The 55,158-nt window shown below is 68.6% G+C and carries 60 protein-coding genes, 1 pseudogene and 1 riboswitch (2 of these 62 cut by a window edge); of the genes and pseudogenes, 37 read left to right on the top strand and 24 right to left on the bottom strand.

Translation table 11 applies throughout. The features are described 5' to 3' along the window. On the bottom strand, positions 1 to 288 hold the start of the coding sequence (locus ACWD3H_RS24390; RefSeq protein ID WP_451956592.1) for a Z1 domain-containing protein. The gene continues 2,271 nt to the left of window position 1, outside the view; the window shows 288 of its 2,559 coding nt (coding positions 1-288); the start codon lies at positions 286 to 288; the stop codon falls past the left edge of the window. Positions 289 to 964: 676 nt separating this feature from the next. Here ACWD3H_RS24390 and ACWD3H_RS24395 point away from each other — a divergent pair. Beyond that, positions 965 to 1,273, top strand: coding sequence for an IS3 family transposase (locus ACWD3H_RS24395; RefSeq protein ID WP_364150323.1), 309 nt, complete (start codon positions 965 to 967; stop codon positions 1,271 to 1,273). Further along, positions 1,270 to 2,055, top strand: coding sequence for a phosphotransferase family protein (locus ACWD3H_RS24400; protein WP_451956593.1), 786 nt, complete (start codon positions 1,270 to 1,272; stop codon positions 2,053 to 2,055). Before ACWD3H_RS24395 ends, ACWD3H_RS24400 begins: the two co-directional genes overlap by 4 nt. Before the next feature lie 109 nt (positions 2,056 to 2,164). On the opposite strand, the gene ACWD3H_RS24405 is transcribed toward ACWD3H_RS24400, so the two are convergent. Together ACWD3H_RS24405 and ACWD3H_RS24410 are read right to left on the bottom strand one after the other, a co-directional pair. After that, complete coding sequence (locus ACWD3H_RS24405; protein WP_451956594.1) at positions 2,165 to 2,803, bottom strand: hypothetical protein; 639 nt, start codon at positions 2,801 to 2,803, stop codon at positions 2,165 to 2,167. A gap of 85 nt (positions 2,804 to 2,888) precedes the next feature. Continuing rightward, the gene (locus ACWD3H_RS24410) at positions 2,889 to 3,014 is read right to left on the bottom strand and encodes a hypothetical protein (RefSeq protein WP_451956595.1); all 126 of its coding nucleotides are present in this window, start codon (positions 3,012 to 3,014) and stop codon (positions 2,889 to 2,891) included. Between the two features lie 47 nt (positions 3,015 to 3,061). Here ACWD3H_RS24410 and ACWD3H_RS24415 point away from each other — a divergent pair, with 47 nt between their 5' ends. From ACWD3H_RS24415 to ACWD3H_RS24440, 6 genes are all read left to right on the top strand, one after another. Beyond that, the gene (locus tag ACWD3H_RS24415) at positions 3,062 to 3,283 is read left to right on the top strand and encodes a hypothetical protein (protein ID WP_451956596.1); all 222 of its coding nucleotides are present in this window, start codon (positions 3,062 to 3,064) and stop codon (positions 3,281 to 3,283) included. After that, entirely contained in the window at positions 3,280 to 3,813 is a 534-nt protein-coding gene (locus ACWD3H_RS24420) for a hypothetical protein (RefSeq protein ID WP_451956597.1), read from the top strand. Before ACWD3H_RS24415 ends, ACWD3H_RS24420 begins: the two co-directional genes overlap by 4 nt. A 64-nt stretch (positions 3,814 to 3,877) precedes the next feature. Next, positions 3,878 to 4,246 (top strand): GNAT family N-acetyltransferase, encoded by a 369-nt coding sequence (locus ACWD3H_RS24425; RefSeq protein ID WP_451956598.1) that lies wholly within the window; start codon positions 3,878 to 3,880, stop codon positions 4,244 to 4,246. Positions 4,247 to 4,423: 177 nt separating this feature from the next. Beyond that, positions 4,424 to 4,789 (top strand): Scr1 family TA system antitoxin-like transcriptional regulator, encoded by a 366-nt coding sequence (locus ACWD3H_RS24430; RefSeq protein ID WP_451956599.1) that lies wholly within the window; start codon positions 4,424 to 4,426, stop codon positions 4,787 to 4,789. A 481-nt stretch (positions 4,790 to 5,270) separates the two neighbouring features. Then, positions 5,271 to 5,480, top strand: a complete 210-nt coding sequence (locus ACWD3H_RS24435) for a hypothetical protein (RefSeq protein WP_451956600.1) — start codon at positions 5,271 to 5,273, stop codon at positions 5,478 to 5,480. An 876-nt stretch (positions 5,481 to 6,356) separates the two neighbouring features. Next, on the top strand, positions 6,357 to 8,090 hold the full coding sequence (locus tag ACWD3H_RS24440) for a S8 family peptidase (protein WP_451956601.1): 1,734 nt from the start codon (positions 6,357 to 6,359) through the stop codon (positions 8,088 to 8,090). A gap of 66 nt (positions 8,091 to 8,156) precedes the next feature. Here the strand turns inward: ACWD3H_RS24440 and ACWD3H_RS24445 are convergent, their stop codons facing one another. Then, a complete protein-coding gene (locus ACWD3H_RS24445) occupies positions 8,157 to 8,708 on the bottom strand; it encodes a hypothetical protein (RefSeq protein WP_451956602.1) in 552 nt (183 codons plus the stop codon). Here ACWD3H_RS24445 and ACWD3H_RS24450 point away from each other — a divergent pair. After that, positions 8,688 to 8,993 (top strand): hypothetical protein, encoded by a 306-nt coding sequence (locus ACWD3H_RS24450; RefSeq protein WP_451956603.1) that lies wholly within the window; start codon positions 8,688 to 8,690, stop codon positions 8,991 to 8,993. The two genes, ACWD3H_RS24445 and ACWD3H_RS24450, sit on opposite strands and share 21 nt — an antisense overlap. Continuing rightward, positions 8,990 to 9,235 carry a hypothetical protein gene (locus ACWD3H_RS24455; RefSeq protein WP_451956604.1) on the top strand — a complete coding sequence of 82 codons (246 nt, stop codon included), beginning with the start codon at positions 8,990 to 8,992 and terminating at the stop codon, positions 9,233 to 9,235. Before ACWD3H_RS24450 ends, ACWD3H_RS24455 begins: the two co-directional genes overlap by 4 nt. Here ACWD3H_RS24455 and ACWD3H_RS24460 read toward each other — a convergent pair. Next, positions 9,217 to 9,402 (bottom strand): hypothetical protein, encoded by a 186-nt coding sequence (locus tag ACWD3H_RS24460; protein ID WP_451956667.1) that lies wholly within the window; start codon positions 9,400 to 9,402, stop codon positions 9,217 to 9,219. The two genes, ACWD3H_RS24455 and ACWD3H_RS24460, sit on opposite strands and share 19 nt — an antisense overlap. Between ACWD3H_RS24460 and ACWD3H_RS24465 the strand changes: the two genes are divergently transcribed. Together ACWD3H_RS24465 and ACWD3H_RS24470 are read left to right on the top strand one after the other, a co-directional pair. Continuing rightward, entirely contained in the window at positions 9,332 to 9,646 is a 315-nt protein-coding gene (locus ACWD3H_RS24465; protein WP_451956663.1) for an rRNA adenine N-6-methyltransferase family protein, read from the top strand. The genes ACWD3H_RS24460 and ACWD3H_RS24465 overlap by 71 nt on opposite strands. Beyond that, a complete protein-coding gene (locus tag ACWD3H_RS24470; RefSeq protein ID WP_451956668.1) occupies positions 9,532 to 9,867 on the top strand; it encodes a hypothetical protein in 336 nt (111 codons plus the stop codon). The genes ACWD3H_RS24465 and ACWD3H_RS24470 overlap by 115 nt, the downstream gene beginning before the upstream one ends. Before the next feature lie 15 nt (positions 9,868 to 9,882). On the opposite strand, the gene ACWD3H_RS24475 is transcribed toward ACWD3H_RS24470, so the two are convergent. Further along, positions 9,883 to 10,614 carry a hypothetical protein gene (locus ACWD3H_RS24475; protein ID WP_451956605.1) on the bottom strand — a complete coding sequence of 244 codons (732 nt, stop codon included), beginning with the start codon at positions 10,612 to 10,614 and terminating at the stop codon, positions 9,883 to 9,885. A gap of 574 nt (positions 10,615 to 11,188) precedes the next feature. Between ACWD3H_RS24475 and ACWD3H_RS24480 the strand changes: the two genes are divergently transcribed. The 4 genes from ACWD3H_RS24480 (at position 11,189) to ACWD3H_RS24495 (ending at position 13,964) form a co-directional block, all read left to right on the top strand. After that, positions 11,189 to 11,779 carry a hypothetical protein gene (locus tag ACWD3H_RS24480; protein ID WP_350915976.1) on the top strand — a complete coding sequence of 197 codons (591 nt, stop codon included), beginning with the start codon at positions 11,189 to 11,191 and terminating at the stop codon, positions 11,777 to 11,779. A gap of 359 nt (positions 11,780 to 12,138) precedes the next feature. After that, positions 12,139 to 12,462, top strand: a complete 324-nt coding sequence (locus tag ACWD3H_RS24485; RefSeq protein WP_451956606.1) for a hypothetical protein — start codon at positions 12,139 to 12,141, stop codon at positions 12,460 to 12,462. Between the two features lie 52 nt (positions 12,463 to 12,514). Beyond that, positions 12,515 to 12,961 (top strand): ADP-ribosylglycohydrolase family protein, encoded by a 447-nt coding sequence (locus ACWD3H_RS24490; protein WP_451956607.1) that lies wholly within the window; start codon positions 12,515 to 12,517, stop codon positions 12,959 to 12,961. Positions 12,962 to 13,214: 253 nt separating this feature from the next. Continuing rightward, positions 13,215 to 13,964 carry a DUF429 domain-containing protein gene (locus ACWD3H_RS24495; RefSeq protein ID WP_451956608.1) on the top strand — a complete coding sequence of 250 codons (750 nt, stop codon included), beginning with the start codon at positions 13,215 to 13,217 and terminating at the stop codon, positions 13,962 to 13,964. A 34-nt stretch (positions 13,965 to 13,998) separates the two neighbouring features. Here ACWD3H_RS24495 and ACWD3H_RS24500 read toward each other — a convergent pair whose 3' ends face one another. Next, positions 13,999 to 14,121: a hypothetical protein gene (locus tag ACWD3H_RS24500; protein ID WP_451956609.1), complete on the bottom strand. Its 123-nt coding sequence runs from the start codon at positions 14,119 to 14,121 to the stop codon at positions 13,999 to 14,001. Between the two features lie 41 nt (positions 14,122 to 14,162). On the opposite strand from ACWD3H_RS24500, the gene ACWD3H_RS24505 reads away from it, so the two are divergent. Beyond that, positions 14,163 to 14,486 carry a hypothetical protein gene (locus ACWD3H_RS24505; RefSeq protein WP_451956664.1) on the top strand — a complete coding sequence of 108 codons (324 nt, stop codon included), beginning with the start codon at positions 14,163 to 14,165 and terminating at the stop codon, positions 14,484 to 14,486. 174 nt (positions 14,487 to 14,660) lie between these two features. Here ACWD3H_RS24505 and ACWD3H_RS24510 read toward each other — a convergent pair whose 3' ends face one another. Beyond that, positions 14,661 to 15,323, bottom strand: a complete 663-nt coding sequence (locus ACWD3H_RS24510) for a hypothetical protein (protein WP_451956610.1) — start codon at positions 15,321 to 15,323, stop codon at positions 14,661 to 14,663. Positions 15,324 to 15,639: 316 nt separating this feature from the next. Continuing rightward, positions 15,640 to 15,987, bottom strand: coding sequence for a nitroreductase family deazaflavin-dependent oxidoreductase (locus tag ACWD3H_RS24515; protein WP_355550400.1), 348 nt, complete (start codon positions 15,985 to 15,987; stop codon positions 15,640 to 15,642). A 244-nt stretch (positions 15,988 to 16,231) separates the two neighbouring features. Here ACWD3H_RS24515 and ACWD3H_RS24520 point away from each other — a divergent pair, with 244 nt between their 5' ends. Beyond that, complete coding sequence (locus tag ACWD3H_RS24520) at positions 16,232 to 16,846, top strand: TetR/AcrR family transcriptional regulator (RefSeq protein ID WP_451956611.1); 615 nt, start codon at positions 16,232 to 16,234, stop codon at positions 16,844 to 16,846. 318 nt (positions 16,847 to 17,164) lie between these two features. On the opposite strand, the gene ACWD3H_RS24525 is transcribed toward ACWD3H_RS24520, so the two are convergent. Then, positions 17,165 to 17,824 carry a DUF4386 domain-containing protein gene (locus ACWD3H_RS24525; RefSeq protein ID WP_451956612.1) on the bottom strand — a complete coding sequence of 220 codons (660 nt, stop codon included), beginning with the start codon at positions 17,822 to 17,824 and terminating at the stop codon, positions 17,165 to 17,167. 504 nt (positions 17,825 to 18,328) lie between these two features. On the opposite strand from ACWD3H_RS24525, the gene ACWD3H_RS24530 reads away from it, so the two are divergent. Further along, positions 18,329 to 19,432, top strand: coding sequence for an alpha/beta hydrolase family protein (locus tag ACWD3H_RS24530; protein ID WP_451956665.1), 1,104 nt, complete (start codon positions 18,329 to 18,331; stop codon positions 19,430 to 19,432). Here the strand turns inward: ACWD3H_RS24530 and ACWD3H_RS24535 are convergent. Both ACWD3H_RS24535 and ACWD3H_RS24540 read right to left on the bottom strand, forming a co-directional pair. Then, on the bottom strand, positions 19,429 to 20,079 hold the full coding sequence (locus ACWD3H_RS24535) for a response regulator (protein WP_451956613.1): 651 nt from the start codon (positions 20,077 to 20,079) through the stop codon (positions 19,429 to 19,431). The genes ACWD3H_RS24530 and ACWD3H_RS24535 overlap by 4 nt on opposite strands. 17 nt (positions 20,080 to 20,096) lie before the next feature. Further along, on the bottom strand, positions 20,097 to 21,962 hold the full coding sequence (locus ACWD3H_RS24540; protein WP_451956614.1) for a sensor histidine kinase: 1,866 nt from the start codon (positions 21,960 to 21,962) through the stop codon (positions 20,097 to 20,099). Between the two features lie 801 nt (positions 21,963 to 22,763). Here ACWD3H_RS24540 and ACWD3H_RS24545 point away from each other — a divergent pair. From ACWD3H_RS24545 to ACWD3H_RS24595, 11 genes and pseudogenes are all read left to right on the top strand, one after another. Then, complete coding sequence (locus tag ACWD3H_RS24545) at positions 22,764 to 23,099, top strand: DUF4158 domain-containing protein (RefSeq protein WP_451956615.1); 336 nt, start codon at positions 22,764 to 22,766, stop codon at positions 23,097 to 23,099. A gap of 14 nt (positions 23,100 to 23,113) precedes the next feature. Continuing rightward, a riboswitch (cobalamin riboswitch) is annotated at positions 23,114 to 23,312 on the top strand. Positions 23,313 to 23,342: 30 nt separating this feature from the next. Further along, on the top strand, positions 23,343 to 23,987 hold the full coding sequence (bluB, locus tag ACWD3H_RS24550) for a 5,6-dimethylbenzimidazole synthase (protein WP_355550412.1): 645 nt from the start codon (positions 23,343 to 23,345) through the stop codon (positions 23,985 to 23,987). A gap of 104 nt (positions 23,988 to 24,091) precedes the next feature. After that, positions 24,092 to 24,283 (top strand): hypothetical protein, encoded by a 192-nt coding sequence (locus ACWD3H_RS24555; RefSeq protein ID WP_451956616.1) that lies wholly within the window; start codon positions 24,092 to 24,094, stop codon positions 24,281 to 24,283. Between the two features lie 12 nt (positions 24,284 to 24,295). Further along, positions 24,296 to 24,859, top strand: coding sequence for a recombinase family protein (locus ACWD3H_RS24560; RefSeq protein WP_451956617.1), 564 nt, complete (start codon positions 24,296 to 24,298; stop codon positions 24,857 to 24,859). 396 nt (positions 24,860 to 25,255) lie between these two features. After that, on the top strand, positions 25,256 to 25,723 hold the full coding sequence (locus ACWD3H_RS24565) for a hypothetical protein (RefSeq protein ID WP_451956618.1): 468 nt from the start codon (positions 25,256 to 25,258) through the stop codon (positions 25,721 to 25,723). Then, on the top strand, positions 25,683 to 26,339 hold the full coding sequence (locus tag ACWD3H_RS24570) for a tyrosine-type recombinase/integrase (protein WP_451956619.1): 657 nt from the start codon (positions 25,683 to 25,685) through the stop codon (positions 26,337 to 26,339). The genes ACWD3H_RS24565 and ACWD3H_RS24570 overlap by 41 nt, the downstream gene beginning before the upstream one ends. Before the next feature lie 214 nt (positions 26,340 to 26,553). After that, positions 26,554 to 26,715, top strand: coding sequence for a hypothetical protein (locus tag ACWD3H_RS24575; protein ID WP_451956620.1), 162 nt, complete (start codon positions 26,554 to 26,556; stop codon positions 26,713 to 26,715). A 309-nt stretch (positions 26,716 to 27,024) separates the two neighbouring features. Beyond that, positions 27,025 to 27,411 (top strand): annotated as a pseudogene (locus ACWD3H_RS24580) (integrase core domain-containing protein); the annotation flags it as partial. Positions 27,412 to 27,578: 167 nt separating this feature from the next. Then, complete coding sequence (locus ACWD3H_RS24585) at positions 27,579 to 28,301, top strand: hypothetical protein (protein WP_451956621.1); 723 nt, start codon at positions 27,579 to 27,581, stop codon at positions 28,299 to 28,301. Positions 28,302 to 28,711: 410 nt separating this feature from the next. Then, entirely contained in the window at positions 28,712 to 30,583 is a 1,872-nt protein-coding gene (locus tag ACWD3H_RS24590; RefSeq protein WP_451956622.1) for a hypothetical protein, read from the top strand. A gap of 190 nt (positions 30,584 to 30,773) precedes the next feature. Beyond that, positions 30,774 to 31,259 carry a YxiG-like protein gene (locus tag ACWD3H_RS24595; RefSeq protein ID WP_350958904.1) on the top strand — a complete coding sequence of 162 codons (486 nt, stop codon included), beginning with the start codon at positions 30,774 to 30,776 and terminating at the stop codon, positions 31,257 to 31,259. 110 nt (positions 31,260 to 31,369) lie between these two features. Here the strand turns inward: ACWD3H_RS24595 and ACWD3H_RS24600 are convergent, their stop codons facing one another. Further along, positions 31,370 to 31,732 carry a hypothetical protein gene (locus ACWD3H_RS24600; RefSeq protein ID WP_451956623.1) on the bottom strand — a complete coding sequence of 121 codons (363 nt, stop codon included), beginning with the start codon at positions 31,730 to 31,732 and terminating at the stop codon, positions 31,370 to 31,372. 270 nt (positions 31,733 to 32,002) lie between these two features. On the opposite strand from ACWD3H_RS24600, the gene ACWD3H_RS24605 reads away from it, so the two are divergent. Beyond that, the gene (locus ACWD3H_RS24605) at positions 32,003 to 33,178 is read left to right on the top strand and encodes a WD40 repeat domain-containing protein (RefSeq protein ID WP_451956624.1); all 1,176 of its coding nucleotides are present in this window, start codon (positions 32,003 to 32,005) and stop codon (positions 33,176 to 33,178) included. A 272-nt stretch (positions 33,179 to 33,450) separates the two neighbouring features. Here the strand turns inward: ACWD3H_RS24605 and ACWD3H_RS24610 are convergent, their stop codons facing one another. The 5 genes from ACWD3H_RS24610 to ACWD3H_RS24630 form a co-directional block, all read right to left on the bottom strand. After that, the gene (locus ACWD3H_RS24610; protein ID WP_451956625.1) at positions 33,451 to 35,997 is read right to left on the bottom strand and encodes an NACHT domain-containing protein; all 2,547 of its coding nucleotides are present in this window, start codon (positions 35,995 to 35,997) and stop codon (positions 33,451 to 33,453) included. Between the two features lie 103 nt (positions 35,998 to 36,100). Then, positions 36,101 to 36,229 (bottom strand): hypothetical protein, encoded by a 129-nt coding sequence (locus tag ACWD3H_RS24615; protein ID WP_451956626.1) that lies wholly within the window; start codon positions 36,227 to 36,229, stop codon positions 36,101 to 36,103. A gap of 239 nt (positions 36,230 to 36,468) precedes the next feature. Beyond that, the gene (locus tag ACWD3H_RS24620) at positions 36,469 to 37,494 is read right to left on the bottom strand and encodes a hypothetical protein (RefSeq protein WP_451956627.1); all 1,026 of its coding nucleotides are present in this window, start codon (positions 37,492 to 37,494) and stop codon (positions 36,469 to 36,471) included. Beyond that, a complete protein-coding gene (locus ACWD3H_RS24625) occupies positions 37,494 to 37,895 on the bottom strand; it encodes a hypothetical protein (RefSeq protein WP_451956628.1) in 402 nt (133 codons plus the stop codon). The genes ACWD3H_RS24620 and ACWD3H_RS24625 overlap by 1 nt, the downstream gene beginning before the upstream one ends. Positions 37,896 to 38,234: 339 nt before the next feature. Further along, positions 38,235 to 39,011 carry an alpha/beta fold hydrolase gene (locus tag ACWD3H_RS24630; RefSeq protein ID WP_451956629.1) on the bottom strand — a complete coding sequence of 259 codons (777 nt, stop codon included), beginning with the start codon at positions 39,009 to 39,011 and terminating at the stop codon, positions 38,235 to 38,237. Between the two features lie 97 nt (positions 39,012 to 39,108). Here ACWD3H_RS24630 and ACWD3H_RS24635 point away from each other — a divergent pair, with 97 nt between their 5' ends. Beyond that, complete coding sequence (locus tag ACWD3H_RS24635) at positions 39,109 to 42,156, top strand: BTAD domain-containing putative transcriptional regulator (RefSeq protein WP_451956630.1); 3,048 nt, start codon at positions 39,109 to 39,111, stop codon at positions 42,154 to 42,156. A gap of 7 nt (positions 42,157 to 42,163) precedes the next feature. On the opposite strand, the gene ACWD3H_RS24640 is transcribed toward ACWD3H_RS24635, so the two are convergent. Next, on the bottom strand, positions 42,164 to 42,709 hold the full coding sequence (locus tag ACWD3H_RS24640; protein ID WP_355550433.1) for a dihydrofolate reductase family protein: 546 nt from the start codon (positions 42,707 to 42,709) through the stop codon (positions 42,164 to 42,166). A gap of 468 nt (positions 42,710 to 43,177) precedes the next feature. Here ACWD3H_RS24640 and ACWD3H_RS24645 point away from each other — a divergent pair, with 468 nt between their 5' ends. Beyond that, positions 43,178 to 43,834 carry a glyoxalase gene (locus ACWD3H_RS24645; RefSeq protein ID WP_451956631.1) on the top strand — a complete coding sequence of 219 codons (657 nt, stop codon included), beginning with the start codon at positions 43,178 to 43,180 and terminating at the stop codon, positions 43,832 to 43,834. A 247-nt stretch (positions 43,835 to 44,081) separates the two neighbouring features. Here the strand turns inward: ACWD3H_RS24645 and ACWD3H_RS24650 are convergent, their stop codons facing one another. Then, positions 44,082 to 44,576 carry a cupin domain-containing protein gene (locus tag ACWD3H_RS24650; protein ID WP_451956632.1) on the bottom strand — a complete coding sequence of 165 codons (495 nt, stop codon included), beginning with the start codon at positions 44,574 to 44,576 and terminating at the stop codon, positions 44,082 to 44,084. Positions 44,577 to 44,904: 328 nt separating this feature from the next. Between ACWD3H_RS24650 and ACWD3H_RS24655 the strand changes: the two genes are divergently transcribed. Beyond that, positions 44,905 to 45,777 (top strand): TIGR03619 family F420-dependent LLM class oxidoreductase, encoded by an 873-nt coding sequence (locus tag ACWD3H_RS24655; RefSeq protein WP_350955727.1) that lies wholly within the window; start codon positions 44,905 to 44,907, stop codon positions 45,775 to 45,777. A gap of 48 nt (positions 45,778 to 45,825) precedes the next feature. Here the strand turns inward: ACWD3H_RS24655 and ACWD3H_RS24660 are convergent, their stop codons facing one another. Together ACWD3H_RS24660 and ACWD3H_RS24665 are read right to left on the bottom strand one after the other, a co-directional pair. Next, a complete protein-coding gene (locus tag ACWD3H_RS24660; protein ID WP_451956633.1) occupies positions 45,826 to 46,287 on the bottom strand; it encodes a hypothetical protein in 462 nt (153 codons plus the stop codon). A 330-nt stretch (positions 46,288 to 46,617) separates the two neighbouring features. Next, complete coding sequence (locus ACWD3H_RS24665) at positions 46,618 to 47,391, bottom strand: CAP domain-containing protein (protein WP_451956634.1); 774 nt, start codon at positions 47,389 to 47,391, stop codon at positions 46,618 to 46,620. A gap of 177 nt (positions 47,392 to 47,568) precedes the next feature. On the opposite strand from ACWD3H_RS24665, the gene ACWD3H_RS24670 reads away from it, so the two are divergent. Further along, positions 47,569 to 48,480: an endonuclease/exonuclease/phosphatase family protein gene (locus ACWD3H_RS24670; RefSeq protein ID WP_451956635.1), complete on the top strand. Its 912-nt coding sequence runs from the start codon at positions 47,569 to 47,571 to the stop codon at positions 48,478 to 48,480. An 87-nt stretch (positions 48,481 to 48,567) separates the two neighbouring features. Here ACWD3H_RS24670 and ACWD3H_RS24675 read toward each other — a convergent pair whose 3' ends face one another. Both ACWD3H_RS24675 and ACWD3H_RS24680 read right to left on the bottom strand, forming a co-directional pair. Continuing rightward, positions 48,568 to 48,981, bottom strand: coding sequence for a DUF3592 domain-containing protein (locus tag ACWD3H_RS24675; RefSeq protein ID WP_451956636.1), 414 nt, complete (start codon positions 48,979 to 48,981; stop codon positions 48,568 to 48,570). 192 nt (positions 48,982 to 49,173) lie between these two features. Continuing rightward, on the bottom strand, positions 49,174 to 50,136 hold the full coding sequence (locus ACWD3H_RS24680; protein WP_451956637.1) for a helix-turn-helix transcriptional regulator: 963 nt from the start codon (positions 50,134 to 50,136) through the stop codon (positions 49,174 to 49,176). A gap of 62 nt (positions 50,137 to 50,198) precedes the next feature. Here ACWD3H_RS24680 and ACWD3H_RS24685 point away from each other — a divergent pair, with 62 nt between their 5' ends. Further along, positions 50,199 to 51,347: an epoxide hydrolase family protein gene (locus ACWD3H_RS24685; protein ID WP_355550450.1), complete on the top strand. Its 1,149-nt coding sequence runs from the start codon at positions 50,199 to 50,201 to the stop codon at positions 51,345 to 51,347. A gap of 126 nt (positions 51,348 to 51,473) precedes the next feature. Further along, positions 51,474 to 55,158, top strand: the 5' portion of a protein-coding gene (locus ACWD3H_RS24690) for an nSTAND1 domain-containing NTPase (RefSeq protein ID WP_451956638.1). 467 nt of this gene lie beyond the right edge of the window; the window shows 3,685 of its 4,152 coding nt (coding positions 1-3,685); its start codon is at positions 51,474 to 51,476; the stop codon falls past the right edge of the window.

Consider the following 55,158-nt stretch of genomic DNA (forward strand, 5'->3'; position numbering starts at 1 on the left):
GGATGAGTGGTCCACGGAGCTGATGCGTTCGTCAGGCCACTTATCGGTCTTGAACTGGTCCTTCAGGGCCAGCCAGTAGCGGTCGGCCTCACCCGGGCCGCTGTACCAGTCGTCCGAACCGGCCGTGATGATCGGAGGCCCGCCGGCCTGCACCTTCGCTCTGTCAGCCTCGAACTGGCCTCGGAACTTGTCGACCATCTCCTCGGGCAACGAGTCCGAGAAGCTAGCGACGGCTGCCTCGACGCCGTGGCGTCTAGCCCAGTCCGCGAAGACGGTGTACAGGCTCAACGTTCCTCACCCTTTCCCCTGTCAGGGAAAGAAATTTAGCGGATAAGGGCATAGGCGACCAAGCTGACCTTTAACTCGTAGAGTTCGGCAGCCTGAAGGCGTCATGGGGCTGTGTGGTTATGTCCCGATTATGTGGTATGCGCAAGTCGGCGGGTTGACCGCCGCACAACCGACTGATCTTTCCCCACAGGACGGATACCTTGTCTGAGTCGGTCCTGTGTCGGTTGGGAAGGAAAACCTGTGCCCGTACCTCACTCACCTAAGTTTCGTGAGCACGCCGTCGCGCTGGCCCGACTCGGTGACGAACCGATCATCACCTTGTCCCGAGAGCTGGGAATCAGCTGATCCTGCCTGCGAAAATGGCTGGCTCAAGCCGACGCCGACCAGGAGGGCCGGACATCGAGCTGGCTGACGACGGTTGAGAAAGCCAAAGTCGCCGAGCTGCGACGCAAGAACAAGTAGTTGGAACTGAAAAGTGAGATCCTGAAATGCGCGGCTGCTTACTTCGCGCGTGAGAACGTTCTCTCAAAACAGCATACTTGCTGGTCCGTAAACTCGCCGACGACGATGTCCCTGTCGCGGTGACCTGCCGAGTGCTGAAGGTATCGCGCTCTGGATGTCATGACTGGCTCGGCCGACCCACGTCCACGAGCAAGCGAATATCGAGCTGGCGAAAATCATTCGTGAGATTCATGTCGAGTTCCTCGGCAGCTACGGCGCGCCGCGTGTGCATGCGGAGTTGACGCTGGGCCTGGCGGTGAATCGCAAGCGCGTCGAGCGGCTCATGCGCCAAGCCGGGCTGCAGGGCGCTTACCGGCGGCGAGGGCGCCGCACCCCGGTCAACGTTGCGACCAAGGAGGACCTGGTCGGCTGGGCGTTCACCGTTCAGGTCCCCGACCGGCTCTGGCTGACCGTGAAGGAGGCTTGCGCGGCCGGCACCGCCGGGGCGAAGAAGGAGGGCTTAGCCAAGAGACCGGCGAGGTGACCAAAGGGCTCATGCCCGGCCTCGCCGCCCGGCTGCACACCGAGGACGGCGGAACCGTCTTCCTCAAGGCCGTCCCCACCGCCGGCCCGGCCGCGTCCCTGTACGAGCGGGAACGACGAGCAGGTACCGTACTGCCGCCTGGCCTGCCCCCACCTGCGGTGCAACGGCGAGGTGGAGGGGGGATCGTGCTGCTGCACGAGTACGTCGACGGCCGGGACGCCGACCTGTCGCCCGGTTCGCCGGACGTGCCGCTCGTGCTGGACACCCTGGTCGTCCTGAACGAGGCGCTCACCCCATGTCCTGGTGGTGTCCCGGAGGTCGCGGTGAACATCGCGGGACTGCAGGCCAAGGCCGCGAGCCTGCTCGCCGGGGAGTTGCCGGACCGGGCCGTGTACGAGACGGCGCTCGACAGGTTCGACCCCGACGCGTTGGAGGGGGACACCCTTCTCCACTACGACCTGCACCCCGGTAACTTCCGGATCGACGACGGGCGAGCGTACGTGATCGACTGGGCGTTCGCGGTGCGCGGTGCCGCGTGGGTGGACGCGGTCATGCTCGCTCCCCGTCTCATCGAGGCGGGCCACACCCCGGAGCAGACCGAGGGGCTGCTGGCCCGGGTACCGGCCTGGTGGTCCGCGCCTGCGGACGCGGTCACCGGCCTGGCCGCGCTGTGGACGCTGTTCCGCCTGTACAAGGCGCGGTTCGGCCCGGTGGAAGGACGCGATTTCCGTGCACGAGCCGCCGAGGCAGGGCGAGCATGGGTGCGGCATCGTTCCTGCTGACCTGCCTCTGGAGGACAGGCGCTTGTACCCTCGGCCCGGAGCGGTAGGCGTCGCGGAAATACGGGGTCACAGGCCAGAGATAACGCGCGGTACCCGGCGAGGGGGGCGGTCACGGGGTGCGCGGGACCTGGATGGCGGGTCGCAGGCGGGACATCAGCTGGGCCAGCTCGCTCACGGTCATGTCCGGTCCCTCCAGTTTCGCCCCGGACCACCGGTCGAAGAAAAGACATACCGCCCCCGGTTTGTAGATGTGGGTCTTCGCGTCGCTGAACTGGGATGGGTAGCAGGCCGCCGCGCCACCGAGCGGGCTGGTCGGCATCGCCACGATTCCCTCGGCGCAGGCATCGGTGCTTCTGGTGTCGGACCTGCCCCTGATTGTCTTGCTGCCGGACTGCTGCAGTTCCTCGTCGAGCGAGGCGTCCGGGTCTGTGTGTTCTGGGTAGCGCCGCCATACCTGGACCTTTTTCTCGCCGGGCGTCTGGTAGACCGCGACGATGACGGACTCCTCGTCCGGGCCGGGGGAGGTACGGGGCATGTCCGCCGCGGTGAGCGGCAAGTCGATGAAGGTCTCGGTGCGGACGGCAGTCGGCGGCCAGGTGCCTGTGGGCGGTGACACACACGGCTGGGACGCCTCCACCACGGCCAGGACCACGTTCGTCACCAAGTAGATCGGAGCCCCGAGGCTGACCAGCACAGCCAGCAGGACATACCACCACGCCTTTTTGCCGGGCTTAGCTTTGTCGGTCATGCTTCAGAGCCCCGCATGTGTTGTACATGCCCCGCAGGATGGGCGCACCCTCCTGGAAACGACTTGTACCCGAACACACTCCTGATCAGCAGGCGGGAACGGGACCGACCGTCGTGAACTCGCCGACCGGCTCGCTCGCACCGGATGCCTGCGCGACCCGGCGTGGGTGGACGCGGTCATGCTCGCTCCCCGTCTCATTGAGGCGGGTCACACTCTGAAGCAGACCGAGGCGCTGCTGGCCCGCGTACCGGCATAGCCGTGCTGTGGACGCTGTTCCGCCTGTACAAGGCGCGGTTCGGCCCGGTGGAAGGACGCGATTTCCGCCTGCGGCACGCCGAGCTGCTGGACTGGGCCCGCAGCCACGGGCGACTGCACCGCGCCGGCGTGCTGCACATCCTCGCGCCCGGTTGGCTTAGATGGACGTCATGTGTGCCCTTCTTCGCCCGAGCCCTCAGTACGGCACCCGCGGTTCCGGAATGATCCTGACGTTCTTCGGCACCGTCTGGTGGCTCGTCGGCTCCGTCGTCCTGGACGGCTCCGCCCGTACCGCCGCCCTCGTCGCCGGAGCCGTCCTCGCCGTGACCCTGTTTGTCCTTGCTGCCCGCCTCGACGGAACCGGCGGGCGCGAGGCGTACGAACGCAGCGCGCGCGCTTTCAAGTGGAGTAACGTCGGCCAGGGAGTGGGGATCGCGGTCGTCATCGCGGTCGGGAACATCACCGGCGGGTACAGCTGGATACCGGCACTCATCGCGATCGTGGTCGGCGCGCACTTCTTCCCGCTGGCGCGACCGTTCGGCCGCCTCGAGTACCGCTGGACCGGCAGCCTGCTCATCGTCGTCGGCGTGGCCGGCTGCGCCATGGCGCTCTCCGGGGCCTCGGAGTCCGGGGTCCAAACCGTGGCCGGTCTGGGCTCCGCCACCGTCCTGTGGGCCACGACGGTGTGGCACCTCGTCTCCGGCGTCCCTGACAGATCCACGCCGCGACAGCAAAGCGCCGACACAGGTTCCTGATATGTGTCACGGCCGCGATCGCTTCGATCCCGCAGCGGCCAGTCCTTGTAGTGGTCGACCACGGATGTCAGGCCGCGCTCGGCCAGGGGGAGACCTGATCGCCTTCGCTCGGCTGGCCATCGACACCCAGCACCCGGGTCAGAGCAGCGGGCAGATCGGGTTCGCTCTGCGCGCTGACCAGTGGGGCCAGGGCCTCGGTGGGGACGTCGTACGACTTTTGCTCCGTCTCGGCTTCGGTGAGCTTGGCCTCTACCGTGTGTGGGGAGCACGTAGTCCCGCCAATGATGCCTCGGCCCGGCTGATGACCAAGGTCGGCATGATCGAGGAAGGCCGCATCCGCGGGCACATCAGGGTCGGTGATCAGTGGCGGGACTCAATCGTGCATTCCATACTGGCGCCCGAATGGCGGGAGCTGGAGACCAACAAGCGGTAGGGGGCCAACCGAGATTTCCACGCCCTGCCTGCGCTGGAGCGATAGCTGGGCAAGCAGAACGCCACCGAGGCGGACATCCGTACCTGGTGTCGTGTCTGCGGTGCCGAGGACCAGATCCCCGAACTGATCGCCACCGTCCGTACGATCGACGCCCAGTACGTCGAGTGGAAACGCCAGATGCGCGGTGGCCAGCGGCGTGTCCAGAACGCGATCAGGAACGAGGACCTGAACACGCGGCTGTTCCGGATCTTCGAGCCGTTCCACATCCCCGGCTTCCTGCAGACTCGCAACTACGCCCGGGTCATCATGGCCAGGTCCGCGGCCTTCTACGAACTCGTCCACGACGACCTGGAGGCAGCGGTCGGCGCCAGACTCGGTCGGCAGGCGATCCTGCGGATGGGGGATCGGCGTTTCCACATCATCATGGCGGAGCAGGCCCTCGACACGTGGGTTGGTGGTCCGGCGACGAGCTTTCAGCAGGAAACTGGGGCGTCCGCGATTTCGGAGCCGGAGGCCGGACGGTGTGGCGCGCCATTCCGGTGAATTCCGCGGTTTCTGACGAGACGTCGGCGAACGTATCCACCCTTCCCGCCGCCCGGCCGGGATAGCCACCCCCGCGTTCCGTGACCTTCCCCGCTCGCGCGACGCTCTCAAACCCCGTTCCCCGGCAGGCACGGCGCGTACGCCTTCCCCACGGCGGTCCGTTTCCCACGGCGGCCCGTCGCGCGCCCTCCACCTCACACCCCGATTGGAGTGCCCTGCCGGGGGACGGCCCGACATGGTTTGGGCACGTATATGAACCAGTGCCCGCCGGGCTGGACATGACTGCCACCACTGGTAACCCGTACGCCATTTCGGGGGTAAACGATCTCCATGGCGAAGGAGGAGGGGAACCGCGTTCGCCACTGTGAGAGAAACCCCGCCCTTGCCCGGCCGGCGGCTGGAATTCGAACCGACCGGAAAGTATCAACTCCAGTGCCGCCACCGCTGTGCATCAAGTGGGCCACACGGTGGACACGGCACCATGAAGGTCGATGACCGGCGCGGGCTCATCGCCGACGCGAAAAAACAAGATGTAAGCCACCTACGGTTCATCGGAGGAGAACCGGCGCTCCACCCGGACTTCGTGGCGCTCTTGAGCGATGTCGTCGACGCGGCCCTCGGAGTGGAGAACTATTCCAACCTCGTCGCCATACGCGATGAGTGGTGGGAGCCGTTCGGCCACCCCGGGTGAGCCTGACGACCGGTTACCATTCCGACAACGCCGGTGAACACAGCCGGATTACCGGCCGCCGCGTCAGTCATGCCCGTACGAAGGCGAACATCGTCGAGGCCGTCAGACGGGAAATTCCCCTGATATTCGGCATCATCGACACCTTCAATGGTCGGAGTGTCGAGCAGGCCCGCGCCGAGCCGGAAGCCATGGACGTCACACGTATCGGCACTGACCGCGCGAGGGGAGTCGGGCGGGCCGCCGCCGTCACCCCTCGGGGGCGCGGTGGTGGCCGGTGCCGCGGGGCGGCGGGTGGCGGGTCCTCGGCCGGGCCTGCCCGGGGCCGCGTGCGGAAAACGGCAGCGAGGGCCACCTGTGAGTGAGCCGGATTCTGTCATGTCGATATCCGGATTCATTCCTTCCGGGCATTACGGTAATGACCATATGAATTGCTCGGCATTTGTTCGGCGTGGGGCTCCATGGAGGGCGTCAGGGATTGTTTCCGGCGGTTCGCGCTGATTTTGTGAACCGGTGGGATCGCGGTGTGCGGTGGTCGCGGACGGCCCGTCCGGTACGGGGCCGACCCTCCGGCCGGGGAAACCCCCATCGCGCCGTCCTGGCGCCCGGCGGACGTCCGCGCCCGCCGCGCGGCGGGAGGGGGCGACCTTCTGGGTGGCCGCCGTCCGGCCGGGTTCCGCGCCGATCGAAGATCGTTCCGCTGTCGGGGCGCGACCCTCTCGTCCTCGGGGGGCCGGTGTCGCGAACCGCTACATCCGACATTCCGAGAAAGTAGTCAATGGCATGTTCTTACGCTTCTCCGCGACCTTCTTTATATACGGAGCGGTGCTGTCGGTGTGGTGATATTGGCGAGGGATTTTTTGACGCATGGAGGTATGTGTGAAACGCGCTGTCGTCATTGCCGTCGCCGCTGTCGCCGCGGCGACGCTGGCGGCTCCGGCACAGGCCCGGCAGGTGGGTGCGGAACCCAGCCGGGAAACCGAATACGTGGTCCTCTACAAGGAGGATGTCAACGCCGCCGACGCCAGAAGTGCCATCCAGGCCGCGGGCGGGAGGATTCTCAAGGAGAACGGCGCCGTCGGTCTCGCCACCGTCGCCACGACCAACACCGGCTTCACGAGTCAGTTGGGGGGCAACGCCCTGATCGAGGGCGTCGCCCGCAACCGGTCAGTCGGCGGCGTACCCAAGAACGCCCCGGTGAGCGACGCGGCGGTGCGCGAGGCCCTCGCGGCCAAGGCGTTGGAGAAGCCGGGCAAGGAGGAGTACGGCACCCCCTCCACCAGGCCGGGCAAGCCGGCCCCCGAGGCCGAGCCGCTGTCGGAACTCCAGTGGGACATGAAGCAGATCAACGCCACCGTCGACGGCTCGTACAAGCACGAGCAGGGCGACCCCGGCGTGCTGGTCGGCATCCTCGACACCGGCGTGGACGGCTCCCACCCCGACATCGCGCCGAACTTCAACCGCGAGCTGAGCCGCAACTTCACCGTGGACATCCCGGTCGACGCCAACGGCGACGAGGTCGACGGCCCCTGCGAGGAGGAGCCGGACCGTTCCTGCAACGACCCGGCGGACGTGGACGAGGACGGTCACGGCACGCACGTGGCGTCGTCGCTGGCCTCGCCGATCAACGGGCTGGGCATCGCGGGCGTGGCGCCCAAGGTCTCGATCGTGAACCTGCGGGTCGGCTCGGACATCGGCTACTTCTTCCTCCAGCCGAGCGTGGACGCGCTGACCTACGCGGGTGACGTCGGTATCGACGTGGCCAACATGAGCTACTACATCGACCCGTGGCTGTCCAACTGCGTCAACAACCCGGCCGACTCTCCCGCCGACCGCCTGGAGCAGACCACGATCATCAAGGCCATGCAGCGGGCGCTCGACTACGCGCACGCCAGGGGCGTGACCCTGGTCACGGCCGTCGGCAACCAGTTCAGCGACCTCAGCAGGGAGTACGCCGACACCTCAAGCCCCAACTTCGTCCGGGTGCCGGGCGAGCTGCCCTACTCGCGTACGATCTCGCCGGACTGCTCCATCATGCCGGTCGAGGGCAACCACGTGATCACGGTCTCCGCGACCGGTATCAGCGAGCGCAAGTCCTACGGTTCCAACTACGGCAACGGCTCCGTCGACCTGGCCGCCCCCGGCGGGGACAGCTACGACACGCCCACCAACACCAGCGACGTCACCAGGACGACGCTGTCGGCCTACCCCCGGTCGCTCGCCGAGGCGCGGGGTGAGCTGAACCCCGACGGCACGCCCAACGTCGCCCGCGTCGTCCGTGACTGCAAGAACGGCGTCTGCGCCTACTACCAGTACCTCCAGGGCACCTCGATGGCCTCGCCGCGCGCCGCGGGAGTGGCGGCGCTGATCGTCAGCAAGTTCGGCCACCGCGACCGGACGCACGGCGGCAAGACGCTCAACCCCGCCGTCGTGGAGACGGTGCTCAAGGCGTCCGCCACCAGGAAGGACTGCCCCACCCCCGCCGCCTACACCTACACGCGGCACCTGTCGAACGGCAACACGGTCGTCACGACGCACGTGTGCGAGGGAAACAGGCTCCGTAACGGCTTCTACGGCTACGGCATCGTGGACGCCCTGCGGGCCGTCCGCTGACCTGACCTGACCAGGGCCGCCCGTCCGGGCGCCTGACCGGGACCGGCCGTCCGGACGCCTGACCGATCAGGCGTCCGGACGCCCACCGGCCGGGCGTCCGGGCACGGTCAGGCCAGGCGCCCGGCCCCTGTTCGGGCGCCTGGTTCGCCGGGTACGGCCGCCCGGACGGTGGCCTCCGGGCCGTCGTGGGAGGGAGCCGCCTTCCACGGCTACCCGTTGGCGTCCATGAGGGCGAGGTAGCCGTCCTCCAGGGTCGGTTCGGCCGGGCGGGCGGGCGTGCGGGTCGGGGGCGGGGGCGATGAGCCGGTAGCGCATGCCCGCTCCCTCGGGGACGGCGGCCACGACCCTGCCCTGTGAGGGGGCGGGGCCAGGGGTGGCCAGCGCCCACACCTGGTGGTCGGCCTGCGAGACCAGTTCCATGACGCTTCCCCGGAACACCAGGCGTCCCTTGGCCAGTACCGCGAGGTAGCGGCAGGTCTGCGCCACGTCCTCGACGATGTGCGTGCTGAGCAGGACCGTACGCTCGCCCGCGAGCTGGGAGAGCAGGGTGCCGCGCACCTGTTCCAGACACGTGTCGACAAGGTGGCCGACCTGCGGGTGACCGTCGTCGGCAGGCACGTGTTCTGCGTCCGAATCGACTCCGGCCTGCTCGACTGGCGGCAGGACTACGACCGCCTCTCATACGCTGTGGTCGAGCCTCCGCCCGGTCTCGCCGAGGGCTGTCTCGCGTACGTCGAACACCTCGGTCTGCGCTTCGGTGCGTTCGACTTCGCGCTCACCGCCGACGGTGCTCCGGTGTTCCTTGAGTGCAACCCCAACGGGCAGTGGGGCTGGCTGGAAGACGCCACCGGCCTGCCGATCGCCGCAGCCCTCGCCGATCTGCTCCTGGAGGAACGACCGTGACCGCTCATGGCACGCCCGGCCTGGCCGCGCGGCTCCGCCGTGACCTTGCCGACCGGCTCGCCCGGACCGGATGTCTGCGCGACCCGGCGTGGCGGAACGCGGTCGAGTCCGTGGCGCGCGAGCCGTTTCTCGGTTCGGCGATCGCCAGGGCCACCGAGTACGGCGATCGGTGGGAGGTGGTGCGCCGCGAGGAGATGACCGGGGACGAATGGCTGAAGCTGGTCTACCGCGACGAGACGTAGGCGACGCAGGTCGACGGCGTGATGGTCAAGGAGGCGCGTGGTCTCGCCTGCGGGGCGCCCACGTCGTCGTCGACGATGCCCGGCCTGGTCGTGCGAATGCTGGAGGCCGCGAGGATTTCCGGCGGTGAGAAGGTGCTGGAGATCGGTACCGGAACCGGGTACTCCACGGCGCTGATGTGTCATCGGCTCGGCGACAAGGCCGTGACCTCGATCGAGTACGACCAGGTCGTGGCCAGGCGGGCTCGCGACGCGCTCGCCGCCGCCGGGTACGCGCCCACGCTCATGGCCCGCCTCCGATGTCCTCTCCTCTTCTCGGGATCGGCGACGGCAGGAGCAGCCTGGTGGACCCGTGTGTCCTGGACGATCCGGCCGGGCTGTTCGTGGGGCAGCTGGCCGCGCCGTCGGCGGTGAGACTGGGTGGCGGTGAGGAGGTCGCCCTGCTGGACGTGGCCACCGGTTCACAGGCCACCACCCGGCCCGACCCGGCGGGTGGGTGGACGGTTCGCCAGCACGGTCCGTTACGGCTGTGGGACGCGGTCGAGGACGCCGTCCTGCTCTGGCAGGACGCGGGATCTCCGCACCAGTCGGCGTACAGGCGTGGTGCGTGTACCTGCGTGGAGGAAAAGGACTGAAAGGACGGACAGTGCTCAGAACAGCCAGTCGAGCAGGCCGCCACCGCGCTTCGGCTTCTCGCTCGGAGCCGGGTCCTCGGCCGGAGCCTGGTTCTCAGCCGGAGCTGATTTCTGGCTCGGAGCGGGGTTCTCAGCGGGAGCGGAGTCCCGAATCGGAGCCTGGGCCGTCTGCGAGGGAACGGGCTCGGCGGAGACCTGCGGCCGAGGCTGCACGTTCTTGGCGCCGTCATCCCTGCGCTCCCCGGCGGGCTCCGGAGCCGGTTTCACCGGCGGAGTGCTGAGAGTCGGCGTCGGCCGGGGGGCCGGACTGCGAGACGCCTGAGCGTAGGAGGTCGTCGGTTCGGGGGTGATGCTCTGCTCGACAGCGGGCCTCGTCGCCTCCTCGGCCGGGAGGTCCGCCGGATACGGCTGCGGTCGCTCGCCCGTCGCGCAGTTGACACCGGGCGGACATGCGGCGTCCGGCGTCGAGCCCACGGTGGAGGACAGCATCCAGCCGCCCGCGAGTCCCGCCACCACGACACCCACGACGACCGCCAGGAGCACCTTGCCCTGGGGCTTCTCGTCGTCCGGCTCCCCCGTCCAGCCCGATCCCAGGAAGCCGCGCGTCTGCTCCGGGTCCTGGCCGACCTCGCGCCAGGAGCGCTCGTCTTCCTCGTCGAAAGCCGCGGTCTCCTGAAGTTCGTCGCCGTGAACGGACACCGAGGTGTCGCCGTGGACGGACCCCTGCGCGTCACTCCGGACGGACACGGGGACATCGCTCTGGACATACACCTGGATGTCGCCGTGGACAGGCACCTGAGCTGTTCCCGAACCCCATCCATCCGACAACACGTCGCCCCCCGTGCGGCCAGGCTCACGCTGCGACACGGGTCCCACCGGGCCGGTCTGCTCGCGGAGATCCTCTCCGTACGACCGTTGGTTGTCGTCGCTCCCCACAATGCCCCTCTCTGGAACGGATCTTTGCCGGGCATCTTCCTAGCAGATCCGACATCGTTTTGTCCGAAAAATTCACTACACAGCGGGAATCGAATGGATTCCCGCTCGGGCGCGTCAGGCGGCGCCTGGCCGACCGGCTCGGCACTACCCCCGGCCTCGGCCGCCGTACCGATCCGCCACGGACGCCGCTCTCGCCCCGCCGGCCCCTGAAGGGATGAGGGACGCCGTCAGGTCCCGGCGGCACGCGCCGGGGAAACAACCCGCGGGGCGGCCATCGCCCCGGGGAACGGGACCGTATCCAGAGATCAATCCTCGTTCTACACTCGGTACGGCCAGTGCCCCGGCCTCATTTCATCTGGCAGGACACGAAAAAGCGGAAGGGAACATGAAAGAAAAAGAGGAGCGCGCCGCGCGGGTTTACGAAAGAACCAGCACCCTCGCGACGGGAAACGTGTTGGCGCAGGGTGCGAGCGGGTTCTTCGGCGGCGGAGCGAACCTGGTCGTCGACGTGATCGCGATTCCGTTCTACATCGACCTGTGGAACGACGTACGGAGCATCTACGGCAGGGGCCACATCACCGCGGAGGCCGCCAAGGAATACCTGAAGCCGAATATTCCCTTCCTCGCCCAGGACTTGCTCTGGGACAAGCTCGTCGGCTCCATTCCCATCGTGGGGATTCCGTTCAACATCGCCTTCGCCAAGGCCCTGACGTGGCGCCTCGGCGCATGGTTCGGCATGCTCTCGGCAATCGGCGGGGACAGTACTCCCAACGAGAAGATCACCGCGTCCACGATGGAGCTCACGCGCAGAATCTTCCCCTCGCTGGGAGACACCTTCAGCTTCAAGGCCCCCGACAGGGACGTCTTCGTCTCCTTCGTCGCCTCCGTGGACGGCTTGACGCATCAGGAGGCCCAGAATCGGGCCGAGGAGGCACTCCGGGTGCTCCGCGGCGAAAAAGACACCCCGTCGTACTGAACAAGAAAGCCGGGGGTTACCCCGGGCCGCCCGAACTCGATCTCCCACCGCCACCCAGCACGTACCAAAACTTATGATCGGCTCAGTACCGGACCCGCTGTAGCTTCCACCTCCACCACTGTCGCTGCTCCGAACTGCTACTCCTCGCCCTCGACTTTCAGTAATCCTCTCCTGGAGGGGGCGACCTCGCAGTGTCGTAACACTGTCTACGGCTACGTCCACAAGGCTCGTGCCACATGTCAGGTCAGTGGCCAGGCCAACCACTACACCGTCGACGGTCCATCGACGGCACCGCCGGTGGGCGGTTCCTGGAGGAGGGTGTCTACTTCATGACCGCCCGCCCTCATGGCCCGCCTCCGATGTCTTCTCCCCTTCTCGGGATCGACGACGGCTGGCCGTACGTCGTCGACTGGGCGTTCGCGGTGCGCGGTGCCGGGTGGGTGGACGCGGTCATGCTCGCCCCCCGTCTCATCGAGGCGGGTCACACCCTGGAGCAGACCGAGGCGCTGCTGGCCCGGGTACCGGCGTGGCGGTCCGCGCCCGCGGACGCGGTCACCGGCCTGGCCGCGCTGTGGGCGCTGTTTCGCCTGTACAAGGCGCGGTTCGGCCCGGTGGAGGGATGCGATTTCCGTGCGCGGGCCGCCGAGGCCGGGGGAGCATGGGTGCGGCATCGCTCCTGCTGAATCAGCGGATTCGAGGCTGAGCGTCGGAAATATCTCCCGGTAGGCTGCCGCGATGAACCGTACTCGGCGTGCCGTCGGCGCCGTTGTGGGCTCGGCGGTAGGCGATGCGCTGGGCGCTCCCTTCGAGTTCGGCCTCGCCGGGGTGTTCTCCGCTCGGTTTCCCGTTCCCGGCGAGGAGAACGAGATGTGCGGTGGTGGTGGCTGGCACCCCGACGATGCCACCGAGTTCAACGGTGCCGTCTGGCCCTGCCTCGGCTCGGCGCTCTGGGCACTGCGTACCACTTCCAGCTATGCGGACGCGGTGCGCGTCGCGATCGACCTGGGCGGTGACACCGACACCGTTGCCGCGGTCACCGGCGGTCTCGCCGGTGCGCTCTACGGAGCCGACGCCATCCCCGTACGCTGGACCGAACCCCTGCACGTCCCCCTGCCAGGAGCCGGCGAGCGGGTGCTGCGCCTGCCGGAGTTGGTCGATCTCGCACAGCGTCTGGCGAGGTGAACGTACGGCGGCAACCCATGCACCGTCCGGCGTTCACGGCGGAAGGGGGATCGTCGCGTGCCCAGGAAGGCGACCAAAACTCTATGTCACGACGGACGCGTGATGATCGTTAGGTTGAGCGGCGTACACCGTTGACGAGGAAAGAGAGCTGGCGGGAGTTCAGGATTTTGCTGGGAACTCCGATCGGCGGTATGGGCCGATTTCATGGAAGTTCTGCCTGTCCGCTGACCAACCGGTGTTCTACCGTAAGACCGTGCTTACGGTTGGTGTTGACCTGGCAACAAAAGTAGACAAGACAGCGGTGGCCTGGCTCGATTGGTCTGCCGATAGTGCCCGCGTCTGCAGGGTCGAGACTTTGGCAGACGATGAACTGATCATTGAAGCGATCAAGGACGCGGACAAGGCTGGCATTGACTGTCCGCTCGGTTGGCCGGACAAATTCATTGATTTCATCGCGGCTCACCGCATTGGACATGTCGAGGTACCCAGCGGCATTGCAGGCATTGACTGGCGCAGGGAGCTTGCCTTCCGCGTCACTGACCAGGTGACCTCGGAGCTGGTACTCAGACCCCTGAGCGTCTCCGCTGATCGCATCGGCCACACCGCCATGCGCTGCGCGGCCCTACTCGCCGACCTTGCCCGGCAGGGGCAGCCGGTTGACCGCAGCGGCATCGGTGTTGTGGTGGAGGTCTATCCTGCGGCTTCGCTCAAATGCTGGGGTCTGCCCCACGACGGCTACAAACGCTCAGCGAATCGCGGCAAACTTACACAACTGGTCGACAAACTTCAGGAAGCGGCACCATGGCTGGACCTGGGGGCCCACGAACAGATCTGCCGCACGTGCGACGATGCGATAGACGCCGTCATCGCCGCGCTCACCGCCCGCGCCGCATCTCAGGGCCTCGTGACCGTTCCGACGCAGGACCAAACTCGCTCGGCGCGCTCCGAGGGGTGGATCGCGCTCCCCACTGGACCCTTGAGCGAGCTTCGCCCGGCTGGCTGAGCAGAACGTGTAGTTGGACATGTGAAGCAAGCTGTCACATCTCCAAGGCGGTGATGGTCGTGACGATCAACGTCCGTGCTGTCGCGCCGTACGACGCCAGCTCGGCGAGTTCGGTGAAAGCCTTGGTGCACAGGGCGCTCTCTCGCAATTGGGTCACGTTCAGTCTCGACTCGCTGGGGGGGGGGTGACGCCCACGACCTGCACCCCGGCAACTTCCGGATCGATGATGGGCGAACGTACGTGATCGACTGGGCATTCGCGGTGCGCGGTGCCGGGTGGGTGGACGCGGTCATGCTCGCTCCCCGTTTCATCGAGGCGGGTCACACCTCGGAGCAGACCGAGGCGCTGCTGGCCCGGGTACCGGCGTGGCGGTCCGCGCCCGCGGACGCGGTCACCGGCCTGGCCGCGCTGTGGACGCTGTCCCGGCTGTACAAGGCGCGGTTCGGCCCGGTGGAAGGACGCGATTTCCGTACGCGGGCCGCCGAGGCCGGGGGAGCATGGGTGCGGCATCGCTCCTGCTGACCTGCTTCTGGAGGACAGGCTGTACGGCTCACCTGCGGCCCGGCCTGGCGGGAAGCGGTTGAGGCCGTCGGCGGCTGTACCCCCGGTCAGGAGCGGTGGGCGTAGCGGAAATGCGGGGTCAGGCCGCGTTTTCCCAGGTCGGATATAACGTGCGATATCCGGCGAGGGAGGCGGTCACGGGGTGCGCGGGACCTGGATGGCGGGTCGCAGGCGGGACATCAGCTCGGCCAGCTCGCTCACGGTCATGTCCGGCCCCTCCAGTTTCGCCCCGGACCACCGGTCGAAGAAAAGACACACCGCCCCCGGCTTGTAGATGTGGGTCTTCGCGTCGCTGAACTGGGACAGGTAGCAGGCCGCCGCGCCACCGAGCGGGGCGGTCGGCATCGCCACGATTCCCTCGGCGCAGGCATCGGCGGTCCTGGTGCCGGACCTACTCCTGACCGTCGTGAAAGCGGACTGCTGCAGTTCCTCGTCGAGTGAGGCGTCCGGGTCTGTGTGCTCTGGGTAGCGCCGCCACACCTGGACCTTTTTCTCACCGGGCGTCTGGTAGGCCGCGACGAGGATGAAGGACTCCTCGTCCGGGAGGGGGAAGGTACGGGGCATGTCCGCCGCGGTGAGCGGGAAATCGATGCGGGTCTCGGTACGGGCGGCGGTCGGCGACCAGGTGCCCTCGGGTGGTGACACGCACGGCTGGGATGCCTTCACCACGACCACGATCAAGTTCGCCACCAGGAAGAGCGGAATCACGACGCCGACCAGCGCGGCCAGCGGGATACGCCACCATGCCCCTTCGGTCGGCCACCATGTCTCTTTGCCGGGCTTGGCTTCGTCGGTCATGCTTCAAGCCCGAGTGTGTTGTACATGCCCTCAGGGTGGGTGCACTCTCTTGGAGACCACTTGTGCCAGGACGCACTCCCTGATCAGCAGGCGAGAACGGGACTGACCGTCGTGGAGGCAGCCGACCTAGTGCTCCGTTCCTCAACGGAGGTTGCGAACGCGCTGCGGGGAAGCCGAGATTGTCGGGCCTGCCTTCCTGATGCCAGGACCGGGGTGGATCTGTACTTCCGGTAGGGAACGTCGCACTGGATTCAGGCGCGGCGCCGTGGTGGTGGCGTTGATCCGGCGGGCTCGCGCGGAGATCCGCGACCACACCTTAGCCTGCGACCAGGTCCATACGGAGGAACTCGGTGATACGGAGCAGCCTCGGTGGGCGTGCCACCTCATCGGAGAGGGCCTGGAACGCCTCGTCTTCCCCGACGAGGCGTGGGGCGGCGAGTTCCACCTCCCTCCCGTCGACCCGGAGCCACGCACCATCGGCTGCCAGGACGTTCTGCACCCAGTCCGAGCGCGATCCATACACCAGAACGAACAGGTAGCCGCCGTCGACAGGATGCGCATCGAGCGGCGTGCGGTACGTCGCGCCAGAAATGCGACCGACGTGAATCAGCACCGGCCACGTCCCGCTCGCGATCGCGCGAGGATTGAATACCCGCTTGTTCACGTGCCCCCACCACCTCGGCATCGGCATCGGCATCTCCTTCCCTCGCTCCGGCGGGGCGCGTCGTGGGTCAGACGTTCGCCGGGCTCCCAGCTGATTCCCACCCGGGAGGACTTACGTTAGTAAGGCAACTTACGAGCGTAAGGCTGGCTTACAATTGTAAGGTTGTCAATCCCATCCGCACCCTGGAGCCGTCGTGTCCCCACCACCACCGCTACCGCCACGGCAACCGCTCAGCAGAGGTCTAGTGCTGGAAGCCGCGATCCGGGTCGCGGATCGCGGCGGCGTGGAGGCGATCACGATGCGACGGGTGGCGCAGGAACTGGGCGTGGAGGCGATGTCGCTCTACCACCACGTACCGAACAAGGACGCGATCCTCGACGGCGTGACCGACATGGTGTTCGCGGCGATCAAGCTACCCAGCGCCGAGTACGACGATTGGCGCGACGCGATCCGTGCGCGCGCCTCCTCCGCGCGTGCGGTCCTGTCGCAGCACAGCTGGGCTCTCGGCCTCATGGACTCCCGTCGCAACCCGGGGCCGGCGACGCTACGCCACCACGACGCCGTCCTCGGTGTCCTCCGCGAGGCGGGGTTCACGCTGCCGATGGCCGCGCACGCTGTCTCGCTCATCGACAGCTACATCAGCGGGTTCGTCCTCCAGGAGGCGAACCTGCCGATGACGACGCCGGACGATGTCGAGGAAGTGGCCGGCAGCATCCTCGAGCACCTGCCGGCGGACGAGTTGCCGTACCTCACAGAGATGATCGTCGACCACGCCCTGCGGCCGGGCTACGACCACACGAGCGAGTTCGGCTACGGCCTGGACCTGATTCTGGATGCGCTCGAAGCTCGCCGGAGGTAGAGCCCCCGACACCGCTACGTGAGACTCACCTTGCCCCTCCCCGGAAACGCTCGCAGCGGGGACCGGCGGCGTGTTCAGCGATATCTAGCGAGGAGCCCCGGGCGTTCGTGCCACGCAGGGCGTGCGCGCAGACACATCAAGGACTGAAAAGCAGAAGGTCAGGTTGCCGCGAGGCTCGACCGCACTCCCCTGCCTTCCGCAGCGACCGCTGAGACGAGATCGACTCGGCGGCCTCATAGACGAGTATCTGCAGGTCGCATGACATGACCGAGTTCTCGGCGCGCACAGCCGTCGCAACAAGTTGGGACGACGTGCACGTCAGCCGTCGTGCTGGCGGCCCGTAGTCAATGTCTTTGTATCGAAGCCTCTTGTGATCAAAAACGTGGCCAAGACCAAGCTTTGTAGGGCCAGTGGCGCATTTATGGCCAGGTAGAGTGGCGTGACGACATCAACCAGACGAAACAGCACCAAGAAGCTCGCCAACATAGCTAATCCGGCCCCGATGAGTCCCCACGCGGACAACCAGCGAGGGACAAATCTCGACCGATATAGAATACAGAAAAATAGGAGATCTCCGAGGGTCAGCGAGATGATCAAAGCGACATGATTAACCAAGTCGCGCGCCGTCCGCAGCAGCTCACCCAAGGCCTCCAGGTGGGATGTGTCTGAAGCGCCGGCTTGGGCGAACTCCTGACCCAGCACAAGAAACAAAGGCAAGAAAATCACGCCTATGAAATGGAACATCGCTGCGATCAGTCTAAATCCAAGGAAACCCAGACTGAGCGCTTCATTCTCCATCCTCAATGCCGGATACAGGAACAGCGCAAACCCGACATAGGCGGGGATCATGATGAACTGAGAAACTGCGCCGACGATGACCTGGCTCTCATGTGCAGAAATGAGATCGAGATAGTGTGGCTCCTCGAGGACGGGAACAACACTTAGCACGCCGGCGATCATGCCCACGATGACTAACACGCCCGCAATTGCGGTTGCCTGCCTGCTTGTATTCATAACACTTTTCCCATATGTCGGCGCGGGCCGGCCGCTCTTTCTTACACCTGTAAGGATGTTGCCGACTCTACCCTTACACGTGTAAGGCCACAAGGGTTCTGCTGCAGAAAGAGGTCCGGGTGCCCGGAACGTCGACACCCCGCCCACCGCTCAGCCGGCCTGAAGGCAGTTGGTCCGCGTCGAGTCCATCGCGTCGGGCGATGAGCAGCCCCAGTTCGTATCGGCTTACCGCATCGGCTCCAGCGACATGATGGATGCCGTGATGCCAAGCTCAAGCGGGCCTTGACCTCCCCTCCGGGCGGAGGGGTGCTTCCTTCATTCGTATGAGTGCCAAAATCATCTCTGGTGGGGAGTTTCTGGACAGCGAGCCTCCCTAGCGTGGCCGTTATGAATTGCGCATTGCTCAGACGGGGCGTGGCCTCTGCGGTGGCGGTCGGCCTTCTGCTCACCGGGCCCGCCGTACAGGCCATGTCAAAGCCCGTCACTGTGGCCCTGCCCCAGCCGACAGGTCCACGCGAGATCGGCACTGTCGCGCTGCACCTGCGTGACGGCTCCAGGGCCGACCCGTGGATCAAGGCACATGACCGGCGTGAGCTGATGATCAGCCTGTGGTACCCCACCCGTCGTCCGGACGGCCACCCCGCTGCGCCTTGGCTGCCGCCTCGCGCCGCCGAGGCCTTCTATCGCAACAGCGGCCTCTCGCCTGCGGCTGTCAGCCTGCCTTTGACCCATGGCCGCGAAGGGGCCCCTGTGGCGGGCCGAGGGCTGCCCGTCGTACTGTTCTCACCCGGCAACGGCGCCGACCGTTCCATGAACACCACCACGGTCGAAGAACTGGCCAGCTGGGGCTACCTGGTGGTCACGATCGATCATCCGGGCGATGCCGGCGAGGTGGAGTTCCCCAACGGCACGGTCACCGGCCGTGTCCTGAAGCCGGTCCCGGTGAGCCGGCTGGACGAGAAGGCCGAAGAGATCAAGGTGCGGGTGGCCGACACGCGATTCGTGCTGGACCGGCTCAAGGAGCTGAACAAGGGGCAGAACCCCGATGTTGAAGGCCGGAAGCTGCCGGAGGGGCTGCGTGGCGCGTTCGACCTGAGCAAGGTCGGCATGTTCGGCCATTCCGCGGGAGGAGCGACGGCCGCCGCGACGATGCTGGAGGATCGGCGGGTCAAGGCGGTTTTGAACCTGGACGGACCCGCCCTCGGCAAGGTGGCCGCCAAAGGATTGGCCAAGCCGTACATGCTCATGGAGGCCGAGATCTTCGACAAGCCCATCCGCGGGCAGAAGGCCTTCTGGTCCCGGCTGAAGGGCTGGCGGCTGCACGTGAAGACCAAGGGCGTCAAGCACAATTCCTATACCGACCTGCCGCTGCTGTACGAGCAGGCGGCGCCGGTGATCGGCCTGTCAAAGGAGCAGTTCCGAGCGGTAAACGGCACACTGTCGGCGGCGCGTTCCGTGGCCGTCACCCGCGCCTACACCATGGCCTTCTTCGATCTGCATCTACGGCGCAAAGGCGACCTGCTCGACAGGCGTTCCTCACGGTTTCCCGAGGTGCAGGTGATCGCCCGTTAGGGCTCACGCGACCAGATGAAGCCGCTCTCGTAGGCGTAAATGGTGGCATGCAGCCTGTCGCGGACCTGGAGCTTAGCCAAGATGGAGGCGACGTGCTCCTTGACGGTCGTGGCGCTGATGCCCAAGGCCGCGCCGATCTCGGCATTGGTCAGGCCGCGTGTGAGGTGCCACAGCACGTCATCTTCGCGCGGGGTCAACGTGTTCAGCGCGGGGGCGGGTGATGGCAGGTGTGGGACCAAGCGCTTGATCAGCCGGGAGGTGATCGCCGGGTCGAGGAACGACTGGCCCGCCGCGGTCAGCCTGACCACCTCGATCACCCGCCTCGGCTCGGCGTCCTTGAGCAGGAAACCACAGGCGCCCGCGCGTAGCGCGGTGTGGACATATTCCTCCAGCCCGAACGTGGTCAGCATCACCACGCGGACCGCCGGCAGCCGGCGGGTGATCGTGGCGGCGGCCGACAAGCCATTGGTGCCGGGCATCCGGATGTCCATCAGCACGACGTCCGGAACCTCGGTGATGGCCTGCGCGGTCGCCGCCGCCCCATCGGCGGCCTGGCCCACCACCTCGATGTCGGGTTCGACCGACAACATCGCGGCGATCCCGGCCCGGACCATCGCCTGGTCATCGGCCACCAGCACCCGGATCACACGCCCACCTCGGGCAGTCAGATCCGCACCCACCTGCCACGGCGGGCCATGCCGCCGCCGGCCGCGTCGGCCACGGCCCGCAGCCGTCGTCTGGCCCCCGCATCCGCCATGCCCGAGAGCATAACCCCAGTGGGAAGGCAGCTCACCACGAGCATCCCATCGTGACCAAGAAGCTCGCGGGCGACCCAGAACGCTGTCGCCTCCACAGCTCCCTGCAGTTGGCGCGGCTCGCCGAGAAAGCGCACGACCGCTTCGTGGCGGGCCGCCAGTGCGGTGATCCCGGCCAGGCACGGGGGCGGGGCATTTTCGCCCACCGGGCTACGTAGCTCATCGAGCAGGTCCCGCAGGGCGTTCAGCCCTGCGCGCGCCTCGACCATCACGGTCTCCAGGTCCACGGCGGCCACCACCGCCTGCGCGCGCAGCAACGCCGTCGAACGCAGCCTGGTGGCGACCCTGGCCCGCTCCGCTCGTGCCGCTTCCTCGCTCAACCGGTGATGGCGCACGACGGCGGCGGCATGACGACCGGCCCGCCTGGTCGTGATTGCCACGCCTGCCGCCCACACCCCCGCCATCGGCATCAACAGGCAGACGCTCAGCACCGCCCAGACGCCCACGCGGTTACCGGTGATCTCCGGGCTCCAGGCCAGCGCCGCCCCGGTCGTCACCGCCACCGCCGCCGGTGCCGGCCAGCTTCGCAGCCGCCTCGCCGCGCCAATGCCATACATCATGATCAACTCCACCCAGCCGCTCCACAAGAAGCCCCCGCCTGACGGCACCGGCCAGCCCGCCCATCGCGCCGCCACCAGGAGCGGATATATGGACAAGGCCAGGAGCACGGCCACGACCGGCCGGTGTGTGTGGAAACGCAGTGCCAGGGCGTGCACGACGAGCAGGGGCAGGAGTGGAACCAGCGTTTGCGCGGACAGCGGAGGACCTGCCCCAGGTATCAGCAGCCCGCCCACCGGAATCCCAGCGGCCAACCCCACCAGTGCCCACGCGTGCAGTTTGCCGCCCGGCCTCTCGGTGGCGGCCTGATTGATGGTCAGAGGGAGTTCCGCACGCACCGACCAGCCTCGTGCCGACCGGCCGGCCGACAGTGAGCCGCCCGCCGTCGCCAAGTCGGCCCGCAGCACCGAAAGGCCGCTCCCGCATCCCCCGGCGAACGGCTCGCCCGTCTCCGCACGTCCCCAGTCGTCGATCGTGACCACTAGCCGGTCGCTCCGCCGTGCCAGGCCCACCTCGACGCGCGCTCCGTGAGCGTAGCGCCGACAATTGGTCAGTGCCTCGCGCACCACGCGGAAGGCCAGCGCGGCGATGAGCGGCGGCGCGGACTCCACGCTCCTGCGATAGACCGGTGGCCGCCCCGGCCATCCCGCGACCAGCGCGTCGACCTCTGCCAGGTCGGTTCGCGCCGCCTGCTGATCGAGGGCGGTCAGCCGGGTGAGCTCGGCCACGGCCAACCTCCCCTCTGTCGCCGCGTGCGCGCTCGCTTCGGCCTTCAGCCGGGGATCGGCGACGTGCAGCGCGGACGAAGCGCCGATCATGATGCCGGTCAGCCGATGCGCCGCGGTGTCATGGAGGTCGGCGGCGAGCCTGTGCCGTTCGGAGGCCGCTGCCAGGCCGGGCACTGCCCACTCTCCCGAGCGGTAGGCCGCCAGCGCCCGGCGTCGCGCCCCGCGCAGCCGGGCCGTCCTGCCCAGGGCCCAGCTCGTCGCGCCCAGCCCCACGGCCAGTAGCGCCGTGCCGACGATCTCCAGCGGAGTCCGGCCGAGGACGGCGACGACACCCGTGGCCGCGACGATCGCGGCCGCGGCACTCCACGCCGTCACGCTCGCCGTGCACCGGTAGGCCACGTACGACAGGAGAACGACGGCTGCGAGCAAGCCGATCCACCACATAGCCACCCTCGCAGCTCATATGAAGACTCGTCCCACGCGGGCACAGCTGGTGTGACCGGCGGGTGAGGCCGCTGTCAGGAGCCCGAAGGCAGTGGCCTCAGCGACGATGGTTCGCACGTGTTCATCGTCACCGGTGACGGCCTCGTCAGATGATCGGCCAAAGGTACACCGGCCATCATCCGCCCGGCGGGTCGCGCACTCCTCCTTGGGAGAATCCGCTCCCTGCGGCCCGGTTGCACGATCTACGCCACGTCCATGCGACGACGCTGCTCCTTGCGGGCGTCGCCGTGCATGTCCGGGGTTGAGGAACAGCGGGACAGTCATTGGCGGTAAACCGCTGCGTCGCAGGTCGCGGAAGACTGTGCAGGGCGTCGGGGCGGTGTCTTCCGGAGCCGCGCCCTCACTTCAGCGGGCTCTGACCGCCTGACCCTTTCGCATTCGACCAGCCCACCGCCACAACGAGAAACAAGATCTTTCTCACCGCCAACGACTGTCCCGCTGTTCCTCGACCCCGACCCCGCGAGGGGCGAACTCCTCTGAGGAGGAGTCCGGGATGTTCGAGTCGATGCTAGAGAGTTTCGTGCTGCTGCAGACCGGCGGACGGGACTGGAAGTCCTATCCGTGGCCCCCGGGAACAGGGGTAGGACTGCTGACGCGTCTGCTCAGGGTGTCTGCTCCCCTTCCGTCCTGGAGCCTGGTCTACGGCAGAAACGGGCCGCGCTGTTGATCACTGGTCGTTAGACTCGCGGGGTTCGTGCTGGTTGGTGGCGGTTTCCGGGGATCTGGGTGGCGTCGATTGATCGGACGGCGTACCCGAGGTTCGCGCGGGCGGTTTCGGCGCGGGAGCTCGCGGAGATGTTCACCCCGTCTGCCGTTGAGGTGGAGTGGGCGCGCGGTAGGACGAAGGATGATCAGCATCTGCTGGCGCTGCTGGTGTGGTTGAAGGCCCAACGCCACGCCCGGGCGGTGTTCGTCCCCGAGCGGATCGAGTTGGAACGCGAAGGGGCCGACGGGACGCCGGGCACGGTGGTCCTGTCGGTCGACGTGGACGCCTTCGCCTCGGCGCTGTGGCGGAAGATCCTCAAGGACCCGGCCCGGCCACAATCGCAAGCGGTGAGGTGATCAGCTACCGTACTCTCGGCGAACTGTTGCGAGGTGCCTTGCGGTCGCGAGGAGAATCGGGAAGCCGGTGTGATTCCGGCACGGGCCCGCCGCGGTGACCGGGAAGCCGCCGTCCACGTGCGAAGCACAGCCACTGGCTCGTAAGGGCTGGGAAGGCGGGCGGTCAGGTGTTGATCCGGGAGTCCGAAGACCGGCCTCGCGCCCATCGCCCCGCCAGGGGCACGACGCAGCGGGAGCCTGCCCATGAACAGCCAGCTTTACGATGTCATTCACCGCCGCCGCGACGTGCGAGGCCAGTTCACCGGCGGACCCGTGCCGGACGAGGTGCTGCACCGCGTGCTGTCGGCGGCTCACGCCGCCCCCAGCGTCGGGCTGTCCCAGCCGTGGGACTTCGTCGTGGTGCGCGACGCCGAGATCCGCGGCGCCTTCCACGACCACGTCCAGCACGAGCGGGCGACCTTCGCCGCCACCCTCGATGGCGAGGCCGCCCGGCGGTTCGCCCAGATCAAGATCGACGGGGTGCGCGAGTCGACGCTGTCCGTCGTGGTCACCTATGACCAGGACAGGGGCGGTCCCGCGGTGCTCGGCCGCCACGCCATCGCCGACGCCGGCCTGTACTCGGTGTGCCTGGCCATCCAGAACCTGTGGCTGGCCGCGACCGCCGAACGGCTCGGCATCGGCTGGGTGTCGTTCTACCGTGAGCCTTTTGTGCGGGACCTGCTCGGTATCCCCGTTCAGATCCGTCCGGTCGCGTGGCTGTGTCTCGGTCCCGTCACCCACCTCGAAGAGGCCCCTGATCTGGAACGGCACGGATGGCGGCGACGGCGCCCGCTGGCCGCCGCCATCCATCACGACCAATGGGGGACGAGCGGCCTCGGCCACCGCTAACTCACCCAACCTGACGCCACCATCGCCTCGAGCGCCCGACTGCTGGGCGCAGCCGCGCCACCATCAAGGACAAGTACGCCCACGTCGTCGTGGTCTCTCACGAGATGAAGGCCAGCCCGGGCGGGACCACCGGCGGATGGGAAGCTGCGGCGTGCGACCCCACCCGCATCCCCCTGGAAATTGACGGGCTGGTCTGGGACGCCGCCGACGTTGGGGACGGCCTGCGCTGCCGACGGCCCGGCTGCCTCGCCTTCTTCACCCAGGCTGACCGGGCCAAGGCCGCCGAGAACGGCTGAACCTACGCCTACGTGCGGGTCTCCTCCCGCGACCAGAACCCCCAGCTCCAGATCGACGCCATCGCCGAATCCGGGTACGACCGCCTGTTCACCGAGAAGCTGTCGGGCAAACGCGGAACCAACAGGCCCGAATGGGAACGGCTCCTGACCACCGCCAAGGCCGGCGACACCGTCAAGTTCTGGAAGTCCGACCGGTGGGGACGCTCCGCCGCCCACGTCCTCACCACCGTCAACACCCTCCGTGAACGCGGCGTCAAGGTCATCAGCCTCACCGAGAACTTCGACCTCGACACCAAAGAAGGCCGGTTCATGTTCACCGCCCTGGCCGCCGCGGCCGAGTTCGAACTCGAACTCCGCGCCGAACGCCAAGTCGAGGGCATCGAAGCCGCCAAACGCCGCGAAGCCGACGGCAACATGCTGCCCGGCAAGAAGAAGATGGGCCGCCCCACCGTCATCGGCCCCGCCGAACTGGCCACCCTGCGCCGCCTGGTCGACGACGGCGTCTCCGTCACCGAAGCCGCCCGCACCCTCAAGATCGGCCGTTCCACCGCCTACGAGGCACTCTCAGGCAGCTGACAAGCAGTTACCTCACCCCCGCGGCCCGTTTCTGCCGTATTCCGGTGGCACCCCTCCAACGCGTCGTCCGCCAGCACCATCGCCCCGGGGAGCATCGCCCCGTCCAAAGGACCACCCAGCAAGGTCACCTCTCGCATGGCCCCGACCCTGACTCGCGGGCCCCGGCCCTGTCCCCGACTCTGAGGGATCGTGGCAAGGCCGTGACGATCGCCCGTCGAGGCCGGGGCCGTAGATGGTCGGGGCGATCGGCGCCCGAGGACCTTCGGCCCCCGGCCATCGAATCTCGTTCACGGCTCCTCGGTCCGAGATTGTGGCCTCATGACGTCACGACGCCATGAGGCCATTACGTCATGGCGTCGAGAGTTCGTCCAATAGCGCCTCGCGGATTCTGAGGGGTTGACCATCAGCGAGGGGGCGGAGGGCGAGCAGGTCACCTTCGACGACGTGGTGCCGATGGGGTTGTTCCCGTCCTCGAAGTACGACGACGGGCAGATGGAGGTCGAGCTGCTGACCGCAGGCTTCGCCTGGTTCCAACTGCTGATGACGGGCAGCTACCTCGGGGCCGCCAGCGCACTGGTCGAGCGGGTGCTGCTCAACGACCAGGTGCCCGAGTCCGAGCGGGTCCGACTGCTGGTGCAGGTCGAGGGCGCGATGTTGGCTGCGGAGCGCGTCGCCCTCCGGCTCGACGCCGGCGACCTGGAACCGCAACCGCGTCGCCGTCACGTCCTGGCTCGCCTGGTGCCAGGCCAAGAAGCACTGGGCCGCCCCCTCGGTCCCGGCCGACGCCGAACGCCGCAAGGAAACCGCCGACGAGACCCGCGCGGTGGCCAAGACGACGATCCACCGGCTGCTGTCGCGCCGTGACCTCCCGCTGCGGGAGCGGGCGCTGTGGCGGATGCTGTACGAGACCGCCGCTCGGGCCGCCGAGATCCTGGCGCTGAACGTCGAGGACCTCGACCTGGAGCACCGCCGCGCCCCCGTCCGGTCCAAGGGCGGCGCCGCCGAGTGGGTGTACTGGGACAGCGGCACCGCCCACCTGCTGCCCCGCCTGCTCCGCCTCCCCGACGGCAGCGTGCGCTCCCGCGGCCCGCTGTTCCTGTCCGAACGCCGCCCCGTCCCCGCCCGCCGCCCGGCCGCCGCCGACATCTGCCCGCACACCGGCCGCGCCCGCCTCGGCTACGACCGCGCCCGCGTCCTGCTCGACAAACACGCCGGGCTCGACCTGCACCAACTGCGCCACAGCGCCGCCACCCACCTCGGCGATTGCAGCTCATCATGGGCAAGACCCGGCACAAGAACCCCCGCACGGCCATGTGCTACGTCAAACCCGGTCCTGAGGCCATCGCCAAGGTCACCGAGGTCCTGGCACCCCGCCGCCGTACCCACTGATCAGCAACTTCTCCGAGGGGGGAGGGGCACTGCCCCTTTCTCTCGTACTTGGTCTGGCCCCCTGGAACGGCCTCCCACTTGGGTTCGGTGACCTCGACTCCGCCGCATACGGGCGGTCGCTCCTAGCCGAGGCTCCAATTGATTCACAAGGATTTACAAGTCGTTTCCTAACGCTGCTTTCTAGAGTAATCGTCGGCGTCCGCGTTCCGGGGGCCGGTGGAACGGGCTGGAGACCGGTGCACGTCGCAAAAGGACACGCCCGGTTTCAGAACGGTCCACGTATTCCGCAACCATCAGGAAGGAACATGGTGAAAGAGGCTCCCAGCACAGAAATCAATGACATCAGCCCTGTCGGCACCGAGCTGGATGAAAGTGCCCTGCTCAAGATCAGCGGCGGCCAGATTCCTGACCGTTTCGTGACGCATGAGGACCCGCCGGGCATCTGCAGCAGCGACGCCACCGTTTGATGGTCGATGGTGCGGGGCGCCCCGCATTCCTCGCACGTGTCACACGTCGACGCTCTGAACTGGAGTGATACACGTGCGATGAAGCTCGATGGCCGGGGGCCGACGAAGGAGGTCACCGGGCGCCGATCGCCCCGGCCGTGGTCGACGAGCACCACGACGAGCGATCGTCACGGCATGGCTCGATCGGTCCTCGGGGTGGGCGGCCCCGGTGAGCGGGACCGAGCGCGCTTGGCGGCGGCGGCCGGGACCGGCCTCCAGGCCGCATGCCCGGCCGCCTGGCCGCCGGAGCGCGCGGCGGGCCGCGCGGACGCCACCGTGGTGGCCCGCCCCACCGGCCGGGCCGTGTGCCTGGCCCTGGCCGACGCATTGCGCCGCCACGGGATCCCTGATGAACTGCTGACCGACAACGGCAAGCAGTTCACCGCCCGCTTCGGCCGAGGCGGAGAGGTGCTGTTCGACCGGATCTGCCGCGAGAACGGCATCACCCACCGGCTGACCCGCCCGTACTCGCCCACCACCACCGGCAAGGTCGAGCGCTTCCACCAGACCCTGCGGCGCGAACTGCTCGATGAGCACGGCCCGTTCGACAGCGTCGAGCACGCCCAGCAGGTCCTGGACGCCTTCGTCGCCGACTACAACACCCACCGCCCCCACCAGGGGTTGGACATGGCCCGTCCCGCCGACCGCTTTCGGCCCCGCTGCGATGAGAGGCTGCTGCTGCGCCTGCCGGCGCCCCTCCACGCCGCAGGAGCGCTTTCCGCCTTGAGACGGAACCTGAGCCCGAATCTCCCCCTGAGCCGGTGATGACGCCACTGCCGCTCAAGGCAGCAGGACCGGTGATACCAGGAAACGAGATCGATCCGGTGGATCTGGCCGTTGAGTTCACCCGTATCGTGCCCGCCTCGGGCAACCTGACCGTCTGCGGGCAGCAGTTCTGGCTCGGCACCCACCGCGCGGGCCTGACAGTCACACTGCGAGCCGATGCCGGCACCGTCGAGCTGCTGGCCGCCGGGGTCAGGATCAAGAAAGTGCCCTCCCGGCTCACCCCGCAGCACCTGCGGCAGCTGATCGCCGATGCCGGCACCCGCATCCAGCCCACCACCACACCGGCCCACCCCGGTGCCGGTGCGGCGGTCGAGGTGGAGCGGACCGTCAACGCCTCCGGCCTGGTCTCCCTCGGCGGCCGGCAATACCCGATCGGCTCCCCGTTCGCCGGACGCCGACTGACCGTCCGCCTGGAGGGCGCCGTACTGCACCTGAGCGACGGGCGCACGCTGCTGCGCACCCTGCCCAATCCACTCACCTGCGAGGCCACGGCCCGCCTGCGCGATGCCCGCCCCGCCGGCCCCGCACCCCAACCGGCCACCGAACCCGTCCAGGTGCAGCGGCGGGTCAGCAGCCGCGGCTGGATCGCCGTCGCCGGACAGCGCATCGGCGTCGGCATCGGCCACGCCGCAGCGACCGTGACCGTCGAAGCAGCCGACGCCACCTTCCGCATCACCCGCGCCGGCCAGGTCATCGCCGAGGTCGCCCGCACCACCACCAAGCCCATCGCCCGGTTCAAAGTCCGCAAACCTCAGCGCTAGCAGGGGCCCCGCTCGGGTCGGTGTCACCAGGGGCAAAGTAGAGCGTTCGCGCAGGTCGTGGATGTCTCAGAACCGTCTCTCAGAACGTTCCGGTTGTGAGAGGAGTTCTGCGAGCGGTGACCTGGGCGAACGCCTCGTCGAACAAGGGAAACCCTGACCTCGCACAATCGGTCATTTCTGCGAATCGCGCACTTTGCGATCCAAGGGATGGGCCGGGCATGAAACATGAAGGTTGCTAAGACAGGTGGTGACCTTGGAGGCTCTCCTTAACGACGCGTACGACCTTCCAGGAGTGCCCTGTGATCATCGAGGATCTGTCCGAGCCGGAACTCGCCCTCTGGGAGGCGTTTCCCACAGCGCGTCCTGTGGATCTTCCCGGCACCCCCGTTCGGGCCGCGATCATCGCAAGGATGTTGCTCGGCGCCCGGGAACGCCTTGAAGGGCAGACGCCCGGCATGCACCTGTCCGGCGCCCGGATCACGGGCCGATTGGACCTGTCGTACGCCGAGGTACAACACCCTCTGATCTTGACCAAGTGCGAGTTCGAGGAAACGCCGGTCTTCACCGGAGCCCGCACCGGCCTGGTGGACCTCGCGGCCTCCCGGGCACCCGGACTGCAGGCCGTAGACGCTGTGATCGGCGGGGCACTGCGCCTGGAAGGCTGCGAGATGGCCGGCCCGATCCAGCTCGCCGGGGCCCACGTGTCCGGGACACTGAATCTCAGCGGCGCAGCGATCCACGCACTTCAGGCCGTCCATGCCGACGGCCTGATTGTCGACCGTGATCTTCTGTGCGCGAACGCCGTCATCGACGGTGAGTTACGCGTTGTTGGCGCCAGGATCGGCGGGACGATGACCCTCGATGGCGCACGGGTCGGGCGGTCAGGCGGCTTCAGCCTCACCGCCGAGGGGGTCGTCATCGACGGCGGGTTGTCGTGTGCCCGCGGTTTCCGCTCCTGGGGGGAGCTGAGCGTGCAGGACGCCCGGATAGGGCGCCGGTGCGTCTTCAGCGGAGCCCAGCTGTCCAACCCGGACGGCATCGCCCTGAACGCGGAGAGACTCAGTGTCGAGGGCGGGCTGCGCATCGATGACGGCTTCTCGACCGAAGGTGAAGTCCTTCTGCGCGGAGCCCGCGTGGCCGGTTCGCTCCGTTTCGCGCAGGCGAGCCTCGCCAATCCGGGAAGACGCGCGCTGAACGCGCCGCTGATGGAGATCGGCAGCGGACTGCGGCTCACACCAGGTTTTGTGGCGAACGGAGAGGTCTTTCTGGACTCCACCCAGGTCCGCGGATCGGTCAACCTCGACGGCGGGACGTTGTCCAACCCGGGTGCGACGGCGCTTTCCCTGCGTCGGCTGGGGGTCACCGGCAGGCTCAGCTGCAGCGAAGGCTTCCGTGCCGACGGGGAGATCGTGCTCATCAACGCCCGAATCGATGGCAGCTTGGAGTTTCACGGTGCCGCCCTCAGTAATCCCGGCGGGCGGGTTCTGTCCCTGTGGGAGGTGATCGCGGGCGGGGGCATCGACTGCTGCGAAGGCTTCGCGGCCACGGGAGACGTCTCGATCAGGAACTCCCGGATCGCCGCCACACTGTGCCTTGCGGAGACCACCATCGACGGTGACCTTCACCTTCGTGGTGTAGAAGCGGCTTCGCTGAAGATCGGGCCCCAGACGGAACTGCTGCGGGCCGTCGACCTTCGCCACAGTCGGGTCGGCGTACTCGATGACGCTCCCAGCCGGTGGCCTGCTCACGTCCTGATGAACGGCTTCACCTATGACAGCCTGGAGGCTCCCCTGCCTGTCCAGGAGCGACTTGACTGGCTGGCCAGGGAGGACTACCAACCTCAACCCTATGAGCAATTGGCCGCCGTCTACCGCCGGCAGGGCCACGATGAGGCTGCTCGGGACGTGCTGCTGGCCAAACAGCGTCGCCGCCGCTCGGGGCGGCGGCTCGGGGCACGGCTGTGGGGATATATGCAGGACTGGACCGTCGGGTACGGCTACCGACCCTTCCGCGCTGCGCTCTGGCTCGCAGCCCTTCTCCTTATCGGCACGGTCGTTTTCACCGCCCACCAGCCACCGGCCTTCAAGCCAGGCGAGGCTCCCCCCTTCAACGCCTTCCTCTACACCCTGGACCTGCTCCTCCCGATCATCAGCTTCGGACAGGAGAGCGCCTTCGGCCCGCGCGGCGCACAACAGTGGCTCGCCGCGGCGATGATCACTGCAGGGTGGATCCTCGCAACGACCATCCTGGCAGGCCTCACTCGCGCACTCTCCCGCCAATAACGCGACCAGAAGCGGCCACCTTGACGCCCTCTCAGCAGCCACTGACAGGGTGATCTACCTAGGAGCTGGGGGCCACGGTCAGCAGAGCACCCCCGTCTCTGTCGTCACCCAGAGTTACTTTGCCCCGGGTGACGCGGACCCGAGTGGGAGGCCTAGCAGAAAGATCACAGCGGCAGGTAGAACTGCGTGCATGGATCCGGTGAAACTGCAGCAGGCTCTGGACGACGTCTTCGACCAGGCCCTGCTCCGCCACGGCTTCACGAACTACATGCGCGACTACCAACTCGTGATCCACGCGACCACTGATCCGCGAAGCGGGATCGCGCCGGCGACGCTGCGCTACCTGTTCCGCCACTGCGTGCAGGCCACCTGCACCACAACCGTGCCCGCCGACACCTGGCGCAAGTCCCTCGATGACCGGCTCATCACCTACGAAACCGGCGTCGACCTCGACGGATACGTCTGGGGCGTCAACTGGCAGGATCTCTACCCCGGGGCCACGCTCATCGCCGACTCACCGGCCGCCCGACACTGGGCCGCAGCGGTCGGCATCGACTTCCACGAGGTCCGGATCCAGACCAACGCCCATGACCTGAGTCTGGTCTTCTCCGACCTGCAGGTCGAAGAACTTCCGTCCCAGTGGCAGGGACCGGACCACAAGTTTCCGATTCAATAGGCGTCGGAGAGCAACAGATCATCTAGCCGGAGTGTCACCTACCTCCTGAGCCGGATCTGTCGCAGAGGTCTTGGGGCCTGACAGGGGCGGTGTCTTCCGGAGCCGCGCCCTCACTTCAGCGGGCTCTGACCGCCTGACCCTTTCGCATTCGACCAGCTCACCGCCACAACGAGAAACAAGATCTTTCTCACCGCCAACGACTGTCCCGCTGTTCCTCGACCCCGGTGCTCGCCGGGGGTGGCCACCCGCTCCCACAGCTGGCCGCGCCAGCCGCACTCGCACATCGAGCGCCAGCCGATCGCCGTCCGTCCGTCGACCGTCTCCGGCTCGCCCTCGCGCTGCAGTGGGCCGGGGCCGGCGGCGAACTGGCGCGCCCACGCGCCGCCGCCTCCGGAGCCGACTGAGAACCGGTCGCGATCGAATTCGGCGGCGTCCCATCCCTCGTGGATCCCGTCCTCGTTCGTCCAGGCCATCAGCGCCTCCTTGTGTCAGGGTTCCCTGACACGTGCAAGCGGTTCGGGGATTTCCCCAACTCACGGGAAGGGGGCTTCCCGAAAGTTACCGATCGGTAAGGCCGGGTTTTCCGGGGCGCGCATCGAGGTCTGGGCGGTAATGCCGGACCCGCCCGGCGCGGCCGCGCTGCGAAGCCGTTCGCCGTCGGCGAGCTGCTCGGCCCGGGCAGGCAGAAGGCGACGCAGAGGCCTCCAAGTCAGTCTCAAGTCTGATCTTCTACACCTACGGGTGTGACTACGCCCCCGCCGCGGCAGCGCCGATCACTGTCTCGCCGCACCCTGCTCCTGGGCGGGCTCGGCGCCCTGGCAGCGGTCGGCGTACCGACCACGGCCGCCTGCACCCCCGCCCCCACACCGAGCGCCGCCAACCTCGCGCCGAGCGCCACCCTCACCGGCCACACCAGCTGGGTCTACTCGGTGGCGTTCAGCCCGGACGGCAAAACCCTCGCCACCGCCAGCGCCGACAAGAGCGTGAAGTTGTGGGACGTGGCCAGCCACAACACCATCGCCACCCTCACCGGCCACACCGGCCACACCGGCCACACCGACAATGTCTCCTCGGTGGCCTTCAGCCCGGACGGCACAACCCTCGCCACCGGCAGCCTCGACGACACGGTGCGGTTGTGGGACGTGGCCGGCCGCAAAACCGTTGCCACCCTCACCGGCCACACCGGCGATGTCTGGTCGGTGGCGTTCAGCCCGGACGGCGAAACCCTCGCCACCGGCAGCCTCGACGGCACGGTGCGGTTGTGGGACGTGGTCGGCCGCAAAACCGTTGCCACCCTCACCGGCCACACCGGCGATGTCTCCTCGGTGGCGTTCAGCCCGGACGGCGAAACCCTCGCCACCAGCAGCGTCGACATCGGCAGCTTCAACGGCACGGTGCGGTTGTGGGACGTGGCCGGCCGCAACACCGTTGCCACCCTCACCGGCCACACCGGCGATGTCTGGTCGGTGGCGTTCAGCCCGGACGGCAAAACCCTCGCCACCGGCAGCCGCGACGACACGGTGCGGTTGTGGGACGTGGCCAGCCGCAAAACCGTCGCCACCCTCGACCACACCCATTGGGTCTTCTCGGTGGCCTTCAGCCCGGACGGCGAAACCCTCGCCACCGGCAGCCTCGACGACACGGTGCGGTTGTGGGACGTGGCCGGCCGCAACACCGTTGCCACCCTCACCGGCCACACCGACAGGGTCTACTCGGTGGCCTTCAGCCCGGACGGCGAAACCCTCGCCACCGGCAGCCTCGACGAAACAGTTCGGTTGTGGGACGTGGCCGGCCGCAACACCGTTGCCACCCTCACCGGCCACACCGACGATGTCCGCTCGGTGGCCTTCAGCCCGGACGGCGAAACCCTCGCCACCGGCAGCTTCGACGACAGCGCGAAGTTGTGGCCGACCCGCTGACCCAGTAGATCATCACCGCTCCAGCCCTACCGCCAAAATCCGGCCCAATCCTCCCCGGAGGCTTAAATGTGAGTTCTCGCACCTAACTTCGTTAATGGGGATTCCCGCAAGTTACCGACCGGTACGGCGAGGTTTTCGGGGGTCCCGGTAGCACGGACGAAATTTCGGGCGGCGGGTCGGGCAGGTCGTCCAGGCGATGCGGCAGGACCGCGCCGTGGTGGCGGGCGCCCTCGGGGTGGGCGGTCAATCCTGTGCGTAGTCTTTCGCCGCTCTCAGCTGACGTGGGCCGGTCGGTCGGGTGGGTCGGCGGCGAGGTGGTCGTGGAGGTCGGCGTGCCGGAACTGGTAGAGCGGGCCGACCGCGCGCAGCAGCCCCAGCCGGTGCGCGTCATCCAGGAACGGCATCAGCGTGCGGGGCAGCCGGCCCGCCCGGGCCAGCCGGTAGGTGGCGACCAGGTACGCCAGCCACGCATGGTGATCCCCGACCGCGAACCCGACCGCGAACCCGACCGCAAGCACGACCGCGAACGCGAAATCGAACGCGAAACGGAGCCCGACCAAAACCGCGAGCACGAACGCGAGCATGAACACGGCAATCCGCACGAGATTCACAGCGCGGTCAGCCCGCCAACTGGACATCGGTACCGCCGCCTGCTGTGCCTCGGCTGGAGCTTCAGCCCACCGCATGAACCCCAGCGCGAGACTGAACACAAGCCCGAACGCAGGCCCGAACGCAGGCCCGAACGCGAGCATTTCCGTGAACCCCTGCGCGAAAACGCTCGCGAGATCGAACGCGAGATCGAACGTGGGCTCGACCACGATCCCGTCCGCGAGCCCGATCGTGAGCCCGAACACGAGCCCAAACAGAAAACCGAACACGAACCCGGCCGCGAGTCGGCGGGCGAGCAGAGATCCTCGGCCCTGCAGGCGGAGATTGGCGAATCCCGGTTCCTGCAATGACCATGGCCTCGACGCGATCCCGGCCGTGAGCCCGATTGCGATCCCGGCCGTGAGCCCGGCCGTGAGCCCGACCCCCAACCCGATCTCTAACCCGATCTCTAACCCGTCCGCGATCCCGAATGCGATCCCGTCCGCGATCCCGATCGTGAGCCCGATTGCGATCCCGGCCGTGAGCCCGACTGCGATCCCGGCCGTGAGCCCGATTGCGATCCCGACCGCGAGTCGGCGGGCGAGCAGAGATCCTCGGCCCTGCGGGCGGAGATTGGCGAACCCCTGTTCCTGCCACGACCATGGCCTCGACGCGATCCCGAATGCGATCCCGGCCGCGACCCCGATCGCGAGTCCGCCGGCGAGCCCGAAGGTGATCGTGGCCGCGATCTCGGCCCTGAGCCCCGCCGTAATCCCGAATGCGATCGCGAACGTGAGCCCCAATGCGAGCCCGACCACGATCCCGATCAAGGGCATGGTTTTGGTGGTGAAGGTGCGGGTGGTGTGGGCCAGGCGCCACCAGGCGAAGTCGCGGGTGGGTGTGCCGCCGTCTGGGGGGTGGGTCATGGTGCGGGCCAGGTAGGCCAGCCATCGCCGGGCCTGGCCGGGATCATGACTGACGCGGGGCCGGAAGGGGTCGGCGGCATCGCCGCTGGGCCGGCGCGTGGTGATGAGGGCGGGGATGAGCTGGTCGAACAGGTGGCCGCGCAGTTCCTTGGAGCTGGGGAAACGGTCGGGATCCAGCAGCGGCGCGGGGTCGGTGTGGGCGTCGATGTAGACGACGCGCAGTAGCCACAGGCCCAAGGCGGTCGCTGCGACCGTAGCCAGCACTGCCCCTCGATCCCGTGGGGTTCGGGTCGTGGCGGGCACCGCGCGCAGCGCGGCCAGGACCTCCTCCCACTCGGCCGGCGGCTGCGGCGGCAGGCACCGCTTCAGGTAGGCCGCAGCCGTCTTCGGGGTCACCGGCCGGGGCTGGATGACCATGGCCGAGGTGAGCACGTCTCCCGCGCCGTCGACGGCCTGACCGAACTCGGTGGTCCGGCTGGTCACGATCAGCTGGTCGGTATCGGCCAGGGACTGGTTCAGCGCGGTGATGACGGCTTGCTGGGCGGGTGGCGGGAGTTCGTCCAGGCCGTCCAGTACCGGCAGGATGTGCCCGCGTGCGGCCAGCACCTCGGCCATCGCGGGGGGCAGGTCGGGGGCGCGCAGCGCGGGGTAGTCCTGGATGAGCCGGGCGGCCAGCCATTGATGCAGGAGGGGGAAGGCGGTGGTGTCCCAGCCGGCCACCGGTATCAGCACCGGCACCGGTTCGCCGGGGTGGGCGTCGCGGGTGGCCAGTAATTCGCGTACCAGCTGGACGGCCAGGGTGGTCTTGCCGGTACCGGGGCCGCCGAGGATGACCAGGCGGCGGCGGCGCATGCTCCGGAACTTGCCGGTCAGGGTGGCGATGTCGTCGCTGGAGGCGGTCAGCCGCCGTAGTCCCGGGGTGAGGTTGGCCGGCTGATCCATCACCCGGACGGTAGGGGTCAGGTGCCAGCGCACCGGGATCGGGTCGGGGTCATCCAGCGACCGCAGCATGGCCTCGGTCGTCCACTGCTGTTCCACCAGCCCGGCCAGCACGTCCTTAGCGTGGGTCACGTGTGCGGAGGTCACCGCCGGTCGGGCGGCCGAGCGCCGCCACCACAGCCATAACGGCACCAGCAGTGTCGGGACCACCAGCACGACGCCGACCAGCTGGGCCAGGTTGGCCGCGGTCTGCAGCCCGTCGGCGCCGCGCAGCGCCCATCCGATCAGCGCCAGCGCCCCGGCCACGCCCGCCAGCCCGGCCCACCAGCCCAGCGCGTACCGCCACGAACCGCCCCGCTTCGCCATGACCGCAATCGTCGCTCCCAGGACCGCGGCAGATCGGCAGCGCGAACAAACTGTGACCAACCCGCGTCCGCTGGACTCCGCTGGACCAAGTTCCAGGCCGGGGCTACTCCGCGGCCAGAAGGTCGTCCAGCCTGCGCTGCATCTTCGGTGAAGCCTCGCGGCCGTAGGTGACCACCCCAGGGGTGAAGGTGTGCTCGCCGGGATCGGGGTTGAGGAACAGCGGGACAGTCATTGGCGGTAAACCGCTGCGTCGCAGGTCGCGGAAGACTGTGCAGGGCGTCGGGGCGGTGTCCTCCGGAGCCGCGCCCTCACTTCAGCGGGCTCTGACCGCCTGACCCTTTCGCATTCGACCAGCTCACCGCCACAACGAGAAACAAGATCTTTCTCACCGCCAACGACTGTCCCGCTGTTCCTCGACCCCGGATCTGCCCCCGTTGGGAAGCATGGACAGCGGTGCGCTCGGGTCGCCCTCTATCTGTAGACCACCGGCTTCTTCTGCTCGCCGGGGAACACCATGATCAGAAGCTCCACGGCGCCGTCAGGCGGGTCCGGCACCTGGTAGACGAGCTTGCGCCCGCGCAGGTGCACCCGCACCCGGTATGCCCCGGGCCCCGCGGCCGTCAGGCCGGTCAGGCTCTTTCCGTTGCCGTCGGACAGAGTCAGAGCACCGCTGGGACTGTCGTAGCCGACCTGCACCACCTCGTCCCATCCCTTGATTTCCAGCGGCGGTTGCCGGCGGTAGGACTCGACGGTGACGCACGCGTGGCCGATCTCGTCGGCCGCCCAGATCGCCAGCCCGCCGCGCTCGCTGCCGACCAGTTCCTCGACCAGCTCCGGGACAGTGCCCTCGTATCCCTCCTCCCATCCGTGGATGGTCCAGAACTCGGTCCACATGGTGGCGCGGCCCTGCCGTACCGGCTTGATCTTCGGGCGGTGCGGGCGATGCCGACCGCAGGCCTTTTCCTTGGCCGCGTAGTACGCCGCCTCCTCAGCCTGCCTGCGCGCGCCCTCCTGCTCCTGCCACCGGGCCACCGCGGGGCACAGCGGGCCGAGCGCGTGCGCCAGTGGCCCGTGCGGCGCGTCCCGCACGGCCGGCGCGCCGGTATCGCCGCCATACCGGGTGGCCACACCACACAGGTGGTGTCCTTGCGTCACAACCACCCGGTCGGGAGCGTCCTGCCAGCCTTCGATGCCACCGTCGCCGTAGAAGCTGTGGTAGCCGCGGACCTCGCACAGGAACGTCTTCTCCACCTCGCTCAGCCCCCTGACTGTGCCATCGCCGAAGCCGGCGCAGTCCAGCTCGCCCTCGGTGCTCACCTTGCCGGAGGGGGCCGCCTGAGCCGTGACGAGCAGGGTCGCCGTCACGGTCAGGAGCATGGCGGTCGTGCGCGCGAGGCGGCCGCGCCGGACGAACGCCCGCCGCGGGAGCTGTATCGCGAGCAGGACCAGGACCGGAGGCAGCAAGTGATAGAGGTCCCAGCCCGCTTGCGCGTTCATCAGCTCCGGCGGCCCCAGGAGTTCAGGCATTGCGGGCCGAGCGCCCCGTCGAGCGAGAGCAGCAGCAGATCGGGCAGGCGCCGGAGGAGCAGAACCGCGGCCGCGCAGCGGGCGACGACCCTGCCGAGCCGGTCCCGCCCGGTCCGTACGCCCACGTACCAGCCGGCCAGCGCCAGGACAAGCAGCGGTGCGCCGCCGTAGCCGAAGAGCGGAAGTTGCGAGATCAGGTACTCCGGGATCAGGGAGTGGATCTGAGCGCCCGTGCACCGCCCCGAGAACATGTACGCGTAGTACCGGGTGCCGTCGTCTCCGGACAGCAGCGACGAGACCCAGAAGTAAAGGCTGGGAGCGAGCGCGGTCAGCATGGCCGCGGCCCAGAGCATCCATGATCGTCGGAGCACGAGAAGGAAGACTAAAGGAGCAGCCGAAAGCGAGAAAGGCCCTTGTCCACCGGCCGGGAAACGGCCGACGTCGGCCGCGAGCACGGAGAAGGGAAGCCGCATGCCTGACCTGCGTGCTCGTCGGTGCGCACGACATTGCCGCAGACGGTCTCCAGGTCCAGCAGCTCGTGGATGCCGCCGCGACCTCGGGAGGCGTAGCCGCCTGAGACGGCTGCGCGCATATGCCCGTACTGAACCGCCAGAGCGATCAGCCCGCCGGGCGATGTGCCAGGCCAGGTGCTCCATGTGACCGAGCCGCCGCTTGCGCTGGGGTTGGCCGTCAGCAGATCTAAAGGAACGCTAGGCGCCCAGGAACTCGTCGATCATCGGGGCCAGCCACTCGGCCCGCTGCGGGATCGAGGTGTGCGTGGTGCCCGGCAGGATCGCCAGCCGGCACTGCGGCAGCCCGGTCAGGTCGCCCGGCACCCCGCCGCCGAGCAGCTTGAACATCTCCACCGCGTGCTCCGGCCGGACGATGTCCGAATCACCCAGCACGATCATCACGGGCGCGGTGACTGCCCGGATCCGGTCGGCGGACCACTGCGGCAGGTCGCCGTCGAGCCGTTTCACCCTGGCCACCAGGGTGGCGAAACCGGCCGGGTCCGGGGCGGTGCGCACGTACTCCTCGTGGAACTCCGAGCCGTGCAGGTGCTCCGGCCGGAGGTCCTGGATGCCGTCCAGCAGGCCCGGGTACAGGCCGCCCTCGTCGAAGCTCACCGACGCCAGGACGAGCCGGCCGACCCGGTCGGCGTGGTCGGTGCCGAGCCGCAGCCCGACCGCCGCGCCCATACTCCAGCCGAACACGTCCGCCCGCTCGATACCGAGGTGGTCGAGCAGCGCCACCACGTCGGCGGCGAGGTCCTCCACGGTCAGATCGCGGTCGATGTCCGCGGTGTGCCCGTGCGCCTGCAGTTCCACCGCGAGCACTCGGCGGGTCTTCGCCAGGCACGGCAGGATCGTGCCGAACGACGTGCCGATCCCGGACAGCGCTCCGTGGATCAGGACGACCGGCCGGCCGGCGCCGGTGCCGTGCTCCTCGTAGTACATGTCCAGGCCGTTGACGGGTGCGTAGCTCATGACCGTGATCCCTTCTCGAACTCGCTGACACCCACACCGTGCGCCGCCCCGCTTACGGTCGGCTTCCGGCCGGCTTACGGCTTGTAGGGTGGCCCGCATGCGGTTCGGCGTCCTGGGTCCGCTCGCCGTCACCACCGACACCGGCGAGCCGGTAACCGTGCCCGGCGTCAAGGTCCGCGCGCTCCTCGCCGACCTGCTCGCCAATCGCAACCGGGTGGTCTCGGCAGACCGGCTGATCGACGACCTCTGGGGTGACGACCCGCCGGCGAACGCGGCCGGCGCCCTGCAGGTCCGGGTCTCCCAGCTCCGCAAGGCGCTCAACGACGCCGAATCCGGCGCCCGCGACCTGGTCGAGTCCCGCCCGCCCGGTTACCTCCTGCGAGCGGCCGCCGACGCGGACCGCTTCGCCGAACTGGCTGCGGCCGGGGACCCGGTCCACCTGACCGAGGCGCTCGGGCTGTGGCGCGGCGAGCCGTACGCGGACTTCGCCGACGAGGAGTACGTCCGCGCCGAGGCCATCCGGCTGGCCGAGCAGCGCCTCGTCGTGCTCGAACGCCTCGCCGACGCCCGCCTGGCCCGCGGCGAACACGACCTGGTCGCCGCCGACCTGGCCGACCTGGTCGCCCGGCACCCGCTCCGCGAGGGCCTGCGCGCCCTGCACCTGCGCGCCCTGTACGCGGCCGGCCGCCAGACCGAGGCCCTGGAGGGTTACGCCGACCTGCGCGGCCGCCTCGCCGACGAACTCGGTCTTGACCCCGGCCCGGAACTGGTCGCCCTGCACCGGCGGATCCTGGCGCAGGACGCCGGCCTGACCGGACCACCCCGGGCGGCCCGGATCCGCAACAGCATCCCGGCCCGCCTGGACGAGCTGGTCGGCCGGGCCGAGGCGCTCACCGAACTGCGCACGCTGATCCCGGAGCGGCGACTGGTCACGCTCACCGGCCCCGGCGGCGTCGGCAAGACCCGGCTGGCCACCGAGGCGGCCCGCGAACAGGCGTACCCGGACGGCGTCCACCTGGTCGAACTCGCCGCGCTCCCGCCCGGTGATCCCGGCGTCGCCGACCGGATCCTCGCCACCCTGGACATCCACGAGACGGCCGGCGCCAGCGTCCCGGCCACCGACCTGCTGCTCGCCGCGGTCCGGCAACGGCGGCTGCTCCTCGTGCTGGACAACTGTGAACATGTCATCGAGCCGGCCGCCGGCCTGGTGGCCCGGCTGCTGCGGGACACTCCCGGCGTCACCGTGCTGGCGACCAGCCGGGAACCACTCGGACTCACCGGCGAACTGGTGTGGGAGGTGCCGCCGCTGGCCGTGCCGGATGACGACCGCGACCCGGACGCGGTCCGCCGGTCCGCCGCGGCCCGGCTGTTCGCCGCCCGCGCCGCCGCCCAGCAGCGCGGCTTCCGGCTGGACGACCGCACCGCGCCGGCCGTCGCGCAGCTCTGCCGCCGCCTGGACGGCCTGCCGCTGGCCCTGGAACTGGCCGCGACCCGGGTCCGCGCGCTCGGCGTCGCCGGCGTGGTGGAGCGCCTCGACGACCGGTTCAAGCTGCTCGCCACCCAGCAGCGGGACATGCCGGCCCGGCAGCGCACCCTGGCCGCGGTGATCGGCTGGAGCTGGGACCTGCTCGACGACGCGGACCGCGACATCCTGGCCCGGCTCGCGGTGTTCAGCGACGGCTGCACTCTGGACGCGGCCGAGGCGGTCTGCGACGCCGATTTTGATGTGCTGGCCCGGCTGGTCGACCGATCCCTGGTGGTCATGGACGACACCGGGGCCGGCCCGCGCTACCGGCTGCTCGAATCGGTCGCCGCGTTCTGCCTCGACCGTCTTGAGACCGGCCGTCCAGGAGATGCGGCCGCGGTCCGCGCCCGGCACGTCGCGTACTTCACCGGCCTGGCCGAACGCGCCGACCCCGAGCTGCGCGGCCCCGCCCAGGCCGAGTGGTTGTTCGGACTGGACACCGAGAACGCCAACCTGCGGTCGGCGCTCGCGCACGGCGGCGGGCTGCGCCTTGCCAACGCGCTGACCTGGTACTGGTTCCTGCGCGGCCGATTCACCGAGGCCCGCCATGCTCTGACGCTCGATGGCGACATGTCCGCACAGGCCCGGGCCGCGGCCTGGCGGGTAGGGTTCGCGCTGCTGCAGGGCGACCAGATGGAAACCGCGGACATCTCCGCGTACGACGACAGCCGCGGCACCTGGTTCGTGGCCGCCGCGCTGATCGACCGCAGCGAACTGGCCCTGGCGGCCGAGCTGCTGTCCGCCGCTGGAGAATCCGCCGACCGGTGGACCGAGGCGGCCGTGCTGAGCAGCCGGGCCAAACTGGCGCACGCCGACGGTGACCTGGCCGCCCTCGGGCGGGACGGCACCCGCTGCGCGGAGATCTTCGCCGAGCTGGGTGACCGCTGGGGCAGGCTGCAGGCCAGCGACTGGGTGGGTGGCCTGGCCGAGCTGACCGGGGAGTACGACCGGGCCGCCGCCCTGCACCGCGAAGGCCTGGGCTGGGCCGAGGAGTTGTCGCTGTGGCCCGAGGTGAGCAGCAAACTGTCCTGGCTGGCCTGGCTCGCGGTGCAGACCCGCGACTACGTGCAGGCCCGGGAGCTGGCGGAGCGGGCGTACAAGCTGGCGGGCGAGCAGGACTCGGTGGGCGTCGTGGTGTTCGCCGAGCTGAGCCTTGGCTTCGCCGCCCGCCGTGACGGCAGACTGGACGTCGCCACCACTCACCTCGAGCACTTGGCGGAGCTGGCCCGCCGGGACGCGCAGCCGGCGCTCTTCCTGCCGATGGTGCTGGTCGAGCTGGGGTACGCGGCAGAACAGGGCGGCGACCCGGCGACCGGGCTGGCCCGGCACGTCGAGGCGTTCGACGTGGCGCAGGCGATGGGTGCCCCGCGGGACGCGATCGGCGCGCTCGAAGGCATCGCATCGGCCGCCGCCTACTCCGTGCCGGAGGTCGCCGCCCGGTTGCTCGGCGCCGCGGCCGCCGCCCGGCGGGCCGCCGAGTTCGCCGCCGCGCCCACCGAGCGGGACGAACTGGACCGGATCACCGACCGCCTGATCGCCGCGCTCGGCCGGGAGCGGTTCGACGCGCTGGTCGCCGCCGGACGCGACCTGAGTCCGGGCGAGGGCCGGGCTCTGGTCTGATCGGGGTCTACTGCGCCCGGCGGTATGACGCGATGATCACGCCGCTCTTCAGCACCCTGGTGTCGGCCAGCGCCAGCGTCGCCTTCACGTCGGCCAGCGGCGTGGTCACCGTGTCCCCACCGGCGAACACCGGGTGGATCCAGAACCGGGCCTCGTCCAGCAGGCCGGCCTTGAGCAGGGTGTGCGCGACCGGGCCGTACCCGTACATCAGGATGTCCTTGCCGTCCTGGGCCTTGAGCTTCGTGACCTCCTCGACCAGATCGCCCTTCAGAACCGTGGTGTTGTTCCACTTCGGGTCGGTCAGGGTGGTCGAGGCGACGTACTTGCGGATGCTGTTCATCTCAGCGGCGCCGCTGTCCTCGGTCTCCTCCACCTGCGGCCAAGCGGTGGCGAAACCCTCGTAGGTGCGGCGCCCCATCAGCAGAGCGTCCGCGGCCCGCATCTGCTCGCCGGCGTACGCGGTGGCCTCTTCGTCGAAGAACGGCGTGGTCCACTCCGGGTTCTCGATGACACCGTCGAGGGTGATGTAGGTCGAGGCGATGACCTTGCGCATGGCTTCCTCCTGGGGCGTGTGCTCGCTGGTTACGGCCTGAACTCTGCCAATCCGCGCTTACGGTTTGCTTCAGGTGCCCTTACCTCCCCCCGCACGACCGCGAGCTGCTCTGCGGCGGACTGCTGAGAGGAGACGCCGCATGCCGACCACGTGCCCGCCCGTCCCGATCACGAGCCGTCGATAGAGACCGCGCCGCCGGCCTGCCGGTCTTTCCCAGGCTGGGGATTCCCGTCGGTGACCCGGCCCGGCGCTCCACCGGTCCGGGCCGCGCGATGAGCCTCGAAGGTGATGTCCCAGGCGTGCTTCGGGACTGGCGCACACCGGCCGGGAACGATCCATATGCGAGTTTCGCTGAAGGGTGCAAGCCTCGTCGGACGACCTGGAAGGCGGAATGACGTGAGTGAGACTGCGCTTCGGCCGAACGAGACGACGGTGCCGTTGATGCCGTGCGCGTCGGTGGAGAATACCTTGGCGTTCTATGAGGCGCTGGGGTTCGAAGCCACCTACAAACAGAGCAAGCCCTACGTCTATCTGGCGCTGCGGTTGAGCGGATTCCAACTGCACTTCGGCCCGGAGCCCAAGGGGCTGGATCCGGCCCGGGAGGAGTCCGGAGGTTGCCTGGTCATGGTCGACGCCGTGGCGCCGTACCACGCGGCGTTCGTCGGGGCGATGCGCCGGGTCTACGGAAAGGTGCTGAGTTCCGGCCTTCCGCGGATCACCCGCTACCGGCCGGGCGCGTCCCGGTTCACGCTGATGGATCCGTCCGGGAACTCGATCATATTCATCCAGCGCGACGAGCCGGTCGAAGTGGAGTACGGCGGCTCGAAGGAGCTGACAGGCCTGGCCAGGGCACTCGACAACGTCCGGATCCTGCGCGAGTTCAAGAACGATGATCTGCAGGCTTTCCGTGCGCTCAAGTCCGCGCTGCGCAGGCACGGCGCGGACGCTCCGGTGGTCGAGCGGGGCATCGCCCTGTGCCACCTCATCGACCTGGCCGTGATCCTCGGCGAGCCCACCGACCCGTGGGCCGCCGACTTGCGCGCTCTGGAGCTCAGCACCGACGACAGGCGGCGCATCGAGTCGGAACTCGGGCATCTCCCCGGACTGCGGGAGTGGCTTCCCTGAAGAGCACAGGCCTCCACGATGACAGAGGGCACGCGGGCAGACGCGCGACGGGCATTCTCCCAACCTGCGGAGAAGGAGTTCGTCCAGGTGTGGCGGGCGGCCGTCGAGCCCCTCGACCCGGAGCCCCGCTATCGATCGCCGCCCTGCGCGACGGCGAGACCCTGGTGAACAGCGTCAGCCCTGCTTCGAGACCTCCCGGGAAAGGCGGATCCTCCCGTTCGGCGGCCAGATGGTCACATGCGGCCCGTCACAGCGCGTCGTACTGGTCGTGGCGGGCATACAGCTCGGTCCACTCCTGCTGCGTGAGCTGTCGGCCGGAGGCGACGATCTCGGCGAGTTCCTCGAAATACGCCTCCCGGGGCGCTCCCGGTGCGAACAGCACCAGCATCGACGCGGGTGCGCCCGAGTTGTTGCTGAAGGCGTGCACCCCGCCCGGTGGCACATACAGGAAGTCGCCTGGTGTGGTGTCCAGCCACCGTTCCCCGTTGTACAGCGAGACGGTGCCCTCCAGGATGAAAAACGACTCGGAGATGGTCCGGTGGAAATGGGCGCCGGGGCCGTTCGGGATCGCCGCCATGTCCCAGCGGTACAGACCGAACCGGCCCGCGGTCGTTGCTCCGGTCGCGAGATAGCCGACCTGGGACTTGACCCCGATCGTGAGGTCCGGCCGCGTGTCGGCAGGCCGGTAGACCGCGCTGGCGGCACCATGATCGGCGAAGTACTGCGGTGGCGGATAGGACATCGGTGTGCTCACCCCGAGCGGTAGATCATTTGCGGCTGACCGCATGATCCTACGAAGTCGCAGCGGCCCATCAAAGATCTAATTCTTGCCTGTTCCATTGGGCCAATCCTGGCGCGAGCGGAGGTCACGACCACCACAGCCCAGGCTGCTCCTGGGCGGTGTCGTCCGATACGGCCGGATCGGCCGCTTTCCGCAGTCGCGGCCGGGCGCGGGTTGCCTTGACGCCAGTGACAGGGTTCTAGCTTGGCTGCGACAACCGGGTGGCGGAGGTCGCCAGCTGGCATGGCAGGCGACCGGCCGTTCATCGCGTCGGCCGGCCGGAGGAGTAATGATGAAGTTCGGAATCAGCTACAGCACGCCCTACCACGGCATCGACCCCGACAAGATCGTGGCCTACGCCCAGCATGCCGAGGACTGCGGCTTCGAGTCGCTGTATGTTCCCGAGCACATCGCGCTGTACCCCGGTGCGATGGTCGGCCGCTTCGAGCTCCCGCCGTCGCTGCCTTACTTCGATCCGCTCGATTGCTTGAGCTTCGTCGCCGCGGCTACCCACCGGATCCTGCTCGGGACGGGTGTGCTGCTGCTGCCGTACCACCATCCGGTGGTCCTCGCCAAGCGTCTGGCGACCATCGACGTGCTGTCCAAGGGGCGGATGCGGTTGCTGACCGCGGGGCTCGGTGCCCTGCCCGGTGAGGCTCGGGCGGTGGGGGTCGACTTCAGCACCCGCGGACGTCGTGCCGACGAGGCAATCGACGTGATGCGGCTGCTCTGGGCCGGCGGCCAGGACGGTGTCAGCTTCGACGGGGAGTTCTTCACCTTCGATGACCTGTGCCAGTTCCCAAAGCCCTATGGGGTCACCCACCTGCCGATCCACATCGGCGGGTCGAGCCGGGCGGCCGCACGCCGCGCCGGACGACGCGGCGACGGCTACTTCCCTGGCGGCGCGCTCGATCCGAACGAGCGCGCCATCCAGATGGACCTCGCCCGATCGACCGCCATCGAAGCCGGCCGCAACCCGGAAACGCTGGAGTACACGCGATCGGGGCCGATCGACATGACCGTCGATCAGGTGGAGGAATTCGCCGCTCAAGGCGTGACCCGCATCGTCGTGAGTGCCACCGCCACCGAATCCGACCGGCAGCGCGAGGAGATGTCCGCATTCGCCCAGCGGTTCGCTCTCCTCGAACACCTCCCAAGCTAGGGCCTGTTCTTCGACCGGAGCCGTCATCGGACGCCCCAAGAGACAGGCTCATCGCAGGAACTTCGTGCCAACCGCTCCGTCCAGGCGAGCCAGTATCCGGGGCAGCAACGAGTTCAATGCCTCACCGGATGCCTCGTCGGTGACGGCGGTCAGGCCCCAGCCGTTCGAGATCGTGTACACCACCTGCCCCGCACTGCTTCGGTACTCCGTCGAGTCCGGTTTATGGTTGTATTTGTATGCGAGTGAGGCGTTGCCCAAAGGTGAGATGGAGCCGGTCTCATCCTCTTTGGCCACCGCATGGATATCAGGGAGAAGCCGCTCCGAGGATATCTCTACTATCTTGGGAATAGCTGCGCCGATCGCCACGGTCAGTGCAGTGGCAAGAATGAAACGAGGGCCGGAAAGTAGTTTTTCACCCAGACTTTTCGGTGGCGGGTCGTCGGGCGGAGCATCCTGGCGGATTTGTTGCACATTCGGGCGAGCAGCACTCTTCCTCTTTGATTTCGACATGCGCTGCTCTCGTCAGAGGGGCCTGCGGATGGAGTCTCTCGTGTGTCCCTGCCACGACATCGCGGAAAGTATCGCCCGCATTACAGCCGGGAAGCTGTGGCCCTGTCCGGACGTCTGCCACTGATCATGAGCGGCATGCTCGCGAGCACGCCGGCATCAGCAGGGTGAAAAAGGTACGCATGGCCGCGAACCCTGCCGAGACCTCCTAATAAAATGATCTCCATGTACGGCGATGACCCCTTTCCGGGCCGTACGCCGTCGGCCGACCGCACCGTGGATGCGGACTCTCAAAGCTCGTCGCCGGGTGGCTCGGCATGAAGGACGGCGGCGTCAGCCGCAGCGACCGAACATCTGCACGTAGGTCGCGGCCGGGGTGACGGACCCGGCGGCCGGATCCGCGCTTCCCCAGACCGCTTTGGTGTACAGCTCGGTGTAAGCCGGGTTGAGGATGGTGTCGCGGTGTGGCTTGCTGTTCATCCACCAGGTGACAGCCGCCCGCGGCGTGACAGAAGAGGTTCCCCACCCCGCGTAGGTGTTCTCGCCGACGGAGAACGAGGCGCAGCGGCGACCGTAGCCCACCGCCTGGGCACGGCTCAGCGGGGTCGAGCCGGTCTGCGGGTTGATGTGCGGGTCGCACTGGCCGGGGTTGCCCTGCACGGGGCGGCAGTTCTTACCCGGCTCCGCCTTTCCCCACCAGCGCAGTCTGACGGCGTCCGCGGCGTGCCTGGCCGCGGCGTCGGCGAGTGTGGGGGCACCCTTCTTGCCCAGCGAGAGGTATCTCTTCAGCGGCTTCAGGCCGGTCCGTTCGGCGTTGACGAGACACAGAACCGCTGTCTCGATGGTGGTCGCCTGCGCCCTGAAGTCGAAACGTCCCCGGTTGGTGTCGGGGAACGCGGACTGGGGCCGGTAGACGACGTCGATGTTCGCGCAGGCTCCGGCGCCTTTCAACGGTGCGGACGCGGCGGCTGCCGGCTGTGCCAGTGAAACGGCGCCGGTCAGGCTCAGCAGGAGGGTGCCGGTCACGGCGACGGCGGCCTGCCGGCGGCGTGACACGGGGTTATCGGGTCGCGGCTGCTTGCGGGAGAGGTGTAGGAGGCTGCTCATGGGGGACTCCTCGGCGTCGGTGTCCTTCAGTGATAAGCCGAGGGCCTTACAGGTGCCTTGCGGCGCCCTTGAATGTATTTTTCGCCATATTTCAGGGTGTGGCGGGTCGAACAGGACGAGACCGGTCTCGGCCATCAATCCGGCTCCAGCCGTTCGGGCATGCTTCAATGACCAGACATGATCCCAAGGAAGCTGATGGCGGCCGCCCTGGTGGTCGTGACGGTTCCTCTCCTCGGCGGGCAGGCCCAGGCCCGGACATCGTCCTCCGCGATCTCGGTGATGAGCTGGAACGTCTGCGCGGGCACCAACGCCGGTTGCTTCCTCTACGGCAGGAGCATGCGGGAGGTGGCCGCGAAGGTCGGCTGGTACGCGACCACCCAGCCGATCAAGCCGGATGTGATCTTCCTGCAGGAGTTCTGCTCGGGTGGGACGGCCACGCTGGAGAGCCTGCTGGAGCAGCAGACCGGGCGCGCCTGGACGGTGCGCTCGTCGATCCTTACCTGGAAGGACGGCTCGCCGAAGGTCTGCGCCCCTGACCGGCAGGGACACCCGCGGGGCGATATCGCCGTCACCGTCGCGGTCGCCGACCACGCGGCCACCTTCCAGGACCACGGGCTGACCTCCCCGCCGTGGTACGTCAAGCGCATGGCGCTCTGCGCCGCGATCCCGGCCAGGAGGGTCAACGTCTGCGGCACCCACCTCAGCGCCGGCCTGTCCTACGACGACAGGGAGCCCGACGCGCCCTTCCGGAAGAGGCAGGTCGAGGAGTTGCTGGCGGTGGCGGCCAAGCCCGGCTACCGTGCCGTCTTCGGCGGGGACCTCAACCTGGCCCCGCCGGACAGCGGGCAGAGCACCGCCGTGAAGAGACGCATCCTGGCGCCCGTCTACGCGGCCTACGCCGAGTGTGACCAGAACGGCGACCGCGACGGACGGTGGACCGAGAAGCACGTCCGCGAGGACGGCGGCGTCTCGAAGCGCAAGCTCGACTACCTCTTCGCCCCCAGGGGAAGCGTGACCCGGTGTCATGTGGCGCAGGGTGCCGCCTCCTCCGACCACAAGCCCATCTACGTCAGGGCCAAGCTCGGCTGACCCCCTGCGTACGGCGAAGGCCCGGCCGGGCCTTCGGCTTACGAGCGGGGACGGGACCTGGCAGCCGCGCGAGTCCGCCCTCCGTTCTCACAACCAGGAGCTGACCGCGGCGACCAGGGAGACCACCAGGATGACCGCCCCGACGGTCAGGAACAGCACGCTGTGGAGCACGCCCTTGCCGCCCACCCCGTCCAGGCGGGCGCGCTGGGGTCGCTCGGGGTCGTAGACCACCATGACCTGCTGGCCCGGACGGGCCGGCGGCGGGTTGGAGCCCAGATCCGACTCGGTCTCCACCACGGAGCCCTGCACCGTCTGGAACTGCAGCGTGGGGTAGTACACGCCGCTGTCGTTGCCGTTGCTGCTGGACCAGCGCAGTCCCACGACGACGCCCGGCACCCGCACCCCGTGCCGCCGCAGCCGCTGCCCGACAGTGAGCACACGAACGCCGATCCCGGCGAACACCGCTCCGAACACGATTCCAAACAATGGCACGATGCTCATGTCCACCGCCTCCTTCTCATCCCGTTCGAGGGCCTGCACCGCGCCGAGCCGCTGCGGCTCAGGAGCACCGTGGATGAGGCTAGAGGCCGACACTGGAGAACGACTTGTAGATCATTGGGACGCCCCGGCCGCGAGTGACCGCCGTCGACGAGAACCGCCGGCCGCGCACCCGAACGGGGCGTCGCGGTCCGTTCACCGGTCGTCCACGCGGCGGTGTGGTGGTGTCACGGCCGCGTTGGCGAGGCGGGTGGACAGTTTGCGGAGGTGCCGGGCGAGTTCCGGGGGTGACTCGACCTCGAAGTCGACGTCGAGCATGCCCACCGTGAACACGACGAGGTCGAACGAGTCCGAGGCGATTTCCAGCAGGCAGGTGTGGTCGTCGAGGGGGGTCACGACTCCGCTGACGCGTCCGGCGATGTCCGGTGCGGGGGCGTGCACCCGCAACCGGGCGCGGAGCGGCCACATCTCGAAGCCCATCGTTCTGCACAGGTAGGCCGCCACGTCACCGTCGGGCGGTTCACGGTGGGCGAACCGGGGACCGTTGGGCGTTCGCAGGGACATCCGGTCGACCCGGAAGGTGCGCCAGTCCTTCCGTTCGACGTCCCAGCCGACCAGGTACCACTTCCGCCCCCAGCAGACGAGGCGATGTGGCTCGACGTCGCGGCGGGACTCGGCCCCGTGGTGGCTGACGTAGTCGAAACGCAGCACCTCGGCGGCTCGGATCGCGGCCGAGATCGCGGTGAGCACCGCCGCCTGCACGGTGGGCCCGCCCTTGGACGGCATCGCGACCACCGCGCTTCTCAGCGCGGTGACCCGGTGCCGCAACCGGGACGGCAGCATCTGCTCGACCTTGGTCAGGGCGCGCAGCGAAGCCTCCTCGATCCCCGCCACACTGTGCAGCCCGACCGTGACCGCCACCGCCTCCTCGTCGTCCAGCAACAGCGGGGGCAGCGAGGCGCCGGCTCCAAGCCGGTAGCCGCCGACCGGTCCCATCGAGGCGTGGATCGAATACCCCAGCTCACGGAGCCTGTCGACATCGCGCCGTACCGTCCTGGTGGTGACTCCCAGCCGCTCGGCGAGTTCCGTGCCGGACCAGTCGCGATGCGTCTGCAGCAGCGACAGCAGCCGCAGCAGTCGAGCGGGTGTTTCCAACATTCGTCCACTATCGCTCCTGTGTAGGAACGGAGCTGTCCTATACAGGGCGGAGGGTGGGCGGCATGAGCACAGAAACGCCCTTCCGCATCGATATCCCGCAGGCAGAACTCGACGACCTGCGGGACCGGCTGGCCCGTACCCGCTGGCCGGACGAACTGCCCGGCGTCGGCTGGTCCTACGGGGTGAACAAGGACCACCTCATCGAGCTGGTCGAGTACTGGCGCACCGGCTACGACTGGCGGGAGCACGAGGCCCGCCTCAACAAGGTCCCGCAGTTCACCACGGAGATCGACGGGCAGAACATCCATTTCCTGCACGTACGCTCGCCCGAGCCGGACGCCACCCCGCTGATCATCACTCACGGGTGGCCGAGCACGGTGTACGACTTCCTGGACATCCTCGGGCCGCTGACCGACCCGCGGTCACACGGCGGGGACCCGGCGGACGCCTTCCACGTCGTGGTCCCGTCACTGCCGGGTTTCGCGTTCTCCGGGCCGACGCGGGAGACCGGCTGGGGGATCAACCGCACCGCGCGGGCCTGGGCCGAGCTGATGCGACGGCTGGGATACCACCGCTACGGCACCCAGGGCGGCGACTACGGCAGCATCATCTCCCCGGCGATCGGCCGGGCGGATCGGGAGCACGTCATCGGCGTCCATGTCAACGCGCTGGCCAACGCCGCGACAGCGGTCGATCCCAGCGAGCTGGACGCGCTCTCCGCGGCGGACCGGGAGCAGGCCGGGCAGAACCAGAGGTGGTGGTACGGCCGCTCCGGCTACGCCACCCAGATGGCCAACCGGCCGCAGACCCTGGCGTACGCGCTCAACGACTCCCCGGCCGGTCAGCTCGCGTGGAACCTGGAATGGTTCGTGGACTGGGACCCCGCCCGGACCGAGCAGACCCCCGTCGACCGCGACGTCATCCTGACCGACGTCACGATCTTCTGGCTGACCGCGACCGCGGGATCAGCAGCTCGGCTCTACCGTGAGGCCGGACCGGAGTCGTGGGGTCCACGTCCCGAGCCCGCACCGGTCCCGACGGGTGTGGCGAACTTCCCCGGAGACCGGGCGATCCGCGGGCTGGCGGAGTTGTCGAACACGATCACCCACTGGTCGCGGCACTCCCGCGGCGGCCACTTCGCCTCACTCCAGGCCCCGGACCTGCTGGTCTCGGACATCCGGCAGTTCTTCCGGACAGTACGACCGCGGTAGCCGGAGGCGTGGCGGCGGCCCAACCTCCAGGCCGGAAATATCGGGTCTTCGGGGTGGACGTCACGGATCGATCGCGATCGATGGAGATGTGGGCTTTCCTGACGGTCCTCGGGTGACATTGAGGAAGTGGAGGATTCCTCGGGACTGATGCGGGACGGGGTACGGGCCCGGATCGCCGCGCTGGCCCGGGCCGCGGGCGGCGGAGCCCACCGCTGGTCGTCGCCTGTCCTGCTGGGCGTGCTGGCGGCGGGTGCGTTCGGGCCGCTGATCACCGCGGGCATGGGCGGTGCGGCCCTGGTCAGCGCGGCGGTCGGTGCGGTGACGGCGGTCGGTGGGAACGTGCTGACCGACATCGTGAAGGCCGGAGTCCAACGGCTCGGTGACAGGCCCTCGCCGCAGGACCTCGCCACCGAACTGGAGCGGGGCGTCCAGCAGGTGCTGGAGGAGGGTGGCCACCGGGCGGAGACACTGCGCACGGAGATCGCGGGCGTCCTTCGCGAGATCGACGCGGTCGGCGTCGCGGTCGAGGAGGCGGTGCGGTCGGGCGACCGCGACCTCCAGGCGGCCCTGGCGGCAGGCCTCGCCGCGCTCGGCACCGAGTTCGCCGAGTTCGGGTTCGTGCCGGCCGAACTGGACGAGCGGCTGCGGCTGATCCGCGAGTCGGTGGACCGGCAGAGCGCCGATCTCCAAATGGCGGTCGGTCTTCAGTACCGGCAGGCCACCGACACCCGCCTGCTGCTGGAACAGGTATCCGTGATCGAGCGCCGGACCCGCTCGGACCGCGTGGACGGCTACCCGGTGCGCTGGACGCACGGCTCGCCCTACCGGGGGCTGCTGCCGTTCGGAGAGTCCGAATCGGAGGTGTTCCACGGCCGCGAGGAGATCACCGCCGAGCTGGTCAGCACCCTGTCGCAGCGGCTGACCGGCCCGGGGCTGGTCGTGGTGACCGGAGCCTCGGGTGCGGGCAAGTCGTCGCTGCTGCGCGCGGGCCTGGTCCCGGCGATCGGCCGTGGCGAGCTGTCCGAGGAGACGCGTGACTGGCCGCTTTACGTCATCGACCAGCCGACGCGATCCCCGCTCTCCCGGCTGGCCACGCTGCTGGCCGGACTGGCCGGGCTCGACGCCCCGTCGGTCCTGCGGAGCCTGACCGACGATCCACGGCACGCCCACCTGCTGGTGCGGCAGGCACTGGAGGTGAACGCCCGGCGCGAGGACCGGCCGGTCCCCGCCCGGCTGGTACTGATCATCGACCAGTTCGAGGAGATCTTCTCTCTCGGCGGTGACATCGCGGAGCGGTCGGCCTTCCTCACCGCGCTGGACGCGATCACCGAACCCGCCGCCGCCCTGGTGATCCTCGCGGTGCGCGGCGACTTCGTCGACCGTTGCGCGGCCCATCCGCTGCTGGCCGCCGCGCTCCGGCGCGGTCCGTTCATCGTGGGCCCGATGAGCGGCACCGAACTGCGGCGCGCCATCACCGGACCCGCGGACGCCGCCGGGCTCACCATCGAACCCGGCCTGGTCGACGTCATTCTCGCCGAGCTGGGCTCTCCTTCGGACGGGTACGACATCGGAGTCCTCCCGCTGCTCTCCCAGGCCATGCTGACGATCTGGGAGCACCGGGAGGACGACCGGCTCACCAGCCGGGGCTACGCCAAGACCGGGGGAGTACGCCGCGCGGTCGCCACCAGCGCCGAGGAGGCCTACGCCGGCCTCTCGCCCGCACAACGTGAGCTGGCCCGTGACCTGTTGCGGAGCCTCACCCTCGTCGGCCGTGACGGTGTGCTCGCCCGCCGTCCGATCCCGCGTACCGCATCGCAGGACGTCGCCGGCGTCCTGGAGGTCTTCTCCCGGCGCCGTCTGGTCGTCCTCGACGCCGACAGCGCGCAGCTCGCCCATGACGTGCTCCTGCACGCCTGGCCTCGGCTGCGTGACTGGCTGGAGGGCGATCTGTCGAGCTTCGCCCTCTACGGCAGGTTCACCGCCGACGCCGAGGAATGGGCGTCCAGCGACCGCGACCCGTCCTTCCTCTACCGGGGCACCCAGCTGGCCGCCGTCCATGCCGCCAGGCCGAGCTGGACGTCCGAGGCCCATGCGCTGGGCGAGGTCGCCACCGAGTTCCTCGCCGCCGCCGACGCCACCAGGCGCCGGACCGTGCTGGTACGCCGAGCCCTGGCGATCACCGCCGCCGTGCTGGTGGCGGTGATCGCCCTGACCACCCTGGTCGCCGTCCGGGCGGCCGAGGTGGCCGAGCACGAGCAGACCCTCGCCACCGCCCGTCTGCTCGCCTCCCAGAGCGAGCTCCTCGGCGCCGCCGACCCCGCCCTCTCCGCCCGCCTCGCCGCGGCCGCCTACCGGACCGCCCCGATCCCGGAGACGGAACTCGGCCTCCTCAATGTCCACCGCCGCCCCTACCGGGGGAAGCTGCCCGAGCAGAAGGACAGGATCACCGCCTTCGCCTACGCTCCCGACGGGAAGGTCCTGGTCATCGCCGTCAACGACGGCACGGTCCGCTTCTGGGACACCGCGACCCGGCGTCCCTCGGGCACCGGACTGTCCGGACCGGTCGTCGATGAGCTGGCGATCAGCCCCGATGGCAGGACGCTCGCGCTGGCGATCGGGAACGGGATCTGGCTGTTCGACATGGCGACCCATGAATCGCTCGGGGATGTGGGAATCCCCATCGGTTCGGCCATTGACCTGGCCTTCAGTCGTGACGGCAGGACACTGGCGGCGGCGACGCCCTCTCAGCTCGTGTTCTGGGATCTTGAGCGAAAAAGAATCGACACTCGTTTCGACGCCGTCGCCGGTGTCTTCGCCAAAGAGGTCATCTTCAGCGGGGACGGTGTCCACCTGGCCGTCGTGGGCGCCCCCTTGGGATCGGTCACCATCTGGAGGATGAAGGACCTGCGCAGGGTCGCGGTGATCGCCGGCAGCGAGGCCGCTTTCAGCCCCGACGGCGAACACCTGGCGGTGGGCAGGTTGGAGGGACCGGTCCGCGTTCATGAGGCGAGGACGGGCCGAGCGGTCGGCTCCGCGCTCAACGGATTCACCGGAAACCTCGAAGCGGTCAAGTTCAGTCCCGATGGCACCGCGCTTGTCACGACCAGCTGGGACGAGCCCAACGAACCGGACAAGGTCCAGCTCTGGGATGCGGCGAGCGGCAGGCGGAGGGGAAGCCTGCTCACCGCCCCGGCCGGAGACATCGACTCTGTGACCTTCAGCCCGGATGGAGGCACCCTCGCGGGGGTGAATGGGGCCGACGTCCTGTTCTGGGACGCGCGGCACAGCCACACCGACATCATCGAGACCGGGGAGGAGACCAACAGCGCCGTCTTCAGCTCCGACGGAAGAACGCTGGCCACCGCCGGTGTCTCGGCAAGGCTCTGGGACGTCGCGAGCCGCAGGCCGCTCGGACCAGCTTTCCCGGGAAAGCTGGGCGCCGCACTGCCGAGCGTCGCCCTCAGCCCTGACGGAAGGACGCTGGCCGCCTCCGGGAGTGACGGCGCGGTGCTGCTGTGGAGCACGGCCGAGCACAGGCCGCTCGGTGCTCCGCTACGCGGGCACACCGGTGACGTCCGGGCGATCGCCTTCAGTCCCGACGGCCGGACCCTGGTCACCGGCGACGACACCAAAATCCTGCTCTGGGATATGGCGACCAGGACCTTGCGGGCCTCGCTGCCGACCCGGCAGAAGGACCTCGTGTTCGCCGCCGCCTTCAGTCCCGACGGCCGGATGCTGGCCACCGTGAACGCGACCGATGTCCAGTTCTGGGACGTCTCGACGCACCGGCTCCGGGCGACTCTTGTCTCCA

This window comes from Streptosporangium sp. NPDC002607 (assembly GCF_053592655.1).

Bases quoted from the DNA above. Each gene is read 5' to 3' on its own strand.
- ACWD3H_RS24405 (WP_451956594.1), bottom strand. From the start codon at position 2,803: ATGACCGACAAAGCTAAGCCCGGCAAAAAGGCGTGGTGGTATGTCCTG.
- ACWD3H_RS24420 (WP_451956597.1), top strand. From the start codon at position 3,280: ATGATCCTGACGTTCTTCGGCACCGTCTGGTGGCTCGTCGGCTCCGTC.
- ACWD3H_RS24425 (WP_451956598.1), top strand. From the start codon at position 3,878: ATGTCAGGCCGCGCTCGGCCAGGGGGAGACCTGATCGCCTTCGCTCGG.
- ACWD3H_RS24430 (WP_451956599.1), top strand. From the start codon at position 4,424: ATGCGCGGTGGCCAGCGGCGTGTCCAGAACGCGATCAGGAACGAGGAC.
- ACWD3H_RS24435 (WP_451956600.1), top strand. From the start codon at position 5,271: ATGAAGGTCGATGACCGGCGCGGGCTCATCGCCGACGCGAAAAAACAA.
- ACWD3H_RS24465 (WP_451956663.1), top strand. From the start codon at position 9,332: ATGCTGGAGGCCGCGAGGATTTCCGGCGGTGAGAAGGTGCTGGAGATC.
- ACWD3H_RS24470 (WP_451956668.1), top strand. From the start codon at position 9,532: ATGTCCTCTCCTCTTCTCGGGATCGGCGACGGCAGGAGCAGCCTGGTG.
- ACWD3H_RS24480 (WP_350915976.1), top strand. From the start codon at position 11,189: ATGAAAGAAAAAGAGGAGCGCGCCGCGCGGGTTTACGAAAGAACCAGC.
- ACWD3H_RS24485 (WP_451956606.1), top strand. From the start codon at position 12,139: ATGTCTTCTCCCCTTCTCGGGATCGACGACGGCTGGCCGTACGTCGTC.
- ACWD3H_RS24490 (WP_451956607.1), top strand. From the start codon at position 12,515: ATGAACCGTACTCGGCGTGCCGTCGGCGCCGTTGTGGGCTCGGCGGTA.
- ACWD3H_RS24510 (WP_451956610.1), bottom strand. From the start codon at position 15,323: ATGACCGACGAAGCCAAGCCCGGCAAAGAGACATGGTGGCCGACCGAA.
- ACWD3H_RS24530 (WP_451956665.1), top strand. From the start codon at position 18,329: ATGTCAAAGCCCGTCACTGTGGCCCTGCCCCAGCCGACAGGTCCACGC.
- bluB (WP_355550412.1), top strand. From the start codon at position 23,343: ATGAACAGCCAGCTTTACGATGTCATTCACCGCCGCCGCGACGTGCGA.
- ACWD3H_RS24555 (WP_451956616.1), top strand. From the start codon at position 24,092: ATGAAGGCCAGCCCGGGCGGGACCACCGGCGGATGGGAAGCTGCGGCG.
- ACWD3H_RS24575 (WP_451956620.1), top strand. From the start codon at position 26,554: ATGGTGAAAGAGGCTCCCAGCACAGAAATCAATGACATCAGCCCTGTC.
- ACWD3H_RS24590 (WP_451956622.1), top strand. From the start codon at position 28,712: ATGTTGCTCGGCGCCCGGGAACGCCTTGAAGGGCAGACGCCCGGCATG.
- ACWD3H_RS24595 (WP_350958904.1), top strand. From the start codon at position 30,774: ATGGATCCGGTGAAACTGCAGCAGGCTCTGGACGACGTCTTCGACCAG.
- ACWD3H_RS24600 (WP_451956623.1), bottom strand. From the start codon at position 31,732: ATGGCCTGGACGAACGAGGACGGGATCCACGAGGGATGGGACGCCGCC.
- ACWD3H_RS24610 (WP_451956625.1), bottom strand. From the start codon at position 35,997: ATGGCGAAGCGGGGCGGTTCGTGGCGGTACGCGCTGGGCTGGTGGGCC.
- ACWD3H_RS24615 (WP_451956626.1), bottom strand. From the start codon at position 36,229: ATGACTGTCCCGCTGTTCCTCAACCCCGATCCCGGCGAGCACACCTTC.
- ACWD3H_RS24620 (WP_451956627.1), bottom strand. From the start codon at position 37,494: ATGAACGCGCAAGCGGGCTGGGACCTCTATCACTTGCTGCCTCCGGTC.
- ACWD3H_RS24630 (WP_451956629.1), bottom strand. From the start codon at position 39,011: ATGAGCTACGCACCCGTCAACGGCCTGGACATGTACTACGAGGAGCAC.
- ACWD3H_RS24635 (WP_451956630.1), top strand. From the start codon at position 39,109: ATGCGGTTCGGCGTCCTGGGTCCGCTCGCCGTCACCACCGACACCGGC.
- ACWD3H_RS24640 (WP_355550433.1), bottom strand. From the start codon at position 42,709: ATGCGCAAGGTCATCGCCTCGACCTACATCACCCTCGACGGTGTCATC.
- ACWD3H_RS24650 (WP_451956632.1), bottom strand. From the start codon at position 44,576: ATGTCCTATCCGCCACCGCAGTACTTCGCCGATCATGGTGCCGCCAGC.
- ACWD3H_RS24655 (WP_350955727.1), top strand. From the start codon at position 44,905: ATGATGAAGTTCGGAATCAGCTACAGCACGCCCTACCACGGCATCGAC.
- ACWD3H_RS24660 (WP_451956633.1), bottom strand. From the start codon at position 46,287: ATGTCGAAATCAAAGAGGAAGAGTGCTGCTCGCCCGAATGTGCAACAA.
- ACWD3H_RS24665 (WP_451956634.1), bottom strand. From the start codon at position 47,391: ATGAGCAGCCTCCTACACCTCTCCCGCAAGCAGCCGCGACCCGATAAC.
- ACWD3H_RS24670 (WP_451956635.1), top strand. From the start codon at position 47,569: ATGATCCCAAGGAAGCTGATGGCGGCCGCCCTGGTGGTCGTGACGGTT.
- ACWD3H_RS24675 (WP_451956636.1), bottom strand. From the start codon at position 48,981: ATGAGCATCGTGCCATTGTTTGGAATCGTGTTCGGAGCGGTGTTCGCC.
- ACWD3H_RS24680 (WP_451956637.1), bottom strand. From the start codon at position 50,136: ATGTTGGAAACACCCGCTCGACTGCTGCGGCTGCTGTCGCTGCTGCAG.
- ACWD3H_RS24685 (WP_355550450.1), top strand. From the start codon at position 50,199: ATGAGCACAGAAACGCCCTTCCGCATCGATATCCCGCAGGCAGAACTC.